Source organism: Duganella sp. Root198D2, from assembly GCF_001428585.1.
Classification (GTDB): domain Bacteria; phylum Pseudomonadota; class Gammaproteobacteria; order Burkholderiales; family Burkholderiaceae_D; genus Rugamonas.
Genome location: NZ_LMIC01000044.1, coordinates 338069 through 389372, shown reverse-complemented (window position 1 = coordinate 389372; position 51304 = coordinate 338069). Strand labels below are relative to the sequence as shown.

Annotated in this window: 56 protein-coding genes and 1 pseudogene (1 of these 57 only partly in view); 32 read left to right on the top strand and 25 right to left on the bottom strand. The window is 63.2% G+C overall.

Annotated features, from left to right (window positions below):
• A pseudogene (locus ASE26_RS23730) lies at window positions 1–177 on the bottom strand (IS256 family transposase); the annotation flags it as partial.
• Window positions 178–246: 69 nt separating this feature from the next.
• Between ASE26_RS23730 and ASE26_RS30900 the strand changes: the two are divergent.
• From ASE26_RS30900 to ASE26_RS23710, 4 genes are all read left to right on the top strand, one after another.
• A complete protein-coding gene (locus tag ASE26_RS30900; RefSeq protein ID WP_156410000.1) occupies window positions 247–534 on the top strand; it encodes a hypothetical protein in 288 nt (95 codons plus the stop codon).
• Window positions 535–948: 414 nt separating this feature from the next.
• Entirely contained in the window at window positions 949–1788 is an 840-nt protein-coding gene (locus ASE26_RS23720; protein ID WP_156409999.1) for a hypothetical protein, read from the top strand.
• 412 nt (window positions 1789–2200) lie between these two features.
• Window positions 2201–2557, top strand: coding sequence for a hypothetical protein (locus ASE26_RS23715; RefSeq protein WP_057247040.1), 357 nt, complete (start codon window positions 2201–2203; stop codon window positions 2555–2557).
• A 4-nt stretch (window positions 2558–2561) separates the two neighbouring features.
• Complete coding sequence (locus tag ASE26_RS23710) at window positions 2562–3113, top strand: hypothetical protein (RefSeq protein WP_057247039.1); 552 nt, start codon at window positions 2562–2564, stop codon at window positions 3111–3113.
• On the opposite strand, the gene ASE26_RS23705 is transcribed toward ASE26_RS23710, so the two are convergent.
• Complete coding sequence (locus ASE26_RS23705) at window positions 3110–3751, bottom strand: CatA-like O-acetyltransferase (protein ID WP_057247038.1); 642 nt, start codon at window positions 3749–3751, stop codon at window positions 3110–3112. The genes ASE26_RS23710 and ASE26_RS23705 overlap by 4 nt on opposite strands.
• A 61-nt stretch (window positions 3752–3812) precedes the next feature.
• Here ASE26_RS23705 and ASE26_RS23700 point away from each other — a divergent pair, with 61 nt between their 5' ends.
• A complete protein-coding gene (locus ASE26_RS23700; RefSeq protein WP_055925108.1) occupies window positions 3813–5024 on the top strand; it encodes a cation:proton antiporter in 1212 nt (403 codons plus the stop codon).
• 99 nt (window positions 5025–5123) lie between these two features.
• On the opposite strand, the gene ASE26_RS23695 is transcribed toward ASE26_RS23700, so the two are convergent.
• On the bottom strand, window positions 5124–5453 hold the full coding sequence (locus ASE26_RS23695; RefSeq protein ID WP_055925106.1) for a hypothetical protein: 330 nt from the start codon (window positions 5451–5453) through the stop codon (window positions 5124–5126).
• A gap of 64 nt (window positions 5454–5517) precedes the next feature.
• Here ASE26_RS23695 and ASE26_RS23690 point away from each other — a divergent pair, with 64 nt between their 5' ends.
• Window positions 5518–5895, top strand: coding sequence for a GFA family protein (locus ASE26_RS23690; RefSeq protein WP_055925103.1), 378 nt, complete (start codon window positions 5518–5520; stop codon window positions 5893–5895).
• Window positions 5896–5901: 6 nt separating this feature from the next.
• Here the strand turns inward: ASE26_RS23690 and ASE26_RS23685 are convergent, their stop codons facing one another.
• Complete coding sequence (locus ASE26_RS23685; protein WP_055925099.1) at window positions 5902–7356, bottom strand: DUF4832 domain-containing protein; 1455 nt, start codon at window positions 7354–7356, stop codon at window positions 5902–5904.
• 66 nt (window positions 7357–7422) lie between these two features.
• Window positions 7423–8226: a ferritin-like domain-containing protein gene (locus tag ASE26_RS23680; RefSeq protein ID WP_055925096.1), complete on the bottom strand. Its 804-nt coding sequence runs from the start codon at window positions 8224–8226 to the stop codon at window positions 7423–7425.
• 100 nt (window positions 8227–8326) lie between these two features.
• Here ASE26_RS23680 and ASE26_RS23675 point away from each other — a divergent pair, with 100 nt between their 5' ends.
• Window positions 8327–8965 (top strand): DsbA family protein, encoded by a 639-nt coding sequence (locus tag ASE26_RS23675; protein ID WP_057247037.1) that lies wholly within the window; start codon window positions 8327–8329, stop codon window positions 8963–8965.
• Between the two features lie 45 nt (window positions 8966–9010).
• Entirely contained in the window at window positions 9011–9367 is a 357-nt protein-coding gene (locus ASE26_RS23670) for a hypothetical protein (protein ID WP_055925091.1), read from the top strand.
• On the opposite strand, the gene ASE26_RS23665 is transcribed toward ASE26_RS23670, so the two are convergent.
• Complete coding sequence (locus ASE26_RS23665; protein ID WP_055925088.1) at window positions 9364–9798, bottom strand: DUF411 domain-containing protein; 435 nt, start codon at window positions 9796–9798, stop codon at window positions 9364–9366. The two genes, ASE26_RS23670 and ASE26_RS23665, sit on opposite strands and share 4 nt — an antisense overlap.
• Window positions 9799–9892: 94 nt before the next feature.
• Between ASE26_RS23665 and ASE26_RS23660 the strand changes: the two genes are divergently transcribed.
• The 6 genes from ASE26_RS23660 (at window position 9893) to ASE26_RS23635 (ending at window position 13871) form a co-directional block, all read left to right on the top strand.
• Window positions 9893–10486: a TetR/AcrR family transcriptional regulator gene (locus ASE26_RS23660; RefSeq protein ID WP_055925085.1), complete on the top strand. Its 594-nt coding sequence runs from the start codon at window positions 9893–9895 to the stop codon at window positions 10484–10486.
• Between the two features lie 82 nt (window positions 10487–10568).
• Window positions 10569–11597, top strand: coding sequence for an NADP-dependent oxidoreductase (locus tag ASE26_RS23655; protein WP_055925082.1), 1029 nt, complete (start codon window positions 10569–10571; stop codon window positions 11595–11597).
• An 81-nt stretch (window positions 11598–11678) separates the two neighbouring features.
• The gene (locus ASE26_RS23650; protein WP_156397828.1) at window positions 11679–12035 is read left to right on the top strand and encodes a hypothetical protein; all 357 of its coding nucleotides are present in this window, start codon (window positions 11679–11681) and stop codon (window positions 12033–12035) included.
• Window positions 12035–12565, top strand: a complete 531-nt coding sequence (locus ASE26_RS23645) for a GNAT family N-acetyltransferase (protein WP_055925075.1) — start codon at window positions 12035–12037, stop codon at window positions 12563–12565. Before ASE26_RS23650 ends, ASE26_RS23645 begins: the two co-directional genes overlap by 1 nt.
• Window positions 12566–12589: 24 nt before the next feature.
• Window positions 12590–13369, top strand: a complete 780-nt coding sequence (xth, locus tag ASE26_RS23640; RefSeq protein WP_055925355.1) for an exodeoxyribonuclease III — start codon at window positions 12590–12592, stop codon at window positions 13367–13369.
• A gap of 85 nt (window positions 13370–13454) precedes the next feature.
• On the top strand, window positions 13455–13871 hold the full coding sequence (locus ASE26_RS23635; protein WP_055925072.1) for a biopolymer transporter ExbD: 417 nt from the start codon (window positions 13455–13457) through the stop codon (window positions 13869–13871).
• 199 nt (window positions 13872–14070) lie between these two features.
• On the opposite strand, the gene ASE26_RS23630 is transcribed toward ASE26_RS23635, so the two are convergent.
• The gene (locus tag ASE26_RS23630) at window positions 14071–15639 is read right to left on the bottom strand and encodes a S8 family serine peptidase (protein WP_055925069.1); all 1569 of its coding nucleotides are present in this window, start codon (window positions 15637–15639) and stop codon (window positions 14071–14073) included.
• Window positions 15640–15892: 253 nt separating this feature from the next.
• On the opposite strand from ASE26_RS23630, the gene ASE26_RS23625 reads away from it, so the two are divergent.
• Window positions 15893–16594, top strand: coding sequence for a 2OG-Fe(II) oxygenase (locus ASE26_RS23625; RefSeq protein WP_057247051.1), 702 nt, complete (start codon window positions 15893–15895; stop codon window positions 16592–16594).
• 18 nt (window positions 16595–16612) lie between these two features.
• Here ASE26_RS23625 and ASE26_RS23620 read toward each other — a convergent pair whose 3' ends face one another.
• The 5 genes from ASE26_RS23620 to ASE26_RS23600 all read right to left on the bottom strand — a co-directional run bounded on the left by ASE26_RS23620 (window position 16613) and on the right by ASE26_RS23600 (window position 21500).
• Complete coding sequence (locus tag ASE26_RS23620) at window positions 16613–17290, bottom strand: PEP-CTERM sorting domain-containing protein (protein WP_055925066.1); 678 nt, start codon at window positions 17288–17290, stop codon at window positions 16613–16615.
• 90 nt (window positions 17291–17380) lie between these two features.
• Window positions 17381–18259 (bottom strand): DMT family transporter, encoded by an 879-nt coding sequence (locus ASE26_RS23615; protein ID WP_156397827.1) that lies wholly within the window; start codon window positions 18257–18259, stop codon window positions 17381–17383.
• Window positions 18260–18339: 80 nt separating this feature from the next.
• Window positions 18340–18747: a hypothetical protein gene (locus ASE26_RS23610; protein ID WP_055925060.1), complete on the bottom strand. Its 408-nt coding sequence runs from the start codon at window positions 18745–18747 to the stop codon at window positions 18340–18342.
• A 10-nt stretch (window positions 18748–18757) separates the two neighbouring features.
• Entirely contained in the window at window positions 18758–19957 is a 1200-nt protein-coding gene (locus ASE26_RS23605) for a porin (protein WP_055925055.1), read from the bottom strand.
• A gap of 145 nt (window positions 19958–20102) precedes the next feature.
• The gene (locus ASE26_RS23600; RefSeq protein WP_057247035.1) at window positions 20103–21500 is read right to left on the bottom strand and encodes an amino acid permease; all 1398 of its coding nucleotides are present in this window, start codon (window positions 21498–21500) and stop codon (window positions 20103–20105) included.
• A 144-nt stretch (window positions 21501–21644) separates the two neighbouring features.
• Between ASE26_RS23600 and ASE26_RS23595 the strand changes: the two genes are divergently transcribed.
• The 4 genes from ASE26_RS23595 to ASE26_RS23580 all read left to right on the top strand — a co-directional run bounded on the left by ASE26_RS23595 (window position 21645) and on the right by ASE26_RS23580 (window position 24093).
• Window positions 21645–22064, top strand: a complete 420-nt coding sequence (locus ASE26_RS23595; protein WP_055925049.1) for a hypothetical protein — start codon at window positions 21645–21647, stop codon at window positions 22062–22064.
• Entirely contained in the window at window positions 22061–22423 is a 363-nt protein-coding gene (locus ASE26_RS23590) for a DUF5329 domain-containing protein (protein ID WP_057247034.1), read from the top strand. The genes ASE26_RS23595 and ASE26_RS23590 overlap by 4 nt, the downstream gene beginning before the upstream one ends.
• Before the next feature lie 42 nt (window positions 22424–22465).
• Entirely contained in the window at window positions 22466–23098 is a 633-nt protein-coding gene (locus tag ASE26_RS23585) for a dienelactone hydrolase family protein (RefSeq protein ID WP_055925044.1), read from the top strand.
• 83 nt (window positions 23099–23181) lie between these two features.
• Window positions 23182–24093, top strand: coding sequence for a hypothetical protein (locus tag ASE26_RS23580; protein WP_055925041.1), 912 nt, complete (start codon window positions 23182–23184; stop codon window positions 24091–24093).
• Here ASE26_RS23580 and ASE26_RS23575 read toward each other — a convergent pair.
• Window positions 24073–24555, bottom strand: a complete 483-nt coding sequence (locus ASE26_RS23575; protein ID WP_055925349.1) for a hypothetical protein — start codon at window positions 24553–24555, stop codon at window positions 24073–24075. The genes ASE26_RS23580 and ASE26_RS23575 overlap by 21 nt on opposite strands.
• Before the next feature lie 127 nt (window positions 24556–24682).
• On the opposite strand from ASE26_RS23575, the gene ASE26_RS23570 reads away from it, so the two are divergent.
• The 4 genes from ASE26_RS23570 to ASE26_RS23555 all read left to right on the top strand — a co-directional run bounded on the left by ASE26_RS23570 (window position 24683) and on the right by ASE26_RS23555 (window position 29418).
• Window positions 24683–26365 (top strand): methyl-accepting chemotaxis protein, encoded by a 1683-nt coding sequence (locus ASE26_RS23570; protein ID WP_057247033.1) that lies wholly within the window; start codon window positions 24683–24685, stop codon window positions 26363–26365.
• Between the two features lie 88 nt (window positions 26366–26453).
• Complete coding sequence (locus tag ASE26_RS23565) at window positions 26454–27479, top strand: hypothetical protein (RefSeq protein ID WP_057247032.1); 1026 nt, start codon at window positions 26454–26456, stop codon at window positions 27477–27479.
• Window positions 27479–28858 (top strand): peptidylprolyl isomerase, encoded by a 1380-nt coding sequence (locus tag ASE26_RS23560; RefSeq protein WP_055925033.1) that lies wholly within the window; start codon window positions 27479–27481, stop codon window positions 28856–28858. Before ASE26_RS23565 ends, ASE26_RS23560 begins: the two co-directional genes overlap by 1 nt.
• The gene (locus ASE26_RS23555; RefSeq protein ID WP_055925030.1) at window positions 28855–29418 is read left to right on the top strand and encodes a hypothetical protein; all 564 of its coding nucleotides are present in this window, start codon (window positions 28855–28857) and stop codon (window positions 29416–29418) included. Before ASE26_RS23560 ends, ASE26_RS23555 begins: the two co-directional genes overlap by 4 nt.
• A gap of 228 nt (window positions 29419–29646) precedes the next feature.
• Here the strand turns inward: ASE26_RS23555 and ASE26_RS23550 are convergent, their stop codons facing one another.
• Window positions 29647–30483 (bottom strand): hypothetical protein, encoded by an 837-nt coding sequence (locus tag ASE26_RS23550; RefSeq protein ID WP_055925027.1) that lies wholly within the window; start codon window positions 30481–30483, stop codon window positions 29647–29649.
• Window positions 30483–31829, bottom strand: coding sequence for an amino acid permease (locus ASE26_RS23545; protein ID WP_055925024.1), 1347 nt, complete (start codon window positions 31827–31829; stop codon window positions 30483–30485). Before ASE26_RS23545 ends, ASE26_RS23550 begins: the two co-directional genes overlap by 1 nt.
• A gap of 148 nt (window positions 31830–31977) precedes the next feature.
• Between ASE26_RS23545 and ASE26_RS23540 the strand changes: the two genes are divergently transcribed.
• Window positions 31978–33342, top strand: a complete 1365-nt coding sequence (locus tag ASE26_RS23540) for an MBL fold metallo-hydrolase (protein ID WP_057247050.1) — start codon at window positions 31978–31980, stop codon at window positions 33340–33342.
• A gap of 8 nt (window positions 33343–33350) precedes the next feature.
• Window positions 33351–34373 carry a sensor domain-containing diguanylate cyclase gene (locus tag ASE26_RS23535; RefSeq protein ID WP_057247031.1) on the top strand — a complete coding sequence of 341 codons (1023 nt, stop codon included), beginning with the start codon at window positions 33351–33353 and terminating at the stop codon, window positions 34371–34373.
• A gap of 3 nt (window positions 34374–34376) precedes the next feature.
• Here the strand turns inward: ASE26_RS23535 and ASE26_RS23530 are convergent, their stop codons facing one another.
• The 7 genes from ASE26_RS23530 to mrtJ are packed head-to-tail and all read right to left on the bottom strand — an operon-like array spanning window position 34377 to window position 42180.
• Window positions 34377–35123 (bottom strand): carbonic anhydrase, encoded by a 747-nt coding sequence (locus ASE26_RS23530; protein ID WP_229207039.1) that lies wholly within the window; start codon window positions 35121–35123, stop codon window positions 34377–34379.
• Window positions 35120–36973, bottom strand: coding sequence for a protein-disulfide reductase DsbD (gene dsbD / locus ASE26_RS23525; protein ID WP_055925018.1), 1854 nt, complete (start codon window positions 36971–36973; stop codon window positions 35120–35122). The genes ASE26_RS23530 and dsbD overlap by 4 nt, the downstream gene beginning before the upstream one ends.
• 3 nt (window positions 36974–36976) lie before the next feature.
• Window positions 36977–37867, bottom strand: coding sequence for an FAD:protein FMN transferase (locus ASE26_RS23520; RefSeq protein ID WP_229207038.1), 891 nt, complete (start codon window positions 37865–37867; stop codon window positions 36977–36979).
• Window positions 37861–39006, bottom strand: a complete 1146-nt coding sequence (locus ASE26_RS23515) for a DUF3570 domain-containing protein (protein WP_055925016.1) — start codon at window positions 39004–39006, stop codon at window positions 37861–37863. The genes ASE26_RS23520 and ASE26_RS23515 overlap by 7 nt, the downstream gene beginning before the upstream one ends.
• Window positions 39007–39017: 11 nt before the next feature.
• Entirely contained in the window at window positions 39018–39236 is a 219-nt protein-coding gene (locus ASE26_RS23510; protein WP_055925014.1) for a DUF4266 domain-containing protein, read from the bottom strand.
• Complete coding sequence (locus ASE26_RS23500; RefSeq protein WP_082507077.1) at window positions 39233–41818, bottom strand: choice-of-anchor D domain-containing protein; 2586 nt, start codon at window positions 41816–41818, stop codon at window positions 39233–39235. The genes ASE26_RS23510 and ASE26_RS23500 overlap by 4 nt, the downstream gene beginning before the upstream one ends.
• Window positions 41819–41844: 26 nt before the next feature.
• Window positions 41845–42180, bottom strand: coding sequence for a JDVT-CTERM system glutamic-type intramembrane protease (gene mrtJ / locus ASE26_RS23495; RefSeq protein WP_229207037.1), 336 nt, complete (start codon window positions 42178–42180; stop codon window positions 41845–41847).
• A 147-nt stretch (window positions 42181–42327) separates the two neighbouring features.
• Here mrtJ and ASE26_RS23490 point away from each other — a divergent pair, with 147 nt between their 5' ends.
• The 6 genes from ASE26_RS23490 (at window position 42328) to ASE26_RS23465 (ending at window position 47650) form a co-directional block, all read left to right on the top strand.
• The gene (locus ASE26_RS23490) at window positions 42328–42903 is read left to right on the top strand and encodes an RNA polymerase sigma factor (RefSeq protein WP_055925007.1); all 576 of its coding nucleotides are present in this window, start codon (window positions 42328–42330) and stop codon (window positions 42901–42903) included.
• Window positions 42900–43547 carry a zf-HC2 domain-containing protein gene (locus ASE26_RS23485; RefSeq protein WP_055925003.1) on the top strand — a complete coding sequence of 216 codons (648 nt, stop codon included), beginning with the start codon at window positions 42900–42902 and terminating at the stop codon, window positions 43545–43547. Before ASE26_RS23490 ends, ASE26_RS23485 begins: the two co-directional genes overlap by 4 nt.
• Window positions 43544–44824 (top strand): S8 family serine peptidase, encoded by a 1281-nt coding sequence (locus ASE26_RS23480; RefSeq protein WP_229207036.1) that lies wholly within the window; start codon window positions 43544–43546, stop codon window positions 44822–44824. The genes ASE26_RS23485 and ASE26_RS23480 overlap by 4 nt, the downstream gene beginning before the upstream one ends.
• On the top strand, window positions 44782–45507 hold the full coding sequence (locus ASE26_RS23475) for a TorF family putative porin (protein WP_162246528.1): 726 nt from the start codon (window positions 44782–44784) through the stop codon (window positions 45505–45507). Before ASE26_RS23480 ends, ASE26_RS23475 begins: the two co-directional genes overlap by 43 nt.
• Window positions 45508–45569: 62 nt before the next feature.
• Entirely contained in the window at window positions 45570–47069 is a 1500-nt protein-coding gene (locus tag ASE26_RS23470) for a thymidine phosphorylase family protein (RefSeq protein ID WP_055924995.1), read from the top strand.
• Window positions 47066–47650, top strand: a complete 585-nt coding sequence (locus ASE26_RS23465; protein WP_055924992.1) for an NAD(P)H-dependent oxidoreductase — start codon at window positions 47066–47068, stop codon at window positions 47648–47650. Before ASE26_RS23470 ends, ASE26_RS23465 begins: the two co-directional genes overlap by 4 nt.
• A 2-nt stretch (window positions 47651–47652) precedes the next feature.
• Here the strand turns inward: ASE26_RS23465 and ASE26_RS23460 are convergent, their stop codons facing one another.
• Window positions 47653–48396, bottom strand: coding sequence for an ABC transporter substrate-binding protein (locus ASE26_RS23460; RefSeq protein ID WP_057247030.1), 744 nt, complete (start codon window positions 48394–48396; stop codon window positions 47653–47655).
• 44 nt (window positions 48397–48440) lie between these two features.
• Between ASE26_RS23460 and ASE26_RS23455 the strand changes: the two genes are divergently transcribed.
• The gene (locus tag ASE26_RS23455; protein WP_055924988.1) at window positions 48441–49931 is read left to right on the top strand and encodes an AMP nucleosidase; all 1491 of its coding nucleotides are present in this window, start codon (window positions 48441–48443) and stop codon (window positions 49929–49931) included.
• A 79-nt stretch (window positions 49932–50010) separates the two neighbouring features.
• Here ASE26_RS23455 and ASE26_RS23450 read toward each other — a convergent pair whose 3' ends face one another.
• Together ASE26_RS23450 and ASE26_RS23445 are read right to left on the bottom strand one after the other, a co-directional pair.
• On the bottom strand, window positions 50011–50598 hold the full coding sequence (locus ASE26_RS23450) for a CPBP family intramembrane glutamic endopeptidase (RefSeq protein WP_055924985.1): 588 nt from the start codon (window positions 50596–50598) through the stop codon (window positions 50011–50013).
• On the bottom strand, window positions 50568–51304 hold the 3' portion of the coding sequence (locus tag ASE26_RS23445) for a murein L,D-transpeptidase family protein (protein WP_055925335.1). It continues 484 nt past the right edge of the window; the window shows 737 of its 1221 coding nt (coding positions 485–1221); its start codon lies off the right edge, out of view — the gene reads right to left on this strand; it ends in the stop codon at window positions 50568–50570. Before ASE26_RS23445 ends, ASE26_RS23450 begins: the two co-directional genes overlap by 31 nt.

Here is a 51304-nt window from a genome sequence, read left to right as displayed (position 1 = left end):
GGCGGTCAGCATGCGCTCGGCCAGCATCTTTTTGAGCTGGCCAGCCAGTCCTGATTCCCCGAGAATGGACTCGGCGTCCTTGTTCTCGACCTGGGCCAGTAACTGGTCGATCAGTTCAACGGGAAACGGGTACTGCTTTTTCGCTTTTGGCTTCTTCGTGGTCATTGCATCGGTCATGGACAATCCCTTTCGGTATTATTTCATTACCCCGGCCTCGCACGAAAATTCTGACAGGCTTCCGCCACCATGGCCACACAAACCGGCGACATCACCCTGACTGGCGCCGACGTGGTCTTGGAAGGCAATCTGTCGATCAACGTCGCCTGCGACCTGACCATCATCAGCGCGCAGGACGCGCTCCACAGCGCCAACCAGAGTAAAAACTGGGCGGACGGCAATGTGGCCATTTCCGACACCGAGCGCTTTGCCGGCTGCCACAAGGAACAGCACAGCGACAACAGTAATCATTGCTCCGCTCGGCGCACAAAACAAAGCCCTGTTCCTTGCCCAAGGCATGAAAGCCCTAGAAGTTGAATTCTCTCCAATTATCACTAAATGTGGCTAAAGCTACTTCAAGTATTGGCTATTTACTCTAAAACCTTCAGAAAATGCAAGTCTGTCAATTGATTTTGCATCTTTGTATCGTTATACTTCACAACTATAAAAGATGTGAATTGGAAATAAACATTTCAAAAGTGCATCACTGTTGGTGCCACCGATTTTCTGACGGTTTGCCACGCGGCTGTTGACGCCCCTTTTGCTACTGCTCAGGCAGTGGCGACATCAATCTATTCGCAAATAGAAAAGAACGCGTTGGTAGAGCGAGGCGTCGTCACGTCCCTTGAAATCGCGTCTGAATCCCTCTCGAGGAAAACTGGTTTCAGGAGGAATCTACGCATCTCAAGAAATCGGACATTTGAAGTTGCGTAGGTATTCTTAAAGAAGAACATGAACATTAAATTTCTTTCGTTGGCAGTAGCCGCGGCATTTATCGTGGCTGGCTGTGGTGGTGGTGGCGGCGGTAGTGAGTCCAACTCGCCCTCTGACTCCGGAATCGTGGTGCCTCCAGTCCAGCCTCCTGTTGAAAACAAGACCACCAACTCTGGCTCCGTCGAGGCATCTTTTGCTCCCGGTGCAAAGCCGCGATTCATGATGACGGGCAGCCGTGGGCAGATGGCCGGCATCGCGTCACCACTAACGCAGGCGAGTGATGGAGCGGTTACCGTCATCGGCTCTAATACCCTCACCGGAACCCCAATGGCAGTTCAGGAAATTTCCGGCAACGCGAACTTTGCGCAAGGCCGCTGGAATGTGGGTACGGCTAAAACGGGGAGCAGCACCTTCACCATAGTTGCTGGCTCGCACGACGCGGTTCACTACTCCGTCTACAATGATTTGGAAGTCTTCCCAGCGATCGGCACTTTGTCCTGCAACTCCGGTAAGTTCACGAAGCCGAATTATGTTGGTGGAACCGCTTACTCTACGGAGTATCTTGGCGCTTCTACCGGTAATGCAAGTGTTACGTTTGATGGAAATGGTGCCAATGTGTCGCTGATGATCACCACCACTGGTGCAGGCGCTAGCGGCACGGTCAATCTTTCTGGTACGGTCAAGACCGGCAATAGCTCTTATATCTCCGGCGGCTTGGGTGGTACCGGCAACGGAGGCATGGTTGCGGTTGGTGACGCCGGCAATAGCGCGGTGAATGTGATTGCGATCTACACCGTCGTTGTGGCGAACGAGCACAAGACTAGCTACAGCGGCATTGCTACGTTCACTTGTAAGTAATTGAAGGACGCGAAGCCACTCTAACCGTGTGGCTTCGCTGATTTAACGGAGCTTCAATGCTTGGAGTCGCATATGCCTAATGCCGCAACTTCGTCATTTGCGAGTTGCGGTGGCGGAAGTCTGTCGGGAAGTAGGTGCTTGGACTAAGCGTGGTCGACGTCCGTGGCGAGCGCATCTCATTCGCTCAAGCGTTGGTGCGAACCTGCTCAGCCCATTCGAGGCAATCGCCGGCTCGACCCGCATCTTTGAAGCAAAGAGGTTAGCCAGTAGAACATAGAGGCGGGGGCGCAGTCCCGGATGCGTGAGTGTCCGATGAAAGTTCCTTCCCAACCGTGCGCCAGCGAATAAAAATATTTGATAAGTGAAATTCTGAGAGTTTCTAAGGCCCCCTTGGCGGTTACTATACCGCCCCATGCGCCAGGTCTTTGTCACAAATATTGAGGTCGAATACGAAGATGCGTGGGATCGATTGTCCCGCGCAGGCATTCCGGTGTTCGAACCTTCCAAGCCGTCCAAAGAGGGACGGGTACTTTGCATCTGGCTCGCTCACCAATACGACGATGCGATCGAGCTGCTGCACAATCCCCTGCACATCGTTGCCACGGCGGTGACGGATGAAGAGTTCGAACGAATCCAGGCGGCTGCCGCTGTGCGCATGGCCCGCACCCGCGACCACGCTTGGGAACAATCGGTCAATCGCCACGTTGCGTGGGCTTCGCTTCTGCTGTTAAGTGGGTTGGTCTACATAACATTGCCGAACTGGCTGTAAGCCGATGACGGAGCTGTTCTCGGTCATCCGCATGGCCTATGCCGCCACACTCGCAGATGCAGTCGCTTCGTCCGCGCATGCGCATGTGGAACCGGCTTTGCGGGGTGACGACGGCAGCCTGGCGCTCGATGGCGAGTACGACCTGCCGATGCGGGCGGATCTCGTTTCAAGGCGCGGCAGTCAGGCTGGCAAGGTGCTCTCGGTCGATTCCCATACGCGCATGCAGTTCAGCGTGCACACCCTGCCGCTTCCCCCTGCCGTTATCTACGTCGCGCCTTTTGTGTGGGATGCTGTGGCTTTGCGTGTCGGCGGACTGGTTCCGGAGCAGGTGGGCGCGGTGCTGGCGCCGTGGTTCATGGACTGGTTTGATCCGGAAGATGCGAACCGGCCGAACGAAGAAGGGCTGTTCGGGGTGGTGCATTTTGCCAGCGATCCGCGCGCGGAAGGCGCCTTGGTTGCGCTTGAACTGGACCTGGGCTCGGCGCCTGTGCCAGCACTGGAAGATTTGCTGGCGCGCCTCGCTGCGGCTGGCGCACGCGATATCCGCCTGGCCTAGGCCAGCATCATCGCCGTCAGTTCTGCGGCGATTTGTTCTACGAGCAGGTGGATGTGGTAGCCGTCAACAAAGCCGTGGTGCACCTGTACCGAGAACGGCAACGCAAGGCGTCCCGCGCCGGCATCCCTGAATTTTCCCCACGCGAACGATGGAATATCCGGTTGCGCCAGCACCGCCGTGGGATGCTGGATCGAAGTGAAATTCAGCCAGGGTATGCAGGTAACGAATACCTGTTCCTTCGCTTCACGCGGCGTCATGCTGCGATACCTGTGATTCAACGCTTCCATATTCGACGCTTCTTCGCGTGCCAGCATGCCGCGCAACACGAACTCGCGCAGGTCATCCGACCATTCGAACTGGGCGAAGTTCAAGTCGTTGTGCTGGTTCTTTACGGTGAAGGAGGGCGTCAGGCGGTCGATGCGAACGACCTCGCCATCCAGGATGCGGTAGCGGAAATTCTCCACCTTCAGCACGGAGCGCAGCACGGCGCACAGCATTACGTGGAAAGGCGGTAGGTTCTGCGCCTTGCACCAGGGACGGAAGTCCGGCAACTCCAGCACGAAAGTCAGGTTCAGGGCCGGGCTATCCATGATGTCAAATAGCTCGAAACGGTCCAGCCGGCGATCAAAACTAATCATTGGTATCGTTTCCATGGTTGTGCTAAAGTCAACCGGCTATAAAAATACTTTGGAGCGAAGTATGTCTACAACGGAGATCTTCCTGATCGCCATGCTGGTGATCTTCACGCTGCCATACCTCATTTGGCGCTACGCCAATTTCGATTACTTCGCTCCGCTGGTCATCGTGCAGATTATAGGCGGCGTGCTGCTCGGGCCGGGCGTACTGGGCGCGGTCTTCCCCGATTATTACCACTTCGTATTCACCCAGCCTGTGGTGCATTCTCTGAATGGGCTGGCATGGTGGGGTGTGATGATTTTCGTGATGATAGCGGGGATCGAGCTTGACCTGAAGCTGGCCTGGAACTTCCGCCGTGAGAGCCTGGTGACTGCCGGCCTGTCGCTGGGCGTGCCGCTGGCGCTGGGCTGCCTGGCGGCCGTGGTGCTGCTCGGCCAGCAGGGCTGGATCGGCCCTAAAGGCATGAACTGGCAATTCATCCTTGGTATCGGCATGGCTTGCGCTGTGACCGCGTTGCCGGTGCTAGTGCTGCTGCTGGAAAAGCTGGAGATGCTGCGCCTGCCGATTGGCCAGCGCATCCTGCGCTACGCCAGCCTGGATGACGTTGCGATCTGGGGCGTGCTGGCCATCATCCTGCTCGATTGGGAGCGCGTCGGTCGCCAGCTCGGCTTCCTGCTGGTGTTCGCGCTGGTGACGATCCCGTTCCGAAAAGGCATGTTGAAGGCGCAGGAAAAAGACCGCTGGTACTTCGCGCTGGTTTGGCTGATCCTGTGTGCTCTGGGTGCCGACTGGGCAGGCCTGCACTTCATGGTCGGCGCTTTCCTTGCGGGCGTGGTGATGGATGCGTCCTGGTTCAACCAGGAGAAAATGGACCAGTTTCGCCACAATATACTGCTGGCCGTGATGCCGGTGTTCTTCCTCAGTACTGGCCTGAAGACCAATTGGGGCGTGGGCGGTTATGCCGTGTTCTATGCGGCTGGCTTGCTGGTCCTGGTTTCTGTCGGCGGCAAGCTGCTGGCGGCGCAGGCAGCAGGCCGCATCCTGGGTTGGCGCGCGGGCGAGGCATCGATCATCGGCTGGCTGCTGCAATCCAAGGGCCTGATCGAGATCGTATTCGCCAATATCCTGCTGGATAAGCAGATCATCACCAATGACACCTTTACCGCCTTGCTGCTGATGGCAGTGGCCAGCACCATGCTGACCGTGCCGATGGTCGCGCCCAAGCTGGCGGCTGGCGTCGCCGGCAGCGATGAATTGAAGCAGGCGGGTGCCTGAGTTGTTAACGGTTTCTGTGGAAAACTCTGTTAACAAGGAGCCCCTTTGCGAGCTAAGCGACTGATTTGATGGCGAATAAAGTTGCTGCTCAATTTTCCATCAACTCAGCCGGCCGAAGGTCAGGAAGATCCACGCAGCGGCAATCACCACCATTCCGGCTACGGTCACGCACGACCAGGTGAAGAAATAGGCTGATACCACGGTGGCCTGCAGCGCGCGCTCGAACAGGCAGCCAAGGCCGAAGTCGAACGTAGCCATCACGGTCCAGCGCCGGAAATAGATCGGCAGGTAGCGGCTCATGTATTTATTGTGCTGCAGGGCGGCGTGGCGCTCGATCACGCTGCGTGCCGCGCTCACGTCCTTGAACAGCCAGTCAAAGAAGATGAAGCGGTAGAGCAGGGTGCGGAAAGGCATGGCTTCGGTCGTCATGTGCGTCTCCCTTGGGTGCCTGGATATATTATCATTCCCGGCATTCCTCCAAAGGAGATAAAGCATGACGGAATACCTGCGCGGTAGCTGCCTGTGCGGCGGCGTCGAGTACCAAGCCGACAAGGGCACTGTGCACAGTGCGAGCCATTGCTATTGCACCATGTGCCAAAAGCAGCACGGTGCTGCGTCCGGGACTTATGCCAATGTGGCCAGTGCCGGCTTCAGTTTCGTCAAAGGCGCAGGCCTCGTGACGGAGTTCCATTCCTCCGACCATGGCCGGCGCGGCTTCTGCAAGGTATGCGGGTCGACCCTGACCTGGCGCAGCACCCAGTCGCCCGACCGGATCGCCATTACGCTCGGCACCATGGAGCCGGAATACGATGGACCGGTGCAGCGTGAACTGCACACGGACACCAAGCCGCGCTGGCTGCCGACCGCTTAGCGGGCGCTAACGGCGGCGCAGCGTCGCTACCGTTAAGGTGCCGTCCGCGGCGCGTTCGCTGATGGTCCACTTCAAGGGTGCTCGCGGTGAAGCACTGGTATCGCGCGCCACCAGGCGCAAGGTGTAGTCTCCGGTCGGCAGTGCCGGCAGCGCCCAGTTGTTCTGGAAGCTGGCGCTGGCGCCGCTGCCCAGCAACGATTTCAGGTTGGCGGAAGTCTGCCCCGACCAGGCCACCGTGCCAGACGAATTCACCAGTTCCGCATTCACCTGCCACGACTCGTAGGCCGGTGTGCTGCCGTCGTTGCGCAGCATTGCCGTCAGTGTCAACGCGCCGCCGGAGGTCAGGTTGACAGTGCTGCTGGCAACCACATAACGGTAGCCTGACTCGCGCGCCATCATCAACAAGTCGTTCTGCTCGGACGCCGTGAGAGCGCCCCAGCGCTCCGAATCCGGGCGGCTGGTCTCGAAGTTCCCGTTGCTGAACAGCGTGATATGGAAGGCAGCCGCCTGCTGGCGCGCGGTGGCGGGGTTGTTCTGCGGGTCGCCGCTGGTGAAGGGACAGAACTCGGATACGAACGGCGCCTTCTGCCACTGGCCTGCAAAGGCCGCCCATTCCGCAGGGCGGTTGGACCATTGGTCGAAATAGCCAGAGCGGCTCAGGCAATCCGCACGCAAGCCTACCGGCCTGCTGGTGATGGTTTGCTCCAGCAGGCCGTAGGTCAACGCATCCTTGTTGGAATAGGGGATGAACATCACATGCTGCTGGTTGGGGAAGGCGTCGAAGTGCATCTTTGCAAATTCGCGCTTGCTGGCATTGGTCGCCGGAGTGATGCCGGCAGGCGGGCTGGCATACGCGCTGGAGCGAACCGCCCATTCGCCGTACTGGCCGAACATGCCGACGTCGATCCATGCGATGTCCGCATTGCTCGTTCCCAGTGCGGCGGCCAAAGCCGACAGCAGGGCACGCGAGCGCTGTTGCAGCCACGGGTCGTTCCAGTCGGGAATGAAAGTCTGGCCGGGCACAGTGGTATCGGTGTCGGCCCAAAATCCGCAGCCTGCCTGGCAATTGGCGTTGTCCACGATATAGGCGGGGGCGTAGACCACGTTGTCATCGTAGCCCGCCATCATGCGCACGCGGAAAGCGAACTTGCGGCCCTGGCTTTTGGCCGCTGCAAGATCGTTCAGGATGGCGCTGAAGTTGTACTGGCCTTCGGTTGCTTCCAGGTCCTTCCAGTAGTAGCGGCGATAGGCGTCCTTGGCCGGCGATGATTGCGGAACCAGTTCCTGGTTCTGCCAGCGGTAATAGCCGCGCAAGGGGTTGATGGTGTCGTCGCTGGCGACGGGAATCGCCGTGTACGTGCGGCTGGCATTCAAGGCGGTCCAGCCTTTGGGGCCGGCGATTGCTGGGGCGGCGCTGGCCGCCAGCATGACAGTTGCGATGAGGAAGTTCAGGCGCGACATAAGGTTCTCCCAGTATGTTGACGTCGGGAAAATTTAGCGCGCCTGCCATTCGGCGGCAATAATTACTTAATGTAGTAAAGCGCGCAGCTCTTCTTCGCTGAAGCCTGCCTTGCGGCGCGCCTCCATATTGAAAGGACCCCGCACCGACGCCTTGTACTGCACCACCAGTTCACCGTAAGTCGCCACCGGATCAAGCCCGCGCTGGCCGCACAGGTGCCAGTACCAGCGATTGCCGATTTCCACATGGCCGATTTCGTCGCGCAGGATGATGTCGAGGATGGCGGCCGCCGCCTCATCGCCGGCCTGTGCCAGCTTGGCGCGCAGCGGCGGAATCGCATCGAGGCCGCGTGCTTCAAGGGTGCGCGGCACCAGGGCCATGCGCGCCATGACGTCGCCGGTAGTTTTCTCCACCATCTCCCACAGGCTGCCGTGGGCGGTGTAGTCGCCGTAAACGTAGCCCAGCGTAGTGAGGTGGGCTGACAACAGTGAGAAGTGATAAGCCTCCTCTTTCGCCACGCGCAGCCAGTCGGTATAGAACTGTTCCGGCATGGCAGGGAAACGCCAGATTGCATCCAACGCCAGGTTGACGGCATTGAACTCGATATGCGCCAGCGCGTGCACCAGCATGGCGCGGCCTTCCACTGTCGCCATCGAGCGGCGGCCGACCAGGCGCGGAGCCACAAGCTCGGGGCGGGCAGGGCGGCCGGGTATTTGCGCCGCCTGCGCGGGCAGTGTGGACGCGGTGTCCAGCAACAGCGCACCGCCAGTCCAGGCGTCGGCCATGGCGGCGACAGCGGCCACTTTGGCAGCGGGATCGGGTTCGACCAGGCATTGCAGCGCAAGGCTGCGGAGTTCAGGCTTAGCTTCCATTTGTTACACCACGTATAGATAGTCTTGCCCCGCACCCTATTTTTCTGCGCAGGGGCCGACAGTATAGTGCCTTCCAACGATAACTTTTTGGGAGAACGTAATGAAACTCGTATATGTTGGCGACCCGATGTGCTCCTGGTGCTATGGCTTCGGCAAGGAACTGGCGCAGCTGCTCGCCGCGCAGCCTGAATTGAAACTGGAAATCGTGGTGGGCGGCCTGCGCGCCGGCGGCACCGAAATCCTCGACGACGCGGCCAAGCGATTCCGCCTGCAGCACTGGGCGCGCGTGGAAGCGGCGAGCGGCTTGCCCTTCAACCGCGAAGCGCTCCTGGCGCGGCAGGGCTTTATCTATGACACGGAGCCTGTGTGCCGCGCCGTGGTGGCGGCACGCCGCCTTGCGCCGCGAGCCGACCTGCTGGCGGTGTTCCGCGCCTTCCAGCATGCCTTCTACGCAGAGGGGCGCGACACCACGGATGGCAATGAGCTGGCTGCCATCGGCGCGGCCGAGCTGCAGCGGCAAGGCCATGACATCAGCGCCGCCGGCTTCCTCTACACTTGGCGCGAATCGGCCACCATTGCTGAAACGCACGCCGACTTTACCCGTACCCGCAAGCTTGGCGTCAGCAGTTTCCCCGCCTTGCTGCTCGACACCGGTAACGGAGTGCGCGAAGTCAGCCCGGGCTATGCCCATGCTGCCCAGATACACCGGCTGCTGGGCGAGGCATTGGCTGCTGCGTGAGACAGCGCACCGAACGGGCGCAGGCTGCAGGCGCAGAATGCCTGCATGGATACCCAAACAATATTGTTTATTGCCTGTGTGCTGTTCGGTGTCGCCGCTGCCGGCGGTATCGTCATGGCGCTGATCCGCTTGGGGAAAAAGACCAATCCACCGCATTGGATCGCCATGCTGCATGGCTTCATCGCCGCAGCCGGTATGACCCTGCTGGCCTACGTGACGATCTTCTCGCACGTGCCGGACCTGGCCCATATCGGTTTGCTGGCGCTGTTGCTGGCGGCAATCGGCGGCGTGTGGATGAACCTTGGCCGCCACCAGCAGGGTGTGCTGATTCCCAACGCGGTCATGATCGGCCACGCACTGATGGCCGTTGCCGGCGTTGCCTTGCTGCTGCTCGCACTCTAGTTGTAGTGCTGGTAGATCTTGGACGAGCCGTCAGGCAGCACCAGCAGGACATCGAAAGCGTCCTTGCGCGGACCTTCCATGCCCGGCGAGCCAAGCGGCATGCCCGGCGCGGCCAATCCCTTCGCCTTTGGTTTGGAGGCCAGCAAGCGCTTGACTTCCGCCGCCGGCACATGGCCTTCAATCGCATAGCCGTCCACCACCGCGGTATGGCAAGAGCCGAAACGGTCCGGCATGCCCATCTTCTCGCGCATATCGGAAGGGTTGGCGACGTTGTGCGCCTCCACCTTGAAGCCGTTGTCGCGCATATGCTTGACCCAGGCCTCGCAGCAGCCGCAGGCCGCGCTCTTGTAGACGTTGATGACAGGCGTGGCAGCCATCGCCAGCGCCGGCATGGCCAGCACCGCGGCCAGGAGTGTTTTACGGATCTTCATGGGAGCATGGTGCCACGGTCCTTTGCGGCAGCGGAATGACCTGGGTCAAAAATATGCCTAGACGACTGGTCTAATTAGGTCTATCCTGTGCCGCATGACAGCTACCAATTACGCCGACGTTCGCCAGGGCATCATCGATGCGGCCATGCCGCTATTCATGCACAAAGGCTTCAATGGCGTCGGCCTGACTGAACTCCTGGGCGCCGCCAAGGTGCCGAAAGGTTCGTTCTACCATTACTTCGGCTCCAAGGAAGTCTTCGGCGCGGCCGTCATTGACAGCTACTTCGAGCGCACGCTGGCGCGTATCGACGATCTGCTGGCGCGGGGCGCCACCGGGCGCGAAGGTTTGCTGAATTATTTTGAAGACTGGCGCGAATGCCAGTTGGGCGAATCCGGCCAATGCCTGGCCGTCAAGCTGGGCGCGGAGGTGAGCGACCTGTCGGAAGCCTTGCGCGCCTCGCTGCACCGCGGTGTCAGCGGCATTACCTCGCGGCTGGTGCAGAGTATTGAACGCGGCATGGCGGATGGCTCGCTGCAGCAAGGCCTGGATGCCAAGGTGCTGGCCATCGCGTTGTACCAGAGCTGGGTAGGCGCAAGCCTGCTCGCCAAGATCAACCATGACCGTGCGCCGCTGGATACGGCAATGGCGGGAACGCGGCAGGTACTGAATCTAACGCAGCAAGCATGAACCGGGCGGGGCGCCGGACCGGCCACCCGCTTTTTTGTGGATTGAATCTAGACGACTGGTCTAATATTGAAAGGAGCTTCAAATGAATGCTACTACCAACCGCCGCATCGTTCTCGCCTCCCGCCCGCAAGGCGCGCCTACGCCCGACAACTTCCGGCTCGAAGAAGGGCCGGTGCCGGAACCCGGAGAAGGCCAGGTATTGCTGCGCACCCTCTACCTGTCGCTCGACCCTTACATGCGCAACCTGATGGATGAAGTCCCGCCCGCTTATGCGCCGCGCGTGGAGCTGGGCGCCACTATGGTGGGCGGCACCGTGAATCGCGTGGTGGCATCGCGCCACCCTGGCTTCAAGCCTGGTGAAATCGTGCTGGGCAACGCCGGCTGGCAGGATTACGCGCTGTCCGATGGCAGCGACCTGCGCGCGCTGGGCGACATGAAGCAGCCGTCGCTGGCGCTGGGCGGGCTGGGCATGCCTGCCTTTACCGCCTACGTCGGACTGCTCGACATCGGCCAGCCCAAGCCTGGCGATACGGTAGTCGTCGCGGCTGCGACCGGGGCGGTCGGTTCCATCGTCGGCCAGCTCGCCAAATTGAAGGGGGCGCGCGTTATCGGCATTGCCGGCGGCGCCGACAAGGTGGCTTTCGCCCGCGACGAACTGGGCTTCGACGTTGCCCTGGACCGCCACGACCCGCAACTCGCGCAAAAGCTGGCCGAGGCTGCGCCGGGCGGCATTGATGTCTATTTCGAGAACGTAGGCGGGGCGGTTTTCGACGCGGTGTTGCCCCTGTTGAACGTTGGTGCGCGTGTGCCGGTGATCGGCGTCATTGCCCAATATAACCAGAATGGTGCAGTGCAAGGTGAGGACCGGCTACCGAAAGTCATGTCGGCCATCCTGCAGAAGCGCATCCGGATGCAAGGCATGGTCATCCTCGACCACTATGAATCGCGCTATGAAGACTTCGCACGCGACATGTCGGCTTGGGTTGCGGATGGCAAGATCAAGTTGTTCGAAGATGTGCTGGACGGTCTGGAACGCTCACCAAAAGGCTTAATTGGCTTGTTGCAGGGCAGCAATTTCGGTAAGGTTGTAGTGTGCGTCGCAAATTCCTGAAATGTTGTATATATCTCTGGCCGGGGGCTCTTTCTGCGTGGCATAATTGATTTAGTTCTTAATAATATTCCTGAACAATTCATGAATGTCTCCAGATTGATTATGGCGTTGTCGATGGCCCTGGCCGTCGGTACTGCAGCCGCCGCACCCCAGCCAACCAACACGTGGGACAACCTTGTAGGGATGAAGTACGCAAAAGCCCGCAAGGAAGTCATCGATGCAGGCTGGCGCCCCGACCACCGCAATGCCGGCGCGGAATGGGAACGCCAGCTCCAGGGCCAGTTCCCTGAGCTGCGCTCCTGCGAAGCCGCCAGCGGCCAATGCACCTACTTTTTCGTCTCCTATGACGGCATCTGCCTGAAGGTTGTGACCGAAGGCGAAACCGTCGCCGCCTTCAAGGTGCGCAGCGTGGCACAAGGCTGCCCTAAGCCACAGTAATGAAGTTCTCACTGCGGCCCGCAGTGGCGGCCGACATGGCCGAAATCATGCGGCTGGAACGCGCTGGCTTTGCGCAGGCGATCCAGGAAACCGAGGAAGCTTTCGCCGAGCGCCTGTCTGCCGCGCCCGAAGGATGCTGGGTGCTGGCCGGCGAAACAGGGTGCTTGTACGGCTATCTTTGCGCCGAATTCTGGCCGCTGGAACCAGGCTTCAATCCCTCCCGCTTTGCGCGCAACCATGCGGCGGCCGAAAGCCATGTGCTGGATGGGGAGGAGGTGTACGTCTCCTCGATGGTGGTTGATCCGGCCACACGCGGCACAGGGTGGGGGCGCCGGCTGTTCCGCGACGCCCTGTCAGAAATGTTCACCCGGCATCCGCGCCTGCGCAGCACGATCCTGATCGTCAATCCCGAATGGTTGGCGGCCCGCCAAATCTACAGCGCCGAAGGGTTTGTGGAAATCGGCGAAATCGAAGGCTACTTTGCTTCCGGCGAGGAGCGGCTGCCCGCCATCGTCATGCGCCGCAACTGACCCGGTTTGTGCATAATGGTCGCCATGCGAGTTGCGACCTTCAACATCAACGGAATTGGCGCCCGCCTGCCGGCGCTGCTGCAATGGCTGAATGAAACCCAGCCGGACGTGGTATGCCTGCAGGAGCTGAAAGCCCCGCACGAAAAATTTCCCGAAGCGGCAATCAACGACGCCGGCTATGGCGCCATCTGGCATGGCCAGAAAAGCTGGAACGGCGTCGCCATCCTGGCGCGCGGCAGCACACCGGTGGAGCTTGGCCGTGCCTTGCCGGGCGATCCGGAAGATGTGCAGAGCCGCTACATCGAAGCAATGGTCGGCAAGCTGATGGTCGCCTGCCTTTACCTGCCGAACGGCAATCCGGCGCCCGGCCCCAAATTCGACTACAAACTCAAATGGTTCGACCGCCTGATTGCGCGCGGCGAAGAACTGGTGGCCTCGAAGAAGCCGGTCATCATGGCTGGCGACTACAACGTCATGCCGACCGAGCTTGATGTCTACAAGCCGGAGCGCTGGGTGGATGATGCGCTGTTCCGCCCCGAAACCCGGGCGGCGTTCGCGAAGCTGGTCGGGCAAGGCTGGACCGACGCCCTGCGCACCATGCACCCCGACGAGAAGATCTACACCTTCTGGGATTACTTCCGCAACGCCTTCGGCCGCGATGCCGGCCTGCGCATCGACCACCTGCTGCTGAATCCGGTGCTTGCACCGCGGCTGCGCGGCGCCGATGTCGACCGTGTCGTTCGCGGCCGCGAGAAGCCCAGCGACCATGCGCCGACCTGGGTTGAGTTAGAGGGGCACTTCTAATCTTTTCGCAACTGTTGTTTCCACGCGGTATATTGGCCTCACTCCGGAGTTGTTCGTTTTGATAACACTAACCTGAGGAGGCACCATGCGTTACGCACGCAATGCAGCACTGACCACACCGTCCGCCGAAGCTGAGCCGCTGAACCAGTTGAATATGACGCCGCTGATTGACGTCATGCTGGTCCTGATCATCATGCTGATCGTCACCATCCCCAAAGCCAACCACTCCATCGGCATGGACATGCCAAGGTCGGGCGGCGCCATCGAGAAGCTAGCCCAGACGCTGGAAGTCGACTTCGACGGCACGCTGTGGTGGAACGGCGCCCAGCTCGCAAGCCGCGCGGCGCTGGAAGAAAAGCTGGGGGCGCTGAAAGGCGACGACAGCATCCAGCTGCGCTCCAACGGCCTCGCGCCGTACAAGGTGGTGGCAGGCGTGCTGGCCACGGCGCAGAAGCTCGGGGTACGCAATATCGCCATCGTCGGGAATGAACGCTTCCAATAACTTCTTACTGAAATCCGGTGCCAGGTCTGACATTTGGACAGACGACCCAGTTCTTTGATAAATCTCAATACGCAAATTCCCGTTATTTTACGTATTGAGCCAGATCAAATGATCACGCTACCTGTCCAAATGACAGACCTGGCACCGAATAAAAAAAGGGCGCCGCGAGGCGCCCTTCGTGCTTGGAGAAAGCAGTAACTTAGTTGCCGCAGCCCAGGGACTTGATGCGGTCGTAGGCTGCCTTGGCTTGCACCATGCCGTAACCGGTCTTGTTGTCCTTGCCAGCGGTTTCCAGGTCCAGCGCGGACTTGGTCAGCGAGGAGCGGATCTGCGAGCCGGTGCAGGTTGGGAAGTAGGACCACACCAGTGCCGCGACAGCCGACACGTGCGGGGTTGCCATCGAGGTGCCGTCGTAGAAGGAGTAGTTGGTGGCCTTCACTTCGACGGTCGCAGACTGGCCCAGCTGGCCTTTCATCGCTGCGCCGTCGACATCGGTCGCGGTCACCGAAGGAATGCTGGTCACGGTGGTGCCCAGGGTGCCGCCGAAGGTGCCAGCTGCGTTGTTGTACACGATCGCGCCGACGCCGCCGGATGCCTGGCAGTTCGACACTTTGGTGGCGAAGTCCACGGTGCCGCGCTGGATCAGGCAGACCTTGCCGGACACCGAGCTGTTGACCGCATCGCCCAGGCCGAAGTCGGCCAGCGGAGCGGTGCGGGTCAGCTTAGGCGAGCCGTCCATGTCGCCTGGAGCGTAGGTGCTGGCGCCTACGCTCAGGTGGGATTCGGAACCGGCGCCCATCGGTACGGTCGACAGCACTGCCACGCCTGGGCCGGAGATTTCAACCTTGCTGTTGTACTGCGAGAAGGTGGCCCATTTCTTGAATTCGTCGACGGCGGCGACCATCATCACGCTGGAGTAGCCTGCTGGGTAGGAGACAACGGTGTTGCCGTCGTTGCCTGCAGCGGCGATCGACAGGATGCCTTTGGACTGAGCGGAATCGAAGGCGCGCTGTTCGGTCTTGCTCGAACCGCCGCCGCCCAGGGACATCGAAATCACGTTGGCGCCAGCGGTCACGCATTTGTTGACCGCGCTAGCCAGGGTCGAAGAGTAGGCCCAGCCGTCTGCGCCGAATACTTTGACGATATGCAGTTTCAGGTTCTTGTTCGGGTTCACGCCGACCACGCCGGTGCCGCTGTTGTTGATGGCGGCGATGGTGCCTGCCACGTGCGAGCCGTGGTGGTTTTCGTCGGTGTACCACCAGCCGGTGCCGGAGTCGTACTCGCCGGTCACGTTGTTGCCGTTCAGGTCTTCGTGCGCGCGGTCGTAGCCGGAATCGATGATGCAGACTTTGCGGTTGGCGGTGTTGGCGTCGGACAGCTGGTCAGCCTGGGTTGCCTTGATGCCCCACGGTACCAGCTGGCCCAGCTGGTATGGCGTGCCGGTCGATGGCGAGGTGGTGGCGAATGGATAGCGCTTCACGTCTTCTTCGACGTCGATCACGTCAGCGTGCTTTTTCAAGTTTGCCAGCTCGGCTTTCGACAGTTCAACAGCCATCGCATCGGCGCCGAACACTTCGTGCTTCAGCTTGCCTTTCAGTTTGGCGACGTGCTGTTTGATGTTGCCGGATTTGCCAGCATGGAAGGTGACAATGTAGCGTGCGCTATCGTCTGCTGCGAAGGCGTTGCCCATTGCGCCGAAAGCGATGACGCCAGCCAGCAGCTTGGCGCCGAATGCGATTTTGGAAACCTGGAATTGCTTCTGAACCATGAAAATCTCCACTCTGTGTAAGGTGTATATCCTTGAGCCGTTGTTCGGCATGAATTATTTTTGCCGTAGTGAAAAGATTTTTCACTCGACTGGGACTGAGTGTAGGGAGAAAAATCCGGGAAATCTATCAAAATGTCTCCAGTTGTAGCAGGCTGTTGAATTTAGCATACACTTTTGTTAAGAATGAGACATTTTGCAAGTCGCTGTCTCAAGCTTAACAAATGAAAGTTGGATTTGCCGTATGCTGCCCGGCATGGACGACTTTATTGAAATCTATGACGGCGCCTTGACGGCCGAGCAATGCCAGCAGATCCTGGCGCGTTTCGAGGCCAGCGGCAAAGCCGTGCGCGGCAAGACGGGGCAGGGCGTCGATGTGGCGAAGAAGGACAGCTATGACCTGACCATCAGCCAGCACGCGGAATGGAACGATGTATCCAACCTGATGATGGCCAGCGTGCTGGCCCACCTGTCGCGCTACATGGACAAATACCGCATGCTGCTCACGGGCGCGCTATCGCCGCGCGTGGCCGATCCGGAAAGCGGGCAGCCGGTCACGCTCGATATCGACAATTTCGAGCGCTGCGGCCGGCCTTACCTGGCGCAGCTGATCCAGTCCATGTACCGTGCCGGTCCGATCAATGTGCAGAAATATTTGCGGGCCAGCGGCGGCTACCACCATTGGCATTCCGAGATTTATCCGCAGAATGCGAGCTGCGAAACGCTGCACCGCGCATTGCTGTTCCAGTTTTACCTGAACGATGTGGCGGAGGGCGGGGAGACGGAGTTCTACTACCAGCAGCGCAAGGTGGAGGCGCGCCAGGGCCGGCTGATTATTGCGCCGGCCGGCTTCACCCATACGCACAAGGGAAATGTATCGCGCAGCGGCGATAAATATGTGGCTACTTCGTGGATCCTGTTCCAGCGCGCCGAAGCGATGTTCGGCGCGCCGGGTTGAGGCGCGCGTTTAAAGCGATCAAGCGCGGCGGCGGCGGCGTGCCAGGGCCATTGCGCCCAGGCCGCCCAGCAGCAGGGCGCCGCTGACTGGTTCAGGTATGTCGGCTGGAGGGGCCGCACGTTCGCCGGTCAGGCTGATATTGTCGATCGCCCAGCTTTCGTCCGTGTCGCCTTGCCAGACAGCGCCGGAAGCGAAGAACTCGATGCTGTGCGTGCCAGCGGCCAGGTTGTCCAGGGTGAAGCTCATTTCATAGGCCTGGTCTTCCCAGCCATAGAAGCCCAGGTGGGAGTGGTTGAGGAAGGTCAGGTGCGCGTCAGACGCGGAATTGCCGAACGTGTCAAAGTTTTGCTTGTACAGCTCTTTGCCATCGACACGGATATTGAAGTAATCCGGGCCGTAGCCGTTGTTGGCATCCCACGAGTCGATGGCGCCAAAGGACAGCTTCAGGGTCGGGGCGTTGATTGCGCTGGCAAAGTTCAGGCTCAATACCGACGCGGCCGCTGGATTGCCAGTGGCGCCATTGCGCAGCATTTGCTGGCCGAAGCCGAGCTGGCTGTAACCTTGGGTGGCGGTCAGGGCGCCGGCGCCGCTGAAGCCGTTGGCGTTGGATTCGAAGTTGTTCGTGTAAATAACGTCTGCAGATGCTGGGATCGAGGCGGCTACTGCCAGTGCTGCGAAAATTGCTTTGAAGTTCATTCAGGGTCCATTTTGTTATTAATCAAACAGAAATGCATTTAAGCAAAATTTATGCCATATAGGAAAATCAAGCACTTATGAAAGAAACATTTACCGACTGTAAAGTTTTCCGACAGTAATTCGCCAATTCAGGTTGACTCCGAGGCTGGCCAACACGATCAGGGCGAAGCCTGCGATCTGCCAGGCGCTGATCAGGTGGCCGTAGACCAGGTAGTCCCAGCACACCGCTGCTGCGGGGTAGATGAAGGTCAGCACCGCGATTGCCGCGGTTTCCATGCGCGGCGTCGCGCCGTAAATCATCACATAGGCCATTGCTGTCGGCACCAGTCCGAGGGTGCCGAGCCATCCCCACTGCGCGGCGCTCAGGCCGCCGGCAGGGATCGCGCTGAATGCGCCCAGCAACAGTGCGCCGGTCATGCAGTGCACTAGCGCGGTCAGGTGCGGCGGCGTGCCGCGCATCGATTTGGTGGTCAGGGTCACGCCGGCGTAGGCCAGGGCGCCGGTCAGCGTGCTGGCGATGCCGAGCAGGTAGTTGGCATCCATCGGCTCGTCGAAACGCACGCCGCAAGCCAGTGCCAGGCCGCCGAAGCCCAGCGCGACCCAGGCCAGCTTGTTGGCGGCCAGGCGTTCGCGCAACACTAGCGCGCCAAGCAGCAGCACCATGAAGGGCTGCACATGGAACACGATGGTGGCGACGGCGATGCCGATGCGGCGGATCGCTTCGAAGAAAGTGACCCAGTTGACCACCATCAGTACCCCGCTGAAGGCTGCCAGCTTGAAGGCGCGCGGCGGCATGTGCTCGCGCTTGAACCTGCCTTTCCAGCCGCAGTAGAGCGCGAGGGCTGCGGCGCCGATGGCGCAGCGGAAGAACACGGTGGTCACTGGATCGAGGCCCGCCTCCTGGACGTACACGCCCAGGGTGCTCAGCATGAGCATGGCGACGATGTAGGCGAGGACGGGTTGGCGCATTCCGTCGATCATCGCATGAAAGTCGGGGTCAGGTCCGGCAATCGGACAAATTTGTCCGATTGCCGGACCTGACCCTGAATTTACTGCACAGTGAGGATGACTTTGACGCTGTCGTCGACGGCGGACTTCTCGATATAGCCGATGGCCTGGACGTCGGCAGCAACGGCTTTCTTCACCTCGGCGCTGGAGCCGTACTCCTTGGGCGCCGTGCCTTTGCCGGTGAACACCAGCTTTGACCACTGCGCCTTGACCTGGGCGCTGTCCTTGCCCAGCACCTTCTGGCTGAACTCATTGCGCAGCGGGCCTTCGGTATGTTCGATCGGCGTGAACAGGGTCGATTTACCGAGGAAGAACTGGGCTGCCTGTTCGCTGAACATGCGCGAGGCCGGGTTCTTCGGATTGACCACTACCACGATCTCGGCTGCCAGCACGGGCAGGGCGGCACACATCATCGCTGCGGCCAGCAGCGGCTTGATTCGCTTGTCCATGGCTGCCTCCTCAGAACACGAAGTCGAGTGCTACCGCGTACACGTTCACTGACTCATTGAAGCCAGGCTTGTAATTGATGAACGCTCCGGGCCCGTCTTTCGGCTTGATGTGGTCGACCTGGACTTTCAATGCCAGCGATTTGTAGAAGTCCCAGCGCACGCCGATCGCGTCCGAGCTTTGCAGCGCCGCCTTGGCCAGGCCGTTGACGCCCAGGCCCAGCGGCGCCAGCGGGCCGGTGGTCGGCAAGCCTGCCACGCTGCGGTCCGACTTCTGCTTGATGCTGCCGTGGTAGTAGTAGGGCAGGAATTTGCCGAAGCGGTAGCCCGCCATCGCGTACCACGAGTTGGTGTCGTGCACGATCAGCGTATCGGTGCGGCGCATGGCGTATTCGGCCTGCAGCACCACGTTCTTCCAGTCCATGGTGCCGCCGACGGAGGTGAAGGTGCCCTTGACGTCGTTGAGCGGGATCATGTTCGCCACCGAGCCAAATCCGAAGGTACGAAGCGTGGTCACCAGCCCGGCCAGGGTGGGATTGTCGACCACGCTGAAGTCGGCCTGCGCGCGGCCGAAGCGCAGTGTGAACGGGCCGTTTTCGGCGACCACGTGCAGCAGCAGCATCTTGCGGAACTCGACGTCCTGCGCCGGCTGGTCAACGTCGGCGCGGCCGGTGCCCACCTGCACGCTGAGCGAGGTGTCGCCGAAGCTGTGCTGGTAGAGCAGGTCGACGCCGTCGAAGGAGTCCAGCGTGACCTGGCGATAGACTTCAGCCGGCGGGCGCAGCATGGTGTTGGCGTAGCCCACGTTGCGGAAGTCGGAAATCATATAGATCGGCGCGCCCATGCGGCCGACGCGCACGCTGAATTCATCGTTGACCTTGAACTTGGCAAAGGCCCACGCTGCCTGCGCGCGGTAATGGTCAATGGCATCCTTGCGCACCAGGCCCTGGCCGGTGAACGAGATCATGTCGTTGACTTTGACCGTGGCCTGGATGCCGAAGTTCGAATCGACGCCGGTGCGCCAATCCTTCCTCACGCCCGATGCCTGGTTGGGGCGGATGAATTCAGCGTCGTCGGTGTCGGTGGAGGTGAGGGCGGCGGTGCCGAAGCCGCTGATGGTGACGGTAGGCCCGCCTTCCTGGGCGCTTGCCACGATGGTGAAACTGGCTGCTGAAAGCGCGGCAAGCGCGCTGCACATTCTTTTCATCGTCATGCTTTCTCCCGTCGTTATTGGTGGCGAACAAGCTGACTACGGGCCCCAGTGTTACAGATTGCGGGCGGCTGCGCCATTTTTCGTGGTAGGCGCGCAACAATGAAAAAAGCCCGCAGCTGCGGGCTTTCATGGGGGAGTGTGCTGCTTACTTCGCTTTACCCAGCTCGGAGTTGTGGCGCGAGTAGCCGAAATACACCACCAGGCCGATGGCCAGCCAGATGCCGAAAGCCAGCCAGGTAATGGCCGACAGGAAGGCCATCAGCGACAGGCAGAAGATAACCGCCAGGCCGGGAATCACCGGCACGCCAGGGCAGCGGAAGGCGCGGTGCAGGTCCGGGCGCTTCTTGCGCATGATGATCACGGCGATCGACACCAGGCAGAAGGCGGCCAGGGTGCCCATGTTGACCAGTTCGGCCAGCACGTTCAGCGGTACCAGGGCGGCGATGAAGCCGAAGATCAGGCCGACCATCCAGGTGGCGAAGAACGGGGTGTGGTATTTCGGGTGTACCTGCGACAGCTTCTTGGGCAGCAGGCCGTCGCGCGACATGGCGAAGATGATGCGGGTCTGGCCGTAGGCCATCACCAGGATCACGGTGGTCATGCCCAGGATCGCGCCCAGCGATACCCAGCCGGCGAACCAGTTTTCACCGGCGTATTGCAGTGCCAGCGAGACCGGGTGGTCAACGCCCAGGAATTGCTGGTAAGGGACGATGCCGGTCATGATGCCGGCCACGATCACGTACAGGATGGTGCAGACCGCCAGCGAGCCGATGATGCCGATCGGCAGGTCGCGCTCAGGGCGCTTCACTTCTTCCGCTGCGGAAGTCACGGCGTCGAAACCGATGAAGGCAAAGAACACCAGCGCGGCGGCGCTCATCACGCCGGATGGGCCGAATGGCATGAATGGCTGCCAGTTGGCTGGCTTCACATGGCCGGCGCCAACGGCGATGAACAGCAACACCACGCCGATCTTGATGACTACCATGATGTTGTTGACGCGGGCCGATTCACGCACGCCCCAGCCCAGCATGGCGGTCAGCACGATCATGATGACGAAGGCCGGCAGGTTGAAGAACGTGGTGACACCTGGAACGGCGCCCGGTGCGGCGCTCAGCGCGGCCGGCAGGTGGATGCCGATGCCGGAGATCAGCGATTGGAAGTAGCCGGACCAGGCTACCGAGACGGCGGATGTGGCAAGGCCGTATTCGAGCATCAGGTCCCAGCCGATCATCCATGCCACCAGTTCGCCCAGGGTGGCGTAGCTATAAGTGTAGATGGAGCCGGCAACCGGAACGGTCGAGGCGAATTCGGCGTAGCACAGGGCGGCGAAACCGCAGGCCAGTGCTGCGACCACGAAGGAAATCGTCAGGGCCGGGCCGGCGGTCAGTGCGCCGGTGCCGGTCAAGACGAAGATGCCGGTACCCACGATGGCGCCAATGCCCATCAGCACCAGGTCCATCGGACCCAGCACTTTCTGCAGGCCGCCAGGGGTACGGGCGGTTGCCAGCATGTCGTCCAGGTTCTTTGTCCTAAAAATGCTCACTTGTCTCTCCAGTATCTCTTCTCTTTTGGGATCGCCAAAAAAAGGCTGCCGCATATTAGCACACGGGTTTGCGGCCAGATGTTGTAGGATTGTAAATCTGAATTGTTTGTTGCCTTAAAAGTCCTTGCCCCACAGATGAAATATATGATACTCGCCGCGGCCACTGCCGCGACCACTTTCGCCTGCGGCGCGTTCGCGCAGCCGATGCCGCCGCAGCCCAATACCCCGGCCTACAAAGCCTGCATGGCGGAAGAGGGCGAACTGCGCCCGCAGCGCCAGGCGCTGACACGCCGCTTCCGCGAACACGAAACGGCACTGGAGCGCACCTCCGCCGATTTATCGGCGCATGAAGCTGCCTCGCCCCAGGTCAATCGTACCGACAGCGCAGCCGTCGCCGCCTACAATGCACGCCAGGATGAACTGAACGCGCGCGCCGCCAGTCTGAACGCGGAGGGCACCAGCCTTGAAAAAGAGCTGCATGCATTTAATGCGCGTGTCGCTGCCGGCAATATCCGCTGCGGGAACATCCTCGCGCCCTACAACGTTCGCAGGAAGGAGAAATGATGCGCAAGATCCTCGCCCTGGTGTTCGCCCTGGCTTGTGCCGGAGTCCAGGCCGCACCGCTGCCGGCCGCGGCCCGTGCCGAAGTCGAGGCGCTGCTGACGCGCCTGCAGTCGTCCGGATGCCAGTTCAACCGCAACGGCAGCTGGTACAGCGGCGCCGACGCCAGGAGCCACCTGCTGCGCAAGCTGGAATACCTGGAGAAGAAGGACCTGGTCAAGAGCGCCGACCAGTTCATCGACCTCGGCGCCAGCTCCAGCAGCTCGAGCGGCAAGCCGTATCTGGTCCGATGCGGCGCGGCCGCGCCGGTGGAAAGCAAGGCCTGGCTAAGTGCCGAATTGAAAGCGATCCGCGCGCATTGAGTTTGCCGCCGGAGGTATAGTGGGCCAGGAGGTACGCCCGCCATGCTTCACGAAACAGCCAGTATTGCCACCCCTGCCGGAGAGCTCGAAGGCACGCTTGATCTGCCCACCGGGGCGAAGGGCGTGGTCCTGTTCGCGCACGGCAGCGGCAGCAGCCGCTTCAGTCCGCGCAATAATTTCGTGGCTGGCGTCTTGCGCGCGGCCGGCATCGGCACCTTGCTGGTGGACTTGCTCACGCCGGCCGAAGACCAGGTCTACCGCACGCGTTTCAATATCAGCCTGTTGGCTGAACGCCTTGGCTTGGCCGCCGATTGGCTGGCGGCCTGCGTCGCGGCGCGCGGCCTGCCGCTCGGCCTGTTCGGCGCCAGCACCGGCGCCGCTGCCGCCTTGCAGTTTGCCGCGGAACGCAAGGACGTGGCAGCCGTGGTGTCGCGCGGCGGCCGGCCCGATTTGACCGGGCAGGTGGCGCTGGCCCGGGTGGCTGCGCCAACCCTGTTCATTGTCGGCGGCCGCGACGAAGGTGTCATCGAGCTTAACGAATCTGCTTTCCATAATCTCCATTGCAAAAAACGCATCGACATCGTGCCCGGAGCGACTCATCTGTTTGAGGAAGCGGGCGCGCTGGAAGAAGTTGCACGTCTTGCACGTGATTGGTTCAGCCAGCACCTTTCATGATGATTGGTGATGAATGGTGAGAATGCGCGCATTTTCAACCCCATCTGCATCGCTATAATTTTCCCCATCTATTGGGAGAGTGTATGACGCTGCATTTGAAGAAGGCATTGTTCAGGAATTGTGTATTCAACAGCATCGTGTGTGCTGCGCTGGCTGCCATCCTCATTCCATTGCTTGGCGCGCCCGGCGGCATGCTGTGGCCGGCGATACTGGTTGTTGGCGTCGGACTGGCGACTTTCCTGCGGACGGCATCGAGGATTCGGCAGGGCCTGCTTTCGCGCGTGCAGGAGCTTGCCTCTTACGTCCACATCGACCGCGCCAGCGCCCAGGCCCGCAAGCAGGTCGACTGGAGCCTGATCGACGATTATGCGACCCAGCTTGCTACCCGCGGGTTTCGCCCGCTCGGCGACTACACCACCTATCCGAGTGCACCGACACTGGCCGGTGTTGCGGCCATGTTTACCGATGCCGAAGGCAGCATGATCATCGAAATCCAGCAATTGAAGCTGATGCCGGAGGCCGGCAAGACAGACGGGATCTATTTCAGCATCATGTCGATGGTGGGCGGCAGTATCCGCGTGGTGACCAGCAACCATAAACCGATGGCAGTCACGTACATGATGCGCGGCGAACACGATGTGGCGACTGCGCGTCCGGGCTCCGGCTTGATGGAATTGCTGGCGACGCACACCGATTTGCTGATGCGCCTGCGCGAAAAGGTTGGCAAGGCGCCCTCGACCGGCCTGACGGTGGAGCGTTATTTGCTGGCGATCCGCGAGGCCCAGGCCCAGGCGCGCAGCCGCCTCAGCGCCATGAGCGGCTATGCGATCGCCTGCGCGGTCGATCGTTTCGACGCAGAGCGTCTGCTGCGCTGGACGCCGCAGATTGCGGACCTCAAGGACGTGCCGCAGCGCCGCCTGGAAGAGCTGGACAACGGCTTCGGTTCGGACATCCAGCCGCCGATCTTCCACGAATCACTGGCCACGCAGTTCTGATGGCATTGCCTTGAGCTGGTAGCGTGCGCCGGCCAGGAAAAGCAGGAACAATAATCCGGCAATCGCTTTCAGGGCCGGGGCCTCTGGACTGTCGAATGCCGGATTGCCTGCAGGGAGCCGGGTAAAGGTTTCGGTAATGCCGGGTATGAAGTGCAGGAAGAAGGTAAACGAATAGCCGACGGTCTCGATCTTGCGGCCGGCGGCGCCGAACCAGCCGAGCGAACCGGCAGCGTAGGCGAATGCCAGCGTCAGCAGGGTGAGCACGGCAAGGGCATGCGGTTTGCCGAATCCGCCGTGGGCGAACAGGCCGAAGCCGGTCAGGCTGACCAGCAGGGTGCTGGCCAGGTATAGCAAGCCGGTCTTGCGGCGCGGGCGGATGCCGCGGTGCAGGGCGTAGGCGGCGATGCCGGAAGCGAGGGCCAGCAAACCGAGCGCGGTGTGGAAGCTGCCGAGTAGTGACATGTTTAGCTCCTGGATATAAGGTTGGACTGCAATGATGTATTGATGATAGTCGTCATCAATACAGGTGGCCAATTGCATGTTCCTGAGGCTGCGATAGTGATTCATTTGCATAGGATGAAATCCCATCATGAAAATCAGCAATCGACTGGTCATTACCCTGGCAATTGCGCTGATCGGCCTGCTGTTTGTCGGTGCCGAAGGCTTTTGGCAACTGCGCGACGCGCAGCAGCGCATGGAGCTGGTACAGACTCGCCTGATCCCGAGCGTCTCAGCCATCAATGCCGCCAAGGCGGCGGTCAGCGACAGCCGCCTGGCCGGTTACCGCCTGTCGGTGTTTTCCAACCTGCCGGACAAGACTGCGCTGGACAAGGCGTACAACGACGCCCACGCCAACTTCGACAAGGTGCTGGCCGACTACGCCAGGAACAATGTGTTCGATGAGACCGACCGCAAGATGCTGGAGCAGGACAAGGCGGCCATGGAAACCTACCGCCTGGCGCTGGTGCCCTTTATCGCCGCTGCGCACGCGGGCGATATGGACGGCGTGCGGGCCACGCTGGTGGCGGGATCGCCGCTGGCGCTGGGCGCGGCCGGCGTCAAGAAAAGCCTGGACGACCACGTTGCCTACAACCAGAAGCTGATCGAAAAGGTCAAGGCCGACAGCGATGCCGATTACTCGAAGGCGCTGACCATCCTGGTTGCGGTCACCGTGGCGGTGCTGCTGATCGTGGCGTTCATGGGCTACAAGATGTACCTGGTGATCACCGGCGGGCTGGACCGGATGCAGGGCACGATGGAAGACGTCAGCTCTTCGCTGGACCTGACGCACCAGGTCGAGGTGGAACGGATGGACGAAATCGGCCATGCCGGCGCGGCTTTCAACAAGCTGCTGGGTGAGATCGGCGGCGTGGTTGGCACGGCCCGTTCGGCGGCGGATGCGGTCAGCACGGCGTCGCGCCAGATCGCGGCCGGCACCGGCGACCTGAATAACCGCACTTCGGCGCAGGCGGCGGCGTTGGAGGAAACCGCCTCCAGCATGGAGCAGCTGACTTCCACCGTGAGCCAGAACTCGGACAATGCGCGCCAGGCCAACCAGCTGGCGCGGAATGCCTCGCAGATCGCGGTGCAGGGCGGCGAGGTGGTGAAGGAGGTGATCGACACCATGGCCTCGATCAACGCTTCTTCGCACAAGATCGTGGACATCATCAGCGTCATCGACGGTATCGCGTTCCAGACCAATATCCTGGCGCTGAACGCCGCCGTGGAAGCGGCACGCGCCGGCGAACAGGGGCGCGGCTTCGCGGTGGTGGCGACCGAGGTGCGCAACCTGGCGCAACGCTCCTCCGCAGCGGCCAAGGAAATCAAGACGCTGATCGACGACAGCGTGGAGAAGGTCGATTCCGGCACCCAGCTGGTGGTACGCGCGGGCGACACCATGAGCGATGTGGTGGCCAGCGTGAAGCAGGTATCGGACATCGTGGCGGAAATCAGCGCCGCCACCGCCGAGCAGAATGCCGGCATCGCCCAGGTGCACCAGTCGATCACTTCGATGGACCAGGTCACGCAGCAAAATGCCGCGCTGGTGGAAGAAACGGCTGCGGCGTCGCAGGCCCTGCAGGACCAGGCCGAAGTGCTGGCCCGTGCGGTGAGCGCATTCCGCATCGGCGCCGCCCACCTGAAAGCGGCGCCGGTGTTGCGCAATGCCAGCAGTGCCGGCAGCCGCGCCGCTTCCACGGCCGTTGCGGTGCGCCCGCCACGGCAGCGCAAAGTCGCCAGTGCCACCGCAGGCGACGAGTGGGAGCAGTTCTGAGTTTTGTTAATATTTTTAGAATACTTTTTCATCTGTCCGTCATAATTTGACGCTATCGTCTGGACTCTTTTCAACCAGGAGACACCAGATGAAACTGAGCACCATCGCTGCCAGCCTCGCGCTGGCAGCATCCGCAGTAAGCCTTCCGGCCCACGCATGGCAGCAGGAGACGCACCGTCGTATCGTGCTGGACGCAGTCAATTACATGAAGGCCAATCCTGGTAGCACCAACTACAACAAGCTGCTGGCCGGCGTGACGCGCGCCGGCTACACGATGGAGCAGTTCGCGGCGGCGCTGGGGCAGGGCGCGTACGACGTCGACGACTTCGCCGACACCTATATCTGCGGCGCCACCACCGGCAACTGCCAGATGGCGCCGGTGTGGGGCGCGGGCGCCAGCATCGTCAAGTACACCACCTTCTGGCATTTCCAGAACCACACTGGCGGGCGCGACGTGCACGGCAATCCCTTCGGCGGCTATAACTACGCCAAGATGACCGTGGCCGGCGACATCGACAACCTGGCTGCGAGCTGGCTGTATGGCGATTACCTGGACGACGGCGCCGGCGGCCTGAAAGGCTGGTTCGGCGACGGCAGCAAATACAACGCCTACGGCATCACCGAGGCGCACTACCGCCTGGGCGGCTATTCCACGCCCTCGATGTATGCCGACTTCGAAGCCGCGCCGTTCCAGCCGATCGACAACCTGGGCCAGTACTGGTTCTCGCAATTCCTGGCGCAGCCGACCGCGCAGTCGCTGGGCTTCGTGCTGCACACCACAGACCTGCTGCAGCCGCACCACACCTGGACCACGTCCGCGCACGACCACTCGGGCTGGGAGCAGTGGGTATACGACTACTACGACAGCGAACGCCTGAACGACTCCGCGCTGGTGGCGGCCGCCATGGCGGATTTCACACCGGTGTCGACCAGCGGCAACGATATCCGTCCATTGCTGACGCAAGGCGGCACCTACTCGTATGCCAACGGCGGCATTGTGCTGTCCTCGAATGCGCACGGCGACCGTGTCGTGGTCGGCAAGAAGATGATTCCGCACTCGATTGCCATGGTGGTCCACGTACTGAACCGCGCCGCCGAGCGCCTGGCCAACTGATGGCCGCCCGCCACCGCGCTGCCTTGGCCGTGCGGGCCGCCGTCTCCGCCGCGGTTGCCGTAGCCGCCGCGCTGGCCGGCGCCCACGCGGTGGCGGGCACCGCCGCGACAGATGCACCGCGCACCGCCGCTGAAGCGGTCCATGGCGCTGCGGTCGCCGCCCGCATTGACGGCGAGCCGATATACAGCTTCACCCTGGACACCTTATGGCAGCAGCTGCGCGCCGGCAAACCGTCGCTTGAGCGGCGCGCCGCGCTGGACGACCTTATCCAGGTCCGCCTGCTGGCAGCGTATGCAAACGCCCCGGCGCCGAAATCGGAAGCCAGCCTTCCGGTAGCCTTCGCCCCGGACGTCACGCTGGAAGAGCGCCTTGTCGCAACGCTGCGCGAAGTGTATGGAAAAGAGGTCGATGCCGCAGTCAAGGCGCTGCCTGGCGCCACGCTGGAAAGCCTGGTTACCGCGCAGCCGCCCATGCCGCAGCCGGCTCTGGAAGCCATCTTCGGTCGTCCCGGCCCGCTGAGGCTTGAAATCGCGTTGACCCCGGAGCAGCAAACCCAGGCCGGTGCAATCGACGTCCTGCGCTACCAGCTTCCAGCTGGCGAACCCGCGCATGTCACTTTGTACGACGTGTATTACCGCCAGAACGTCCAGGGGCGCCTGGCGCTGTCGCAGCAGCCCGCCAGCGTCGCAGCCGCGCAAGCCCGCCGTATTGTTGCCAATGCTTTTGTCCTGCACTGGGCCAGGCAGCGTTTCGGCGCCGAAGCAGTGGCCGACCTGCGCCGGGCGATTGCCGACGGCGAGGCCGTGGTGACGCTGCAGCACCTGTACGGCGTCGGCCTCGACACCGACTCCGGCAGTGTGCTGCTGAATCGCCTGTCCAGCGAAGCAAGCCCGCAAGAAATCGAAGCCTTCTACACCCAGCACAAGGACCAGTTTGCCCGCATCGACAAAGTCCGCGCCCGCCACATCCGCGTGGCTGACGAAGCGCAGGCGCAGCGCGTGCAGAAAGCCCTGCAGGGAGGCGCCGACTTTGCCGCCACCGCCCGCAAGATGTCGCGTGCGGCCGACGCAACCAAGGGCGGTGACCTGGGCTGGATCAGCGCCGAAGGCAGCAAGGACTGGCTTGCCAGCCTGGCCTTCAGCCAGCCGCCCGGCCAACCTTCGGCCCCGGTCCGCGCCCCGGTCGGTCCGAACGAACCCGCCTACTGGGAAATCGTGCTGGTAGAAGAACAGGTGCAAGGCTCCCACCCGCTGCAATCGGAAACGGTGCGCTACCAGGCCAGCCGCATGATCGCTTTGAAGAAAGCCGCGCGGCAGCTGGGCGAGATGATCGAACAGGTGCGCGGCAAAGCGCGCATTGAAATCACGGAGGCCATATGAAACGCTGGCAAGGTGCCGCAGTGATCGGCGCGATTGCCGCCGCAGTCGTAGGTCAATGGTACGCCGCCAGCGCTCGCGAAACGGCGCCCGTCGGCGATGCCAGTGCCGCCGCGCCGCCCGTACCTGACGCGCCGCCCCCCGCGCCGCGCCCGCCGGTGGCCGGCGAACCGGCTACGGCCGAGGCGGAAAACAGCGACGGCGACGGCCTGCGCCGAGTCCCCATCGCGCCGGTCGACACCAGCACACCCGCCTGGCTGCCGCTGGCGCAAGCCCGCGAATCCGGCGACCCCCGCACACCGCCAATCCAGCACGACGCCCCGACCGAACACCCTGACGCCAGCGTCCTGGCCGACCCGCAAGCCTACGCCGCCCACCAGCTGGCGCAAAAGCAGCGTCTGGCTGCCGCCTACGCGCAAGCAGCAGTTCCCGAACTGGCCCGCCTGCAGTCCGACCTCGAGCAAGGCCGTGAAGCCGGCGTACCGCCCGAAGAACTAGCCAAGGTCGCCGAGAAAATCCGCCGCATCGAACAGCAGCGCCAGGCCGCCGAAGCAGCAAAATGAAAGTCGGGGTCAGCTCCGGCAATCAGACACGGCCTCAGCCGCGCTTTTGCCAACGCCGACTCCGCTACCATTGTCCATTACCGATACGNAAAATCCGCCGCATCGAACAGCAGCGCCAGGCCGCCGAAGCAGCAAAATGAAAGTCGGGGTCAGCTCCGGCAATCAGACACGGCCTCAGCCGCGCAGCGGCTGAGGCCGTGTCTGATTGCCGGAGCTGACCCCGACTTTTTAAGTTGAAGCTAGTGCTCTCGCCAGCGGCTTGATGACTTCGTCGTCCGTCCAGTAGGCGGTGTGGGACAGGGGATTCCAGCTTTTGGTCATGAAGTCCAGGATGCCTTGGCCGGCGTTGACTACGCGGTCTTCGACCAGCGTTTCGTAGCCGCCTTCCAGCGGCTGCAGCGGCCAGCCCAGGGCGTCGTCCGGGTCGTACAGGTTGAGCCAGGTGAAGCCGGGATTGGGCTTGTTGATAGGCTTGACGTCCATGCGCTGGTGGGCCGAGACGAATACCGGGATGTTGCAACCGGTCGTGACGAAGGTGCGCACCGTGCCGCATTGCAGGAACTTGCGCTGTTCCGCGCTCAGGCTGTCGGCCATGCGGCCCGCTTTCCAGATCCCGGCTGCGACCAGGCCACCGCCGGCGCGTTTCTGCGCGTCGTAGATAAAGCTGGACATCACCTGGCAGCCCAGCGAATGCGCCAGCAGCACGATCGGCGTGTCCGGCCCACTGGTGGCAAGAATCGCCAGCAGGGCGCGCGCGATCTCCACCTGCGCCTGCTCGTAGACGGAGTTGTCGTATTCCTTGCGGTTTTCCAGCCCAGCTGCGTCGGCAAAGCCGAACAGGATGAATTTGCGCAGCTGCTCGTAGCGCACCGTGGCGCGCTCGCGCGTGCGGTTCCATACGTCCAGCTCATTTGGCTTGAGCAGGTGCTGGTAGTACACGCCGTGCACGTCGACGTTGGCAAAGGCTGCCCCCATGCGGTGCGACAGCGCGCGCCGCATGTCGTCGGCATAGTCGAGCGGCTGCTCGCCCATGCCGTGGATGGTCAGGAGTGCAACCTTGGACATTACGCGGCCGCCTTCTCGGGAACGCCGCGGAAGCGGTAGCCGATGAACAGTGCCAGCAGCCATACGGGGATCAGGTACACCGAGATGCGCAGTCCTTCGGTCATGTACATGATCACCAGGATGCCCGCCAGGAAGGCCAGGCACAGGTAGTTGGTGAGCGGGTAGCCCCAGCTCTTGAAGCCTGTCTCAAGGCCTTCCGCTTGTTTCTGGGCGCGGAAGCGCAGGTGGATCCAGCTGATCATGCCCCAGTTGATCACCAGCGAAGAGACCACGAGCCCCATCAGGAAGCCAAATACTTTGCCCGGCATGAAGTAATTCAGCAGCACGCAAATGCCGGTGGCAAGGGCCGATACGCCCAGCGCCGCCAGCGGCACGCCACGCTTGTTTACGCCCAGCAGGGCCTTCGGCGCATTGCCTTGTTTGGCCAGGCCGTACAGCATGCGGCTGTTGGAGTAGACGCCGCTGTTATATACGGACAACGCCGCGGTCAGCACCACGACATTCAGGATATTCGCGACCCAATTGGCGTTCAGGGCGTGGAAGATCATGACGAACGGGCTGCCACCGGTGACCACTTTCTGCCACGGGTACAGCGACAGCAGCACGCCCAGTGCGCCGATGTAGAAGATCAGGATGCGGTAAATGGCCTGGTTGGTCGCTTTCGGGATGGTCTCGGCAGGGTTGCTGGCCTCCGCTGCGGTAATGCCCACCAGTTCCAGGCCGCCGTAGGAAAACATGATGACGGCCATCGCCATGACCAGGCCCGAGACGCCGTTCGGGAAGAATCCGCCCTGTTGCCACAGGTTTGCAACGGTGGCTTCCGGACCTGCGTTGCCGGAGGCCAGCAGGTAGGCGCCGTAGACGATCATGCCAACCACGGCGACCACTTTGATAATGGCGAACCAGAATTCCATCTCGCCAAAGGCGCGCACATTGGACAGGCTGATTGCATTGATGACCAGGAAGAAGGCCAGGGTGCTGATCCATGGGGCGAGGTCGGGGAACCAGAACTTCATATAGATGCCCACCGCCGTCAATTCGGCCATGCTGACCAGCACATACAGCACCCAGTAATTCCAGCCCGACATGAAGCCCGCCATATGCCCGCAGTATTTGTCGGCGAAGTAGCTGAAGGAGCCGGCGACCGGCTCGTCGACCACCATCTCGCCCAACTGGCGCATGATAAAGAAGGCGATGAAGCCGGCCACTGCGTAACCAAGCAGCACGGAAGGCCCGGCCAGCGTGATGGTGTCCGCAATGCCCATGAAAAGGCCCGTGCCGATGGCGCCGCCCAGTGCGATCAGCTGGATGTGGCGGCTCTTCAGGCCCCGTTTCAGTTCTGTCATGTATGGCGTCCTGGTGTGGAAATGGTCAAAGGCCCTGATTCTACATCTTCGCAAGGCAACAATGTCTTTTTCGCACTGCCGCATTTTGCGATACTTCTCTTTGACCTGGATCAAATATTTTGTGCGCCGCCTTGGATATGCTGCAAACATGCTCACAATTAAATTCCTTGGTGCCACCGGTACCGTCACCGGCTCCAAATACCTGTTGCGCAGTGGCGACGAACAGGTATTGGTGGATTGCGGCCTGTTCCAGGGCTATAAGCAGCTTCGCCTGCGTAACTGGGAGGCTTTTCCTGTGCCGCCGGACTCGATCAGCGGCGTGGTGCTGACCCATGCCCATCTCGATCACAGCGGCTTCCTGCCGGTGCTGGTCAGCGCCGGCTTCCGCGGCAAGGTGTACTGCACGGAGGCGACGCGCGACCTGTGCCGGATCCTGCTGCCCGACAGCGGCCGCCTGCTGGAGGAAGAGGCCTTGTATGCAAATCGCCACAACTTCTCCAAACACAAGCCGGCCCTGCCCCTGTATTCGGAAGCCGATGCGCTGCGCGCGCTGGAGCACCTGCAAGTTGTCCCGGTCGGCCACGAGTTCTCGCCCGCTCCGGGCATGGTGGCGCGCCTCCAGTTGGCCGGCCATATCCTGGGCGCCGCTTCGGTCTCGGTGCGCTGCGCTGGCCGCACCGTGATGTTTTCCGGCGACGTCGGGCGCCCGAACGACCCGATCATGCGCCCGCCCACCGTGCTCGGGAAATGCGATTACTTGGTGGTGGAATCGACTTACGGCGATCGCCGCCACGACGCGTCGGACCCGAGCGGCAAGCTGGCCGACATCATCAGCAAGACGGCAGCGCGCGGCGGCGTGACCGTGATTCCGTCTTTTGCAGTGGGGCGGGCACAGGAACTGTTGTATGAAATCTGGAAACTCAAAGAGTCTGGCGCGATCCCGGCGGCCTTGCCGATATACCTGAACAGCCCGATGGCGGTGGATGCGACGCGGCTCTACATCAAGCACCAGGGACAGCACCGGCTCGATGAACGCAGTTGCCACGCCCTGGGCCATGTGGCGCACATCGTCAACAGCGTGGAAGAATCGATGGCGCTGAACCGGCGCCAGGTGCCGATGGTCATCATTGCCGCCAGCGGCATGGCCACCGGGGGCCGCGTGCTGCACCACCTGAAATCCTTTGCCGGCGATTCGCGCAATACCATCCTGTTTGCCGGCTTCCAGGCGGCAGGCACGCGCGGGGCCCGCATGCTGGCCGGCGAAACCTCGGTCAAGATCCACGGCGAGTATTATCCGGTGCGGGCGCGCGTTGAACTGATCGGCAACCTGTCGGCCCACGCCGACGCCGATGAAATCCTGGGCTGGCTGTCGCATTCATCGGCCACCCCGCGCCAGGTGTTCGTCACGCATGGCGAGCCGGCGGCAGCCGATGCGCTGCGCCTGCGCATTGCGGAGCAGCTGCAATGGCCGTGCCGCGTGCCTGACTATCTGGAACAGGTGGTGCTGGAATAGGGGATGCCATGGCGGCGCTGCTGGAAATCTCGCTGGCCGCACTGTGCGGCGCTCTGCTGGCTGCGGCGCTCACTGCATGGCTCATGTTTCGCCATGTTGCGAGCATTTCACGCCTGCTGCGCCAGCGCATGCGCAGCGCCGCAGCGCGCGAGCACCTGGTGGCCAAGGTATTCGATGCGACGTCGGAAGGCATCCTGGTGGTCAACCGCGACATGCGTATCGTCGAAGCCAACCGCGCTTTTGCCGCCATGAGCGGCTATGCACGCCATGAGCTGCTTGGACAGCATCCGCGCATCATGCAGTCGGGCAGGCAGGACCCGGAATTCTACAAGGCCATGTGGCAAGGCTTGCTGGGAACCGGCCAATGGCAGGGCAAGGTGTGGGACAGGCGCTCCGACGGCTCCTTGTTTGCGGCGCACCTGACCCTGAGCGCGGTGCGCGATGAGCGCGACAAGGTGCAGCACTACTTCGGCCTGTTCACCGATATCACGGACGAATGCGCGCGCCAGGAGGAGATCGAAAAGATGGCCTTCATGGATCCGCTTACGCGCCTGCCGAACCGGCGCCTGATGGAGGACCGCCTGCAGCAGGCGCTGTCCTTTGCCGCGCGCGCGGAAAAGCTGGTGGCGGTATGCGTCATGGACCTGGATGGCTTCAAGAACGTCAACGATACCTTCGGCCACGAGGCGGGCGACGCGGTGTTGGTGGAAGTGGCGGGACGCCTGCAGCAAGTGGTGCGGGCCAATGATACTGTGGCGCGGCTGGGCGGCGATGAGTTCGTGCTGCTGCTGGCGGGCCTGAACGATGTCGCCGAAGCCGAGGAGATCCTGGAACGGGCGCTGGCGGCAGTACGTGCCCCGGTGCGGCTGGCGCATGAACAACCGGCGCTGGTATCGGCCAGCATCGGGCTGGCCGTGTTTCCCTATGATGCGCAACTGGCGGAAGACCTGCTGCGGCGCAGCGATGCGGCCATGTATGCCGCCAAGCGGCAGGGACGCGATCGCTGCAAGCGGGCGCAAGCCCGCTGCTGAGCCTTACAGGCTTTCCTGCACCGTGCGTCCGTTCAACGGCTGGATCGGGCGGGCGTTGTGCTTGTAGACGTGGGCGAATCGCTTCAACTGGGCGGCCGACATTTCAACCGGCGTTTTCAGCACGAACCAGTTGACTTCTTCGCTGCAGGGCGGGGTGGTCAGCGAGCCGGCGAAGTTGTAATAACCCTGGGTCGCTGGCAGCAGCTTGCCGATATCGATGCTCACGCCGGAGACTTCCTGCGCTTCGCCTTTTTCCTTCGGCAAGGCATCCCACAGGGTCTGCACCAGCGGGTTCTCGTGGCCCTTTTGGAACAGCACGGCTACCACGGCCAGCTTGCCTTCCGCGTTCTTGTGCACCAGGTGCGCCACCATCGGGTAGCTGCGGCCATTGATCTTCTCTTCGCTTGGCTTATGGAAGTGGAACTGCAGCAGGTCGTAGCGCTTGCCGTCAATGGTGACGCTGCTGCCCGCGGCGTAGTTCACCTGAATGGTGTGGCCGTTGTCGAGGATCTTCAGCGGCGACGGGCTGTAGGCGAATTCCAGCGCCGGCAGCTTGGCTTTGCTGGTCTTGCGGATGTCGATCGGCGACTGGTTGTGTCCCAGCTTGCAGGTGCTGAAGTCCTGTTCCAGCGCGGCCCAGTTCTGCGGGCCGGTGGCGCCTTCATAGCTCCAGTGCGCCGGCGTGTTCTCGGCGTAGGCTGCCGCAGGCAGCAGCGCGGCGCAGAATAGGAAGGAGAGGGTGCGTTTCACTGAGTGGTCCTTTCAGGGCTGTTAGCCGCCAGTTCCAGGCGGCGCAGGAATTTTTCGGGTGGCTGGTAGCCGATGATGCGCGCCTGGGTGACTTCGTTGCCGCCGGCGTCGAACATGACGATGCCGGGCGGGCCGAAAAGGCTGAAGCGCTTCATCAGGGCGCGGTCTTCTTCGCTGTTGGCCGTGACATCGGCTTGCAGCAGGTGCATGTCCTGCATCGCGGCTTGCACGCGCGTGTCGGTGAAGGTGAGGCGTTCCATCTCCTTGCATGAGACGCACCAATCGGCGTAGAAGTCGAGCATGACGGGTTTCTTCGCAGCGGCCAATGCCTGGTCAAGATCGGCCATGGTGCGAACGCGGGTGAAACGGGGTTCGGTATTATGTGCCTGGCCTGCACCCACGGCGGCAATAGTAGCACCGTTTCCGGCGCTGCGCAGGTGTGCCAGCGGCTGCAGCACGTCGCGTCCGGAACTTGCCGCGCCGACCAGTTCGAACAGGCCGCCAAGCAGCATCAGCACGCCGAGCGCCTTGGTTGCGTAGGCGCCGGCGCCGGCGCCCTGCGCGACAGCTTCACCGACGCGCAGGAAGGCGGCGCACAGGATGGCGAAAGCACCCCAAAGCGCCATGCTGGCGGTTACCGGCAGCACCGGGTTGACCATCCAGATTGCGACTGCGATGAGCAGCAGGCCGAAGACCTTTTTCACATGGTTCATCCAGGCGCCGGCGCGCGGCAGCAGGCTGCCGGCCGACAATCCGGTCAACAGCAGCGGAACGCTCATGCCGCAGGCCATCGCGAACAGGGCGCCGGCGCCGACCAGGGCGTTGCCGGTCTGGCTGATGTAGAGCAGCGCGCCGGCCAGCGGGCCAGCCACGCAAGGGCCGACGATCAGTGCCGATACGGCGCCCATCACGAACACTGCGGCCAGGCGGCCGCCGGACAAATTGCCGCTGGCGTTGCTCAGGCGAGTCTGCAGCGCGCTGGGCAACTGGAGCTGGTAGACGTCGAACATCGACAGTGCCAGCGCGACCAGCAGCGCGCCGAAGGTCATCAAGACCCAGGGCTTCTGCAGCGCCCCCGCCAGGCCCTCGCCCGCCAGTCCCGCCGCCACGCCCAGCGAGGTGTAGACCAGGGCCATGCCCAGGCTGTACGCCACCGCCAGCAGCAATCCGCGCTTGCGCGTCACCTGCGCCTCGCCGACGATAATGGAGGACAGGATCGGCACCATGGGCAGCACGCAAGGCGTGAACGACAGCAGCAGCCCGAATACCAGGAACGCCGCCCCGATGCGCCATGCGCTGCCGCTTTGCAGCGTGCGCTGCGCCAGTGAAGTGTCGTCCTCCAGCGCCGGTGCCTGCGCAGCCGGGGTTGCGCCTTCAGTAGCCGTGTTGGCGAGCTGGCCCGGTGGATCCTCGGGCAGCGCCTTCAGCACGCCCGGCTGCGCCGGATCGATGCGGTAGCGGCGTTCCACCGGCGGATAGCACAGCCCGGCATCGGCACAGCCCTGGTACCCGACCAGCAAGGTGCCGGCAGTACGCCCCTGCCAGGGAAGTTGCAAAGCCAACGACCCCGCATACGTCTCCATCTCCTTGCCAAAATTCTCGTCATACTTGCGTTTCCCGCTCGGCAGAAGCACCGGTACTGCCGCCCCATCGCTGCGCAAGGAAATGCGGTCACGATAAAGGTGGTATTCCGGTGCGATAGCCCAGTGCAGGGCAAGCTGTCCATCTGCCTTCAGTTCCGCCCGCAAGTCAAACGCGCGCTCCGGCGCCAGGAAATCGTCCGCCAGGGCAGGCCCGCCCACCACGGAAGCCAGCAGCAGCGCCGCCAGCCATTGAATCAGGAACTTCATTATTCACCTCCGAAAAATTCGCCCTTCCTGGTCAATCGCCAGGAAAGACAAGCCAGATTGCTCCAGGAATTCCAATCCATCCCGCTGCAGCAGCATGGCGGTGGTACTGCAGCTGCCGGCGGAAATGGCCATCGGCGACACCACGCTCACCGAGCGCCAATACGACACCGGCATGCCGTTGCGGGGATCGAGGATGTGGCAATAGCGCCGTCCATCCGCCTCGAAATAGCGCTCATAATCGCCGCTCGTCGCCAGCGCACCCCGGGTGAAGGGGACGCTGGCAACGGTGGAGCGCGTATCGCGCGGATGCTGGATCCCGATGCTCCACTCTTCGCCATCCGGCCGAGGGCCCAGGAAACGCATGTCGCCGCCCAGGTTCACATAGCCATGCTGCACACCCTGCGCGCTGAGGATCTCCGCCGCACGGTCAACGGCGTACTCTTTGCCGAACCCGCCGAAATCGAGCTCCATGCCGGCCCGGGACAGCATCACGCTGCCGCCTTCCCGCCGCACCTGCTGCCAGCCAACCAGCGGCAACAGCTGCTCCAGCGAGCGCGGCGACGGCACGGTCCCCATACGGAAGTCCCACACCTTGCGCAGTACGCCGGAAGTGATGTCGAAACGCCCGCCGCTGCTGCGATACACTGCATCCGCATACTCCAGCAGCGCCAGGGTCTCGTCATCACAGGCAACCTCGGATACGCCGGCCGCCGCATTGATACGGCTCACGATACTGTCGGCGCGATAGCGCGAGTATTTGGCTTCGATCCGGCGTACTTCGTCGAGCGCCGGTTCTGCCAGTGCCCGCGCTTCGGTGCAGGTGGCTGCGGCCAGCCGGATCTCGCAGCGGCTGGCCATCGCCTGGAAGTCGATCGTGAATATCGGGCTTACCACTGCCGTGTCACTCCAATTTGCAGGCTGACTGCCCGCATTGGCGCCAGCCCCGGGCTGCCGCTGCCAAACAGGCGCCACACCGCGCGCTGCTCGTAGCGCTCCACTTTGAAGTCGACCGCCCAGTCGCGATTGAGCTGCTTGGCCAGCTTCACGCCCAGCGTGGCCGCGCCGAAGCCGGACAGGCGCTGGTCGGCCGAACTGGCTTGCGGGCTGCCGAATACATAGCCAGGCGGGAAGGGTGCGCCAAGCTGGCTGTCGTACACCGGATCGAAATAGAAGTCGGCCGCACGCTGCGTGTACAGCCGCACGGCAGGCGTGACAGTCCAGCCATCGCCCAAACCCTGAACCCATTCGGCACCGAGGGTATGTGCGCTGATGCCGTAGCTGTCGCGGTAATAGCGGTAACTGAGCCTGCTGCTCGCGCCGAGTGCGACGAATCGGTGGTTCCACTGCAGCAGGGCCGTATCCTGTCGCCGCGAATCGGGCCGCTTGTCGGCCAGCTTGTACGGATCGGAGTAATAGCCATGCCCCTGCGTGTGGGTCAGCGTGAACTGGCCGACGTCAACCGGCGTCAGCACCCGCGTCACGCCGGCCAGCACGCTCACGGTCTGGCGCCCCGCATCCTGCACGATATGGTTGACAGGATCGATGCTGTCATCCGAACCGCCCAGGCCAAAGTTCCAGGTGGTGTTCTTGTCCTCGCTGGAAAGGGATGCCTGCAGCGACAGTGCGCGCGACACGTAATCATGCTCAGTCGAATACGCCGCCGAAACGCTGACCGTGCCGCGCGGCAGGTATCGCGTGGCGGTCACATCGCCCGCTTTGCGCAAGTCGTCCATGCGCGAAGCCCCGGAGACGGCCGTGTGATAGCGCGGCGAGGCGCCGGAAACGTCGTCCACGGTGGCGCTGGCAGCCACCGACCATTCACCGGCGATGGGCGCCAGCACCGACACCGCCGGTGCATGTACGCGTACACGGTCGAGGCCCGGCTGGTCTTCCTTGTAGTACAGGTATTTCACGCCGATGCTGCCCCGTTCCGGCGGCGTCTCTGCATGCACGGCGCCAATCCCCGGCAGCAGCAGGGCTGCAGCCAACAGGGCCTGGCCGACCGGCACGCCGTTGTGTGGTTTGTTATCCATGTCGATCCTTGTCAGTTGCAGCCGCAGCCGCCGCCGCCCACGGCACTGCCGCCGGAAGCAGCTTCCTTGCTGGTGTAAATGTGTTCATTGAAGCGCGTCTCCAGGCCGTCGCCCTGGATCAGCATGTCGGTGCGCGACAGCTCGCCTTTCTCCCAGGGCTGCACGGGTTTCAGGGCACAGCCGGAGAGAGCGGCCAGCACGGCGCTGATTAGCAGCAGGCGCGCGCTCATTGCCGCGCTCCCAGCGCAGTCTTGATGCGCGCTTCCAGCACGGTGCGATCGGCAGGACGGAAGCCGCTGTGCTCATACAGCACTTTCCCGTCGGGCCCGATCAGCACGCTGCTGGGCATGCCTTTCACGCCATAGGTGCGCGGCGCCGTGCCGTTCGGGTCGAAGGCGATCACGAAGCTGGCAGGGGTGGCGTTCAGGAAGCTGCGCGCGTCATCGGTCTTGGCATCGACATTGATACCGACCACCTGCAGGCCCTGGCCACCGTAGCGGGCCTGCATCTCGTTCATCCATGGGAAGGACTGGCGGCAGGGACCGCACCACGAGGCCCAGAAGTCGATGTACACCAGCTTGCCCTGGTAGTGCTCCAGCTTGACGGTGCCGGCCGGTCCGCTCAGCGAGAACGCGGGAGCAGCCTGGCCCGGCTCCAGCGCCATGGCCTGGCCGGCGACTGCCAGCGCGGCTGCCGCCGCCAGCAAGTGCGCCTGGCGGCGGCGCCACAGCAGCACGCCGGCAGCCAGTACCACCAGGATGGCCAGCATCGGGTCATTGCCGCCGCTGATCGACGAGCATCCGCCGCCGCCGCTGTTCTGCGTCGCGCCGGCAGGCGCTGCGCCGTTCGAACCCTGGCCGCTGAGGGCGACCTGCCAGCTTGCGCCGCCGGCCTGCAGGGTCGCGCTGCCGGTTGCGCCGCCTGCCGCAGTCGGGGTAAAGCGCACTGGCAGTTCGCAGGAAGCGCCGGCTTGCAATGTCAGCGGGAAGGCGCCGCAGGCGTTAACTTCACCAGTCGCAAGCGCAAATGGGCCGCTGAAAGCCAGCCCGTTCAGTACCAGCGCAGCGGATCCGGTGTTGGACAGGGTGAAGCGCTTGACCAGGCCGGCGCCGCCGGCGGCAGTGCTGCCAAAGTCGAAGGCTTGCGGCGCCACGCCGAGCGTAGGCGATGGCGCGGGGACTGCGCTGGCATTGCCGTTCAGGCGCACGGTGAGTTGGGCGCCGCCGTCGGTCACCAGCAGCATGTCGGCGTTACGTACGCCGGCTGCAGCCGGCTTGAAGGTGGCGTCAATCGTGCAGCTTGCGCCTGGGCTCAGCGTGGCGTCGGCGGCGCAACTGCCGGCCAGTGCGAAGTCGCCAGGATTGCTGCCGCCGAGAACCAGCGACGCTATTTTCAAAGCACCGGTGCCGCTATTTGTCAGCGTATTACGTTGTACGGCCGATTGTTGCCCCACCTGGGTATCGGCGAAGGCCACCGGGCCGCGGTTGCTCAAAGCCGGACGCGCCACTGGCAAAGTGGTGCCGGAGCCGGTCACTGCCAGCGACAGGTCGGCGGCGTTGGAGCGTACCAGCAAAGTGCCTGCCACATCGCCCGTCGCCGCCGGAGCAAACGCCAGTGGCACCGTGCAGCTTGCACCAACCGCCAGGCTGCTGCCGCAATCGCTGCCGCTGGCGATCGTGATGCCCGGCGCGCCGTTGACGGCGATGCTGCTGATGGCCAGCGCCACATTGCCTCGATTGTCCAGGGTAACTTGCTGCGCCAGCGGCGTGGCGCCAATGGTCCACAGGCCGAAGGCGACCGCGCCCGGGTTGGCACCGATGGCAGGTGAAGGGGCGGCCGCGTTGCCGGACAGAGTGAGCGTCACGTTTGCGTTACTCGCGTTCGATGCCAGGTTCAAGCTGGCTGCAAAGGCACCCGCCGCGGTTGGCAGGGCTTGCAGCACGACGGTGCAATTGGCGCCGGTTGCCAGTGGCGTGCCGGCCGCGCAAGTACCGCCCAGCGTGAAGTAGCCGGCCTGGGCGCCGCTGACGCCGATGGAGGAAAAGTTCAGGGCAGCCTGGCCGCTATTGCTCAGTGTAAGCGTGCGCTGGGAGGGGGCGTTGACCAGCAGCGCGCCATAGTCAAGCGCCGTGGCCGATAGCGACAGCGTGGCCTGGGCCACCGCGTTGCCGGTGCCGGAAAGCGCGACGCTGCTGGAGCCGCCGGTGGCATTGTGGCCCACGGTCAGCGCGCCGCTGCGGGCGCCGCTGGCGCTCGGGCGGAACACCAGCTGCACGGTGCAGTTGGCGCCTGGCGACAGGGCTGAATTGGATGCGCAGCTGCCTCCCGTGACACGGAAGTCGCCGCCGTTGCTGCCGCCAACTGCAATGCTGCCGATGTTCAGCGTTGCCGTGCCGGTGTTGGATAGCGTCGTGGCCAGTGCAGCGCTGTCCTGCCCCACGGTCGCGCCGCCGAACGAAAGCGTGGCCGGGGTCACGGATGCCGCCGGCGCCGCGCTCACGTTCGGGTTGCCGATGAAGGCCGCCAGGTCAGCGATTTCGGCGGCACTGAATTTCCCGTTGTAGAGTGTGCCCATGCCGCCTTTATTGGCGGCGAAAGCGGAGCTGATCACTGACGGATTATTCGCTGCTGCCTGTATGTTGCTGACGTTATTGGCCGGTGACGCGCTGTGGCAGGCGGCGCAGCTGGTGCCGCCGGAGGTTGGACCGTTCAGGTAAAGGTTCTTGCCGTTCAGGGCATCGGCAGCCTGCGCGAAATGCGCCGCCTGCACCAGGCCTAATGCCAGCGAAGCCCAAAGTCGGTGATGTTTCATTGCTGCTCCCGTGGTTGGTGAGTTGTTCAAGCACACATCGACAGGGCCCAGGCATTGCATGCACTGTGCAGCAGGGCGCACAGCCGCCAGTCGCGCCAGCGCTGGTATGCCAGCCCGAACGCCAGGCCCGGCCCGAATACCAGCGCCGCCGCCAGCGTCCCGGAGCCCAGGTGCAGGGCGCTGAATGCCGCTGCGCTGGCCAGCACGGCCAGCGTGGCGCCATAGCGCGGCGCCAGCCATGCATGCAGCCCGGCGCGCACCACCCATTCCTCCAGCAGCGGCGCCAGCACCAGCAAGCGCAGCATGGCGGCCAGGTCGGGCGAAAGCAGGGCGGGGCCGCAGACGGCAGTTTGAGCGAACACAGGTGCTGAACATTCTGTCAATGTTGTTACGGTCAATACCGGCGCACGCGAAAATGGTTCAAAATCAGGTGGGGAAATATTTTTGAAGATTCTTTGAACCTTTTTGCTCCCGCCGTGTATTCACGGGCGTAAAAAGGAGAAAAGTGCATGCGATTTGGCAGGAGGGCGGGAGTGACAGGCGACGTGGACGACGGTGCGCTGATACGGCTGGTAGGGGGCGGCGATCGCCTGGCCTTCCAGGCCCTGTACCGCGCCTACTTCCCGCGCCTGGCCCGTTTCCTCGACCGCATGACGCGCAACGTGCCGCTGCTGGAAGAAATCGTCAACGACACCATGCTGGTGGTATGGCAGAAAGCGTCGACTTACGACGGCAGCAGCAAGGTTTCGACCTGGATCTTCGGCATTGCCTACCGCCAGGCCCTGAAAGCCCTGCGCGGGCTGGACGAGCCTCTGGAGGAGGCGCCGGACGTCGCCGGTGAAGAGTGGCACGAACCCGAGCACGCGCTGGCTGCGCTCCAGCTGCAGCGGGGAGTCGGCCGGGCCCTGGACGCCTTGCCGCTGGAGCAGCGCGCCGTAGTCGCCCTGACCTACTATCACGGCATGGCCTACCAGGAGATTGCTGAAACCATAGGCTGCCCGGTAAATACCGTCAAGACGCGCATGTTCCATGCACGCCTGCGCTTAAAGGACATGTTGTCCGACCATATGGAAGAATCAAGATGAACATGCAAGACCCATCGAACGTTGCGGAGCACCAGGACATGCAGGCACTGCTGCCCTGGTATGCCGCCGGCTCGCTGGCCGACGGCGAGGCAGGACGCGTGCAGCGGCATTTGCGCGATTGCCCTGCATGCCGCGCCGAACTGGCCTGGCAGCGGCGCCTGATCGAAACGGCAGCCCCGTTGCCGGCCGGCCTGGATCCGGAGCGCGCCCTGGCGCGCCTGATGCCGCGGCTGGAGCAGGCGCCGGCACCTTCGCTCCAGCCGGCCCGCTTCGCCGGTGCTTTGCTGGACTGGCTGCGCGGACCCGGCGACTGGAAGGGCTGGGCCATCGCGGCGCAGGCCCTGGTGATCGTGGTGCTGGCGGCGAATATGCTGCCGTCCGGCTCACCGCCCGAGTACAAGGCGCTCGGCAGCGCGCCCGCGGCCACGCCGGACGTGCTGCTGGTGTTCAAGGCCGATGCCAGCGTGCAGGACGTGCAGCGGTTGCTGAAAACACCTGGCGCGCACCTGCTTGGCGGCCCGACTGCCACCGGAGCCTGGCTGCTGGATGTCGAACCGGCGCGCCGCGCCGCCGTGCTGGCGGCCCTGCGCGCCGATCCCGCAGTTGAATTGGCCGAAGCGCTGGCAGCGGAGGGCAAGCAGTGAGGCGTTGGGCTGCATCGATCGTTTGCACGCTGTGTGCTTTGGCCTGGATACCGGGCGCGCAAGCGGCCCAGGCCCAGCCCGCGGTTGCCGCTGCGGCCGCCGCGGCCGCAGCAGAAATCCTCGTCATGCTGCACCTGCCGGCGCCGCACTTCCGGGCCGACGGCTACAGCGGCGCCAGCTACCGCGATGACTCCGGGCGCCAGGCGCGCCAGCGCATCGCTGCCGCACTGGCGCGCGAGCATGGCTTGCAAATGATGGAAGACTGGCCGATGCCGGCGCTGAACGTGGACTGCTTCCGCATGCGCCTGGCAGCAGGCCAGGATCCGGCCGCGGTGCTGGCTGCGCTGTCGCGCGACAGCCGCGTGGCGTGGGCGCAATCGATCCAGGACTTCAGCGCGCAAGGCGGTGCCGGTGCAGCGGGCGTGTCGGGCGACCCGCTGTACCGCGTGCAGCCCGCCGCCGCGCCCTGGCAGCTGGAACAGGTGCGCAAATCGGCCACCGGCCGCAAGGTGCTGGTGGCGGTGATCGACAGCGGTATCGAAACCAGCCATCCCGACCTGGCGGGGCAGGTCACAGTGCAGGAAAACTTCGTTGACGGCCAGTCTTACATAGCCGAAGAACATGGCACGGCGGTAGCAGGCGTCATCGCTGCGCGCGCCGACAACGGCATCGGCATCGCCGGCATCGCGCCGGAGGCGCGCCTGATGGCCCTGCGCGCCTGCTGGCAGGCGGACAGCGGCACGCGCTGCAACAGCTTCACGCTGGCCAAGGCCCTCAACTACGCCTTGCTGCACAACGCGCAAGTCATCAACCTGAGCCTGTCCGGCCCGCCGGACCGCCTGCTGCAGCAGCTGGTCGGCGTGGCGCAGGTGCGCGGCATCCGCGTGGTGGGCGCGATCGATCCGGCGCGCAGCGATGGCGGCTTTCCGGCCAACAGTCCCGGCGTGTTCGCCGTCGCCGCCGACGATGCACCGCACCACGGCGCCCAATGCCTGCTCGCACCTGGGCGCGACGTGCCGACCACCATGCCTGGCGCGCGCTGGGGCATGGTTTCGGGATCCTCCTACGCCGCCGCACATGTCAGCGGCATGCTGGCCCTGATCGGCGAACTCAAGCCGCAGCTAAGCAGCGAGCGCCTGCATGAGGGCATCGTTCGCAGCAATGGCCCCGCACCGTTGACGGGGATAGATCTTTGCGCCACCATCATGCGCATTACCGGTAAATGTCCCTGCGCATGCCCCAACCCTTCCTCCGACAACCTGGCACGATCGCCCTGACCGGGCTGGCCTGCATCTTCGCAGCGAGCGCACAGGCACAGGTAAGCGGCAGCGCCGGCATTGTGTCGGACTATATGTATCGCGGCATCTCCCTCAGTTCCGGCAAGCCGGCAGCGCGGCTCTCGCTTGACGTCGATGGCGCCAACGACTGGTTTGCCGGCGGCCAGGTGGTCAGCGGCCAGCTGGCGCCGCAATCGCACCGCAACGCACAGTGGCTGGGGTATGCCGGTTATGCCGAGCGCCTGCAATCCGGCCTGTCGTGGGAGGCCGGCCTTTCCGCTTACGCCTTCCACGGCGCCCCGGATTGGAATTTTCGCGAGCTGTTTGTCGGCATGTCCTTTGAAAACTACTCGGCACGCCTGCATTATTCACCCGACTATCTCGGCTTCCGCGAACGCACGGTGTATGCTGAACTCAATGGCGGCGCACCGCTCGCTGCCGGCTGGCGCTACTTCTGGCGCGGCGGCTACCTGGCCGCGCCCGGCAATGCGGCCACCAACCGCGCCGAAGGACGCATCGGCGTCGGGACGGCCCTCGAAGGCTGGCAAATGCAGGTCTCGCTCGATACCGCGCGCCTGCGCCGCCAGGGCGCAAGTTCCGGTGGCGGCTACGGCGGCTACACCGTTGCACCTTCCAGCAAGGTGCACAGCAAAGTGGTCCTGGGTCTGGCACGCAGCTTCTGAAATTGATCCAGGTCATTCCGGGCGCCGCGGCTATCGCTTAGGCTGGGCGAAAGGAGTGAACCATGGGATACGCACTACGTGCCAGGCGGCTTGGCATCGACACCTACCAGCAGCCGGTGGCCTATATGCGGCGCGACTGCAAGGTATGCCTGGCCGAGGGCTTTGAAGCGCAATCGCGTATTGAATTGCAATGCGGCGGGCGGACCGTCGCCGCCACGCTGAACGTGGTTGATGGCGGCCTGCTGGATGAGCAGGATATCGGCTTGTCCGAGGCAGCCTGGGAAGCGCTGGGCGCGGCGCCGGGCGCACCGGTCAGCGTAAGCCACCCGGCGCCGCTGGCTTCTTTCGCGGCGGTGCGCGGCAAGATCCACGGCCGTCCGCTGGACGATACGGCGGCGCAAGCCATCATTGCCGATATCGCCGCCGGCCGCTATCCGGACATCCACCTCGCCAGCTTTATCACGGCCTGCTCCGGCAACCGCCTCGACCTGGCGGAAACCATCGCCTTGACGCGCGCCATGGCGGCGGCGGGCCAGCGCATGCACTGGCCATCGCAGGTGGTGGTGGACAAGCACTGCGTCGGTGGCCTGCCGGGCAACCGCACCACGCTGCTGGTGGTGCCGATCGTTGCGGCCTGCGGCATGACCATGCCGAAGACGTCCTCGCGCGCCATTACCTCGCCGGCAGGCACGGCCGACACCATGGAAACCCTGGCACCGGTCGCGATCGGCATCGACGCCATGCGCCGCGTGGTGCAGCAGGAAGGCGGCTGCATCGTGTGGGGCGGCAGTGTCACCCTGAGCCCGGCCGACGACGTGCTGATTCGCGTCGAACGCCCGCTGGAACTCGATAGCGATGGCTTGCTGGTCGCTTCGGTGTTGTCGAAGAAGCTGGCGGCCGGCGCCAGCCACGTGCTGATCGACATACCGGTCGGCCGCACCGCCAAGGTGCGCTCCGAACAGGCCGCGCAGCAGCTGGCGGCGCGCCTGGAAGGGGCCGGCCAAGCCTTGGGCCTGGCGGTGCAATGCGTGCTCAGCGACGGCAGCCAGCCGGTTGGCGTCGGCATCGGCCCGGCACTGGAGGCGATGGACGTGCTGGCGGTATTGCAAGGTGCGCCCACTGCGCCGCAGGATTTGCGCCAGCGCGCACTGGCCTTGGCTGCAGGGGTGCTGGAACTGGGCGGCCGCGCTGCTCCCGGGCAAGGCATGCTACTGGCCGCGCAGACCCTGGATTCCGGTGCCGCCTGGGCCAGGTTCCAGGCCATCTGCGCAGCGCAAGGCGGTATGCGCCAGCCACCGGTTGCTGCCTGCACCCATGCGCTGGAAGCACGCCATGCCGGCCGTGTGATCGCCATCGACAACCGCAAGCTGGCCACCCTCGCCAAGCTGGCCGGTGCACCGCGCGCCGCAGCCGCAGGCGTGCGTTTCTTCGCGCCGCTTGGGAGCAGGCTGGAAGTGGGGCAGCCTGTCCTGTCGATCCATGCCGATACACCGGGCGAACTGGCTTACGCGCTGGAATACGCCGAGGCCCAGAGCAACCTGGTTACGGTGGAAGACGCATGAGCAGGATCCTTGTCATCCAGGGCCATCCTGATCCGGCCGGCGGGCATTTGTGCCATGCGCTGGCGGAAGCCTACGTCGACGCCGCGCGCGCGGCAGGGCACCAGGCCGAGATCGTCACGCCGGTCAAACTGGATTTCCCGATGCTGGCCAATGCGCACGAGTGGGAAGAGGGCGAATTGCCGCCCGCCCTGGCGCCGGTAAAGCGCAGCATCGCGGAAGCACGGCATATCGTGATTTTCTATCCGCTCTGGCTGGGCGACATGCCGGCCAGCCTGAAAGCCTTCCTGGAGCAGGTGGCGCGGCCAGGTTTCGCCCTGGACCGACAGGCGAGGAACCCGCTGCATGCCGGCCTGCTCGCTGGCCGCAGCGCACGCGTGGTGGTGACGATGGGGATGCCGGCGCTGTTCTATCGCTGGTACTTCTGCGCCCACAGCCTGAAGTCGCTGGAGCGCAATATCCTGAACTTCGTGGGCATTGCGCCGGTGCGCAAGACGCTGGTCGGCGGCGCGGGCAAGATGGATGCCACGGCGGTGGCGGCGTGGCGCCAGCGCATGCAAGTGCTGGGCGCCAAGGGCATCTGAGGCTAGCGGCGCGGCGTGTCGCTGCGCGCCAGGATGGCGCGGTTCAGGCGCTCCATCGTTTCCGCCGGCACGTCGCGGCTGCAGACGACGTAGCGTTTCAGGCCGGGCGGCATGTCGGCGAAATCGATCAATACCAGTGACTGGAGCTCAGGGAATTTGAGCCGCAGATAGTTCCAGTCTTCGCGGTCGACGAACAGGTAGTCGGCGCGGCCGAAGGCCACCATGCGGAACATGGCCGAGGTTTCCACCGTCCTGCGCATGATCCGGTTTTTGCTGGTGCCGATCAGGGCATCGAGTTCCGGGCCGTAGGAAACGCCATCGATCACCGCCAGCGTCAGCGATTTGTCGGAAAGCAGGGCCTGCAGGTTCTGGTGGGCCCTGATACGGGCCGCCACCGCCGGCACGGCCAGCACGGCATGCGGCAGGTCGGCATGGACCGGCACCGAGTACTGCGCCACTGCCTCGCGCTCAGGCAGCCGGTACCAGCTGATGGAGCAGTAATTCGGCGTGCCGTGGCTGAACTGGGCCCAGATGCGCTTTTGCGGCTCGTTGACGAATACCGCAGGCACGCCGGCAGCAGCGAAGACCTGTTTGGCGCGTTCCAGCATGAAGCCTTTCGCGACCTTGTTCTCGTCAAAGTAATAGTAGGGCGGTTTCTCGCGCCAGGCCACGGTTAACGGCGCTTGCGCCAGCGCGCCCGCCGTGCTTCCCGCCGCAACCAGCCCGATTAAATATTTCTGCCACATGCAGCCATTATAATAGGACGAAGCCCGCAGAAAGGAGTAGCACGATGTTCAGCCGTCCCCACGTAGCACCCCGCATGTTTGACGATCCTTCCGCAGCACTGGCCCAGGTCCGGGCAATTTACGACGATAGTATCCGCTTCCTGCGCGAATCGCTGCAGCGCTTTGTCGAAGGCGAAACGCCGACCGAGCGCGTGCGCGCCTGCTACCCGTACGTACGGGTGCAGACCGAGACCGTGGCGCGCGCCGACTCGCGCCTGTCTTACGGCTTTGTCGCCGGCCCTGGCGCTTTTGAGACCACGCTGACGCGCCCCGACCTGTTCGAAGGCTATTACACCGAACAATTCCGCCTGCTGCTGAAAAACCACGGCCAGCAGCAGACGCAGCTCGAGGTGGGGCTCAGTTCCCAGCCGATCCCGATCCACTTTTCCTTCGCCGAGCATGACCATATCGAGGGCAGCCTGAGCGCCGAACGCCGCCTGCTGATGCGCGACGTATTCGACCTGCCCAACCTGGCGGCGATGGACGACGGCATTGCCAATGGCACGTTTGAAGCAGCGCCGGGCGAAGCGCAGCCGCTGTCGCTGTTCACCGCGCCGCGCGTCGACTATTCGCTGCAGCGCCTGCGCCATTACACCGGCACCTCGCCCGAGCACTTCCAGAACTTCGTGATGTTCACGAATTACCAGTTCTACATCGACGAATTCGTGCGCCTGGGCCATGAACTGATGGCCAGCCCGGACAGCGACGGCTATATAGCGTTCGTCGAACCGGGCAATATCGTCACGCGCCGTGTCGGCCACGCCATGCAGCCGGGCGACGACCTGGGCGCCGCGCCGCCGCGCCTGCCGCAGATGCCGGGCTACCACCTGGTGCGCGCCGACGGCAGCGGCATCAGCATGGTGAATATCGGCGTCGGCCCGGCCAACGCCAAGACAGCCACCGACCATATCGCGGTACTGCGCCCGCACGCCTGGCTGATGCTGGGCCACTGCGCCGGCCTGCGCAACACCCAGCAGCTGGGCGACTACGTGCTGGCCCACGGCTACGTGCGCGAAGACCATGTGCTGGACGAGGATTTGCCGCTGTGGGTGCCGATCCCGGCCCTGGCCGAAGTGCAGGTGGCGATCGAGTCGGCCGTGGCGGAAGTCACGCAGCTGGGCGGCCATGACCTGAAGCGCGTACTGCGCACCGGCACCGTCGCCAGTACCGACAACCGCAACTGGGAACTGCTGCCGCAGCGCACGCCGGAGCGCCGTTTCAGCCAAAGCAGGGCGGTAGCGCTGGACATGGAAAGCGCCACCATTGCCGCCAACGGCTTCCGCTTCCGCGTCCCTTACGGCACCCTGCTATGCGTCAGCGACAAGCCGCTGCACGGCGAAATCAAGCTGCCCGGCATGGCCAACCAGTTCTACCGCGACCGCGTCGACCAGCACCTGCGCATCGGCATCCGCGCGCTGGAACTGCTGCGCGGCCTCGGTTCCGACAAGTTGCACAGCCGCAAACTGCGCAGCTTCGCCGAGGTCGCCTTCCAGTGATGTCCACCTTGGGGTCAGGAACAACAGTGGACATTTCACAGCAAGTGTCCACATTCGTTCCTGACCCCGAAGTGGACATTCAGTCTTTGCGCGTGGCCAGGTGGCGCACCAGGTAAAGGCCGATGATGTCGACGATGGCGTGGGCAATCATCACGCACAGCAAGCCAGCGTATTCGAAGGCGAGGCCTAGCAGGACGCTCATGCCGAACACGCCGCCGGCTTGCCACAGCGCTGCGCGGTCAAGGCGGCGGAAGTCGTAGGCGCCGCTATGGACCAGCAGGAACAGCACGCTGGCGCCCCAGATTCCGGCCAGCGGCTGCAGCGCTGCGCGGAACAGGAGTTCTTCCGAAACGCCGGCGGCGAGCGAAATCCACAACGGGTTCAAGCCATCGAGGTCAAGCCGCGCATAGCTGGCAACCGTGCGCCGCACCGCTTCGGAATGGGGCTTGCGCAAGGTGGTCAGGGCGGATATGCCGCCCACGGCAAACCCGATTGCGATGCCCGCCAGGCTCTGCTGCCACCACGGCAAGCCGGCCTGCAGCAGTCCCGTAAGCGGCAGCCGCCGCAGCAGCAGGATCGCAACGGCAATAGCCGCCAGCGCGGCGCAGCTGAGCAGCTGCGTGCGCAGGGGAATTTTCAGATCATGCTTTCGAAGATGATCTTCCACTCGCTGCCTTCACGCGCCCAGTACTGGCGCTTGCGCTGGGTGGAGCGGCTCTTGCCGATCTTCGATTCGAGGGTGAAGGTGCTGACCAGCATGTCGTCGCGGCTTGGGTAGCGGAAGATGGTCACTTCACTGAGCGATACGCTGAGTCCATTGACGCTGGCCAGCGGCCGCATGTCCTTCTCGTACCAGGTCTTCAAGTCTTCGCCATTGGCCGACTTGAACTTGACCGAATAATTTTTCAGCAGCCGCTTGCTGTCGGCGCTTACCAGGTCCGCGCGCCAGGATTCAACCAGGCGGTTGGCGGTGAAACGTTCGTTGTCCCACTTGGCCTTGCTGATGAATTCCTGGTGGCCGGCGATCACCACCGGGGTCTTGCCGATATCGACCGTGCCTTCCAGCTTACGCAAATCGTCATTGGTCAACACCACGCAGCCATCGGAAGCCAGGGGCGGGCGGCTGTAGTTGTCGGCCGGCGTACCATGCAGGAAGATGCCGCCGCCGCTGCGGCCGTTCAGGCGGTCCCACTCATTCGGGTAGTTGATGCGCAGGGCGCTGGCGCCGTAGAAGTCGGGCAGCTTGGGGCCGGATACGCGGCCGGTGATGTAGTACACCCCGAGCGGGGTCTTCTGGTCGCCTTCGCGGAACTTGTCGACGCCCAGCTTGCCCTGGCTGATGTAATAGTCGGTCACCAGTTTCAGTTCGCCGC

Excerpts from the sequence above, each read along its gene's own strand:
- ASE26_RS23545 (WP_055925024.1), bottom strand. The coding sequence starts at position 31,829 with ATGACAGAACTGAAACGGGGCCTGAAGAGCCGCCACATCCAGCTGATC.
- ASE26_RS23710 (WP_057247039.1), top strand. The coding sequence starts at position 2,562 with ATGACGGAGCTGTTCTCGGTCATCCGCATGGCCTATGCCGCCACACTC.
- ASE26_RS23665 (WP_055925088.1), bottom strand. The coding sequence starts at position 9,798 with ATGAAGATCCGTAAAACACTCCTGGCCGCGGTGCTGGCCATGCCGGCG.
- ASE26_RS23660 (WP_055925085.1), top strand. The coding sequence starts at position 9,893 with ATGACAGCTACCAATTACGCCGACGTTCGCCAGGGCATCATCGATGCG.
- ASE26_RS23650 (WP_156397828.1), top strand. The coding sequence starts at position 11,679 with ATGAATGTCTCCAGATTGATTATGGCGTTGTCGATGGCCCTGGCCGTC.
- ASE26_RS23595 (WP_055925049.1), top strand. The coding sequence starts at position 21,645 with ATGATACTCGCCGCGGCCACTGCCGCGACCACTTTCGCCTGCGGCGCG.
- ASE26_RS23485 (WP_055925003.1), top strand. The coding sequence starts at position 42,900 with ATGAACATGCAAGACCCATCGAACGTTGCGGAGCACCAGGACATGCAG.
- ASE26_RS23675 (WP_057247037.1), top strand. The coding sequence starts at position 8,327 with ATGAAACTCGTATATGTTGGCGACCCGATGTGCTCCTGGTGCTATGGC.
- ASE26_RS23490 (WP_055925007.1), top strand. The coding sequence starts at position 42,328 with ATGCGATTTGGCAGGAGGGCGGGAGTGACAGGCGACGTGGACGACGGT.
- ASE26_RS23500 (WP_082507077.1), bottom strand. The coding sequence starts at position 41,818 with ATGAAACATCACCGACTTTGGGCTTCGCTGGCATTAGGCCTGGTGCAG.
- ASE26_RS23460 (WP_057247030.1), bottom strand. The coding sequence starts at position 48,396 with ATGTGGCAGAAATATTTAATCGGGCTGGTTGCGGCGGGAAGCACGGCG.
- ASE26_RS23680 (WP_055925096.1), bottom strand. The coding sequence starts at position 8,226 with ATGGAAGCTAAGCCTGAACTCCGCAGCCTTGCGCTGCAATGCCTGGTC.
- ASE26_RS23555 (WP_055925030.1), top strand. The coding sequence starts at position 28,855 with ATGAAACGCTGGCAAGGTGCCGCAGTGATCGGCGCGATTGCCGCCGCA.
- ASE26_RS23515 (WP_055925016.1), bottom strand. The coding sequence starts at position 39,006 with ATGGATAACAAACCACACAACGGCGTGCCGGTCGGCCAGGCCCTGTTG.
- ASE26_RS23575 (WP_055925349.1), bottom strand. The coding sequence starts at position 24,555 with ATGTCACTACTCGGCAGCTTCCACACCGCGCTCGGTTTGCTGGCCCTC.
- ASE26_RS23695 (WP_055925106.1), bottom strand. The coding sequence starts at position 5,453 with ATGACGACCGAAGCCATGCCTTTCCGCACCCTGCTCTACCGCTTCATC.
- ASE26_RS23620 (WP_055925066.1), bottom strand. The coding sequence starts at position 17,290 with ATGAACTTCAAAGCAATTTTCGCAGCACTGGCAGTAGCCGCCTCGATC.
- ASE26_RS23630 (WP_055925069.1), bottom strand. The coding sequence starts at position 15,639 with ATGGTTCAGAAGCAATTCCAGGTTTCCAAAATCGCATTCGGCGCCAAG.
- ASE26_RS23655 (WP_055925082.1), top strand. The coding sequence starts at position 10,569 with ATGAATGCTACTACCAACCGCCGCATCGTTCTCGCCTCCCGCCCGCAA.
- ASE26_RS23470 (WP_055924995.1), top strand. The coding sequence starts at position 45,570 with ATGGGATACGCACTACGTGCCAGGCGGCTTGGCATCGACACCTACCAG.
- ASE26_RS23580 (WP_055925041.1), top strand. The coding sequence starts at position 23,182 with ATGACGCTGCATTTGAAGAAGGCATTGTTCAGGAATTGTGTATTCAAC.
- ASE26_RS23690 (WP_055925103.1), top strand. The coding sequence starts at position 5,518 with ATGACGGAATACCTGCGCGGTAGCTGCCTGTGCGGCGGCGTCGAGTAC.
- ASE26_RS23565 (WP_057247032.1), top strand. The coding sequence starts at position 26,454 with ATGAAACTGAGCACCATCGCTGCCAGCCTCGCGCTGGCAGCATCCGCA.
- ASE26_RS23560 (WP_055925033.1), top strand. The coding sequence starts at position 27,479 with ATGGCCGCCCGCCACCGCGCTGCCTTGGCCGTGCGGGCCGCCGTCTCC.
- ASE26_RS23610 (WP_055925060.1), bottom strand. The coding sequence starts at position 18,747 with ATGGACAAGCGAATCAAGCCGCTGCTGGCCGCAGCGATGATGTGTGCC.
- ASE26_RS23720 (WP_156409999.1), top strand. The coding sequence starts at position 949 with ATGAACATTAAATTTCTTTCGTTGGCAGTAGCCGCGGCATTTATCGTG.
- xth (WP_055925355.1), top strand. The coding sequence starts at position 12,590 with ATGCGAGTTGCGACCTTCAACATCAACGGAATTGGCGCCCGCCTGCCG.
- ASE26_RS23700 (WP_055925108.1), top strand. The coding sequence starts at position 3,813 with ATGTCTACAACGGAGATCTTCCTGATCGCCATGCTGGTGATCTTCACG.
- ASE26_RS23585 (WP_055925044.1), top strand. The coding sequence starts at position 22,466 with ATGCTTCACGAAACAGCCAGTATTGCCACCCCTGCCGGAGAGCTCGAA.
- ASE26_RS23550 (WP_055925027.1), bottom strand. The coding sequence starts at position 30,483 with ATGTCCAAGGTTGCACTCCTGACCATCCACGGCATGGGCGAGCAGCCG.
- ASE26_RS23535 (WP_057247031.1), top strand. The coding sequence starts at position 33,351 with ATGGCGGCGCTGCTGGAAATCTCGCTGGCCGCACTGTGCGGCGCTCTG.
- ASE26_RS23670 (WP_055925091.1), top strand. The coding sequence starts at position 9,011 with ATGGATACCCAAACAATATTGTTTATTGCCTGTGTGCTGTTCGGTGTC.
- ASE26_RS23465 (WP_055924992.1), top strand. The coding sequence starts at position 47,066 with ATGAGCAGGATCCTTGTCATCCAGGGCCATCCTGATCCGGCCGGCGGG.
- ASE26_RS23590 (WP_057247034.1), top strand. The coding sequence starts at position 22,061 with ATGATGCGCAAGATCCTCGCCCTGGTGTTCGCCCTGGCTTGTGCCGGA.
- ASE26_RS23475 (WP_162246528.1), top strand. The coding sequence starts at position 44,782 with ATGCCCCAACCCTTCCTCCGACAACCTGGCACGATCGCCCTGACCGGG.
- ASE26_RS23705 (WP_057247038.1), bottom strand. The coding sequence starts at position 3,751 with ATGATTAGTTTTGATCGCCGGCTGGACCGTTTCGAGCTATTTGACATC.
- ASE26_RS23685 (WP_055925099.1), bottom strand. The coding sequence starts at position 7,356 with ATGTCGCGCCTGAACTTCCTCATCGCAACTGTCATGCTGGCGGCCAGC.
- ASE26_RS23625 (WP_057247051.1), top strand. The coding sequence starts at position 15,893 with ATGGACGACTTTATTGAAATCTATGACGGCGCCTTGACGGCCGAGCAA.
- ASE26_RS23605 (WP_055925055.1), bottom strand. The coding sequence starts at position 19,957 with ATGACGATGAAAAGAATGTGCAGCGCGCTTGCCGCGCTTTCAGCAGCC.
- ASE26_RS23510 (WP_055925014.1), bottom strand. The coding sequence starts at position 39,236 with ATGAGCGCGCGCCTGCTGCTAATCAGCGCCGTGCTGGCCGCTCTCTCC.
- ASE26_RS23645 (WP_055925075.1), top strand. The coding sequence starts at position 12,035 with ATGAAGTTCTCACTGCGGCCCGCAGTGGCGGCCGACATGGCCGAAATC.
- ASE26_RS23635 (WP_055925072.1), top strand. The coding sequence starts at position 13,455 with ATGCGTTACGCACGCAATGCAGCACTGACCACACCGTCCGCCGAAGCT.
- dsbD (WP_055925018.1), bottom strand. The coding sequence starts at position 36,973 with ATGAAGTTCCTGATTCAATGGCTGGCGGCGCTGCTGCTGGCTTCCGTG.
- ASE26_RS23615 (WP_156397827.1), bottom strand. The coding sequence starts at position 18,259 with ATGCGCCAACCCGTCCTCGCCTACATCGTCGCCATGCTCATGCTGAGC.
- ASE26_RS23570 (WP_057247033.1), top strand. The coding sequence starts at position 24,683 with ATGAAAATCAGCAATCGACTGGTCATTACCCTGGCAATTGCGCTGATC.
- ASE26_RS23540 (WP_057247050.1), top strand. The coding sequence starts at position 31,978 with ATGCTCACAATTAAATTCCTTGGTGCCACCGGTACCGTCACCGGCTCC.
- ASE26_RS23455 (WP_055924988.1), top strand. The coding sequence starts at position 48,441 with ATGTTCAGCCGTCCCCACGTAGCACCCCGCATGTTTGACGATCCTTCC.
- ASE26_RS23715 (WP_057247040.1), top strand. The coding sequence starts at position 2,201 with ATGCGCCAGGTCTTTGTCACAAATATTGAGGTCGAATACGAAGATGCG.
- ASE26_RS30900 (WP_156410000.1), top strand. The coding sequence starts at position 247 with ATGGCCACACAAACCGGCGACATCACCCTGACTGGCGCCGACGTGGTC.